At 60.3% G+C, this 56,886-nt stretch carries 51 protein-coding genes (1 of these 51 running past the window's edge); 22 read left to right on the top strand and 29 right to left on the bottom strand.

The features are described 5' to 3' along the window. Positions 1–56: 56 nt before the first annotated feature. The 7 genes from gspG to BGE01nite_RS10020 all read left to right on the top strand — a co-directional run bounded on the left by gspG (position 57) and on the right by BGE01nite_RS10020 (position 8,351). The gene (gspG, locus tag BGE01nite_RS10050) at positions 57–512 is read left to right on the top strand and encodes a type II secretion system major pseudopilin GspG (protein WP_146850318.1); all 456 of its coding nucleotides are present in this window, start codon (positions 57–59) and stop codon (positions 510–512) included. Positions 513–566: 54 nt separating this feature from the next. Then, positions 567–1,220: a prepilin-type N-terminal cleavage/methylation domain-containing protein gene (locus BGE01nite_RS10045; protein ID WP_218032949.1), complete on the top strand. Its 654-nt coding sequence runs from the start codon at positions 567–569 to the stop codon at positions 1,218–1,220. Positions 1,221–1,264: 44 nt separating this feature from the next. After that, positions 1,265–1,657: a type IV pilus modification PilV family protein gene (locus BGE01nite_RS10040; protein WP_170266706.1), complete on the top strand. Its 393-nt coding sequence runs from the start codon at positions 1,265–1,267 to the stop codon at positions 1,655–1,657. After that, positions 1,617–2,507: a PulJ/GspJ family protein gene (locus BGE01nite_RS10035; protein ID WP_170266705.1), complete on the top strand. Its 891-nt coding sequence runs from the start codon at positions 1,617–1,619 to the stop codon at positions 2,505–2,507. The genes BGE01nite_RS10040 and BGE01nite_RS10035 overlap by 41 nt, the downstream gene beginning before the upstream one ends. Positions 2,508–2,527: 20 nt before the next feature. After that, positions 2,528–3,496, top strand: coding sequence for a type II secretion system minor pseudopilin (locus tag BGE01nite_RS10030; RefSeq protein ID WP_170266704.1), 969 nt, complete (start codon positions 2,528–2,530; stop codon positions 3,494–3,496). Positions 3,497–3,680: 184 nt separating this feature from the next. After that, positions 3,681–6,890 carry an efflux RND transporter permease subunit gene (locus tag BGE01nite_RS10025; protein WP_146850313.1) on the top strand — a complete coding sequence of 1,070 codons (3,210 nt, stop codon included), beginning with the start codon at positions 3,681–3,683 and terminating at the stop codon, positions 6,888–6,890. Between the two features lie 33 nt (positions 6,891–6,923). Further along, positions 6,924–8,351 carry an aminotransferase-like domain-containing protein gene (locus BGE01nite_RS10020; protein ID WP_146850312.1) on the top strand — a complete coding sequence of 476 codons (1,428 nt, stop codon included), beginning with the start codon at positions 6,924–6,926 and terminating at the stop codon, positions 8,349–8,351. A 16-nt stretch (positions 8,352–8,367) separates the two neighbouring features. Here BGE01nite_RS10020 and BGE01nite_RS10015 read toward each other — a convergent pair whose 3' ends face one another. Continuing rightward, positions 8,368–9,600: a hypothetical protein gene (locus BGE01nite_RS10015; RefSeq protein WP_146850311.1), complete on the bottom strand. Its 1,233-nt coding sequence runs from the start codon at positions 9,598–9,600 to the stop codon at positions 8,368–8,370. Positions 9,601–9,786: 186 nt separating this feature from the next. Here BGE01nite_RS10015 and BGE01nite_RS10010 point away from each other — a divergent pair, with 186 nt between their 5' ends. After that, positions 9,787–10,044 carry a hypothetical protein gene (locus BGE01nite_RS10010; protein WP_146850310.1) on the top strand — a complete coding sequence of 86 codons (258 nt, stop codon included), beginning with the start codon at positions 9,787–9,789 and terminating at the stop codon, positions 10,042–10,044. 11 nt (positions 10,045–10,055) lie between these two features. On the opposite strand, the gene BGE01nite_RS10005 is transcribed toward BGE01nite_RS10010, so the two are convergent. From BGE01nite_RS10005 to BGE01nite_RS09980, 6 genes are all read right to left on the bottom strand, one after another. Then, the gene (locus BGE01nite_RS10005) at positions 10,056–11,288 is read right to left on the bottom strand and encodes a hypothetical protein (RefSeq protein WP_146850309.1); all 1,233 of its coding nucleotides are present in this window, start codon (positions 11,286–11,288) and stop codon (positions 10,056–10,058) included. Positions 11,289–11,316: 28 nt separating this feature from the next. Then, entirely contained in the window at positions 11,317–15,726 is a 4,410-nt protein-coding gene (locus BGE01nite_RS10000; RefSeq protein ID WP_146850308.1) for an RHS repeat-associated core domain-containing protein, read from the bottom strand. A 272-nt stretch (positions 15,727–15,998) separates the two neighbouring features. Next, positions 15,999–16,523 (bottom strand): peroxiredoxin, encoded by a 525-nt coding sequence (locus tag BGE01nite_RS09995; RefSeq protein ID WP_146850307.1) that lies wholly within the window; start codon positions 16,521–16,523, stop codon positions 15,999–16,001. Between the two features lie 106 nt (positions 16,524–16,629). Beyond that, complete coding sequence (locus BGE01nite_RS09990) at positions 16,630–17,181, bottom strand: hypothetical protein (RefSeq protein ID WP_146850306.1); 552 nt, start codon at positions 17,179–17,181, stop codon at positions 16,630–16,632. An 80-nt stretch (positions 17,182–17,261) separates the two neighbouring features. After that, the gene (locus tag BGE01nite_RS09985) at positions 17,262–17,669 is read right to left on the bottom strand and encodes a septal ring lytic transglycosylase RlpA family protein (RefSeq protein ID WP_218032948.1); all 408 of its coding nucleotides are present in this window, start codon (positions 17,667–17,669) and stop codon (positions 17,262–17,264) included. 46 nt (positions 17,670–17,715) lie between these two features. Continuing rightward, on the bottom strand, positions 17,716–18,549 hold the full coding sequence (locus BGE01nite_RS09980; RefSeq protein WP_146850304.1) for an aminotransferase class IV: 834 nt from the start codon (positions 18,547–18,549) through the stop codon (positions 17,716–17,718). 87 nt (positions 18,550–18,636) lie between these two features. On the opposite strand from BGE01nite_RS09980, the gene obgE reads away from it, so the two are divergent. Genes obgE through BGE01nite_RS09965 form a run of 3 tightly spaced genes read left to right on the top strand, consistent with a single transcriptional unit; the run spans position 18,637 to position 21,159 of the window. Continuing rightward, positions 18,637–19,701, top strand: coding sequence for a GTPase ObgE (gene obgE, locus BGE01nite_RS09975; protein ID WP_146850303.1), 1,065 nt, complete (start codon positions 18,637–18,639; stop codon positions 19,699–19,701). A 20-nt stretch (positions 19,702–19,721) separates the two neighbouring features. Then, entirely contained in the window at positions 19,722–20,492 is a 771-nt protein-coding gene (locus tag BGE01nite_RS09970; protein WP_146850302.1) for an ABC transporter permease, read from the top strand. Between the two features lie 13 nt (positions 20,493–20,505). Continuing rightward, a complete protein-coding gene (locus BGE01nite_RS09965; RefSeq protein WP_146850301.1) occupies positions 20,506–21,159 on the top strand; it encodes an ATP-binding cassette domain-containing protein in 654 nt (217 codons plus the stop codon). 65 nt (positions 21,160–21,224) lie between these two features. Here the strand turns inward: BGE01nite_RS09965 and BGE01nite_RS09960 are convergent, their stop codons facing one another. The 3 genes from BGE01nite_RS09960 to BGE01nite_RS09950 are packed head-to-tail and all read right to left on the bottom strand — an operon-like array spanning position 21,225 to position 22,640. After that, the gene (locus BGE01nite_RS09960; protein WP_146850300.1) at positions 21,225–21,512 is read right to left on the bottom strand and encodes a DUF167 domain-containing protein; all 288 of its coding nucleotides are present in this window, start codon (positions 21,510–21,512) and stop codon (positions 21,225–21,227) included. Beyond that, entirely contained in the window at positions 21,509–22,102 is a 594-nt protein-coding gene (locus BGE01nite_RS09955) for an N-acetylmuramoyl-L-alanine amidase family protein (protein ID WP_146850299.1), read from the bottom strand. The genes BGE01nite_RS09960 and BGE01nite_RS09955 overlap by 4 nt, the downstream gene beginning before the upstream one ends. A gap of 10 nt (positions 22,103–22,112) precedes the next feature. Beyond that, positions 22,113–22,640 (bottom strand): LysM peptidoglycan-binding domain-containing protein, encoded by a 528-nt coding sequence (locus BGE01nite_RS09950; RefSeq protein WP_170266703.1) that lies wholly within the window; start codon positions 22,638–22,640, stop codon positions 22,113–22,115. Between the two features lie 148 nt (positions 22,641–22,788). Between BGE01nite_RS09950 and BGE01nite_RS09945 the strand changes: the two genes are divergently transcribed. Beyond that, positions 22,789–24,567, top strand: coding sequence for an ABC transporter ATP-binding protein (locus BGE01nite_RS09945; RefSeq protein WP_146850297.1), 1,779 nt, complete (start codon positions 22,789–22,791; stop codon positions 24,565–24,567). A 47-nt stretch (positions 24,568–24,614) separates the two neighbouring features. Continuing rightward, positions 24,615–25,034: a thioredoxin family protein gene (locus tag BGE01nite_RS09940; protein ID WP_146850296.1), complete on the top strand. Its 420-nt coding sequence runs from the start codon at positions 24,615–24,617 to the stop codon at positions 25,032–25,034. A gap of 83 nt (positions 25,035–25,117) precedes the next feature. Here BGE01nite_RS09940 and leuS read toward each other — a convergent pair whose 3' ends face one another. Both leuS and recG read right to left on the bottom strand, forming a co-directional pair. Further along, positions 25,118–27,718 (bottom strand): leucine--tRNA ligase, encoded by a 2,601-nt coding sequence (leuS, locus tag BGE01nite_RS09935; protein ID WP_146850295.1) that lies wholly within the window; start codon positions 27,716–27,718, stop codon positions 25,118–25,120. Positions 27,719–28,222: 504 nt separating this feature from the next. Next, the gene (recG, locus tag BGE01nite_RS09930) at positions 28,223–30,310 is read right to left on the bottom strand and encodes an ATP-dependent DNA helicase RecG (RefSeq protein WP_146850294.1); all 2,088 of its coding nucleotides are present in this window, start codon (positions 30,308–30,310) and stop codon (positions 28,223–28,225) included. Positions 30,311–30,382: 72 nt separating this feature from the next. Here recG and BGE01nite_RS09925 point away from each other — a divergent pair, with 72 nt between their 5' ends. After that, positions 30,383–31,324 carry a histone deacetylase family protein gene (locus tag BGE01nite_RS09925; protein WP_146850293.1) on the top strand — a complete coding sequence of 314 codons (942 nt, stop codon included), beginning with the start codon at positions 30,383–30,385 and terminating at the stop codon, positions 31,322–31,324. A gap of 103 nt (positions 31,325–31,427) precedes the next feature. On the opposite strand, the gene BGE01nite_RS28945 is transcribed toward BGE01nite_RS09925, so the two are convergent. Then, positions 31,428–31,583: a hypothetical protein gene (locus BGE01nite_RS28945; protein WP_170266702.1), complete on the bottom strand. Its 156-nt coding sequence runs from the start codon at positions 31,581–31,583 to the stop codon at positions 31,428–31,430. Positions 31,584–31,677: 94 nt separating this feature from the next. Here BGE01nite_RS28945 and BGE01nite_RS09920 point away from each other — a divergent pair, with 94 nt between their 5' ends. Continuing rightward, the gene (locus BGE01nite_RS09920) at positions 31,678–32,967 is read left to right on the top strand and encodes an aminopeptidase P N-terminal domain-containing protein (protein WP_146850292.1); all 1,290 of its coding nucleotides are present in this window, start codon (positions 31,678–31,680) and stop codon (positions 32,965–32,967) included. 372 nt (positions 32,968–33,339) lie between these two features. Here the strand turns inward: BGE01nite_RS09920 and BGE01nite_RS09915 are convergent, their stop codons facing one another. Further along, positions 33,340–34,416, bottom strand: coding sequence for a sugar kinase (locus BGE01nite_RS09915; RefSeq protein ID WP_146850291.1), 1,077 nt, complete (start codon positions 34,414–34,416; stop codon positions 33,340–33,342). 451 nt (positions 34,417–34,867) lie between these two features. After that, entirely contained in the window at positions 34,868–35,362 is a 495-nt protein-coding gene (locus BGE01nite_RS09910) for a redoxin domain-containing protein (protein ID WP_146850290.1), read from the bottom strand. Positions 35,363–35,564: 202 nt separating this feature from the next. Here BGE01nite_RS09910 and BGE01nite_RS09905 point away from each other — a divergent pair, with 202 nt between their 5' ends. The 4 genes from BGE01nite_RS09905 to BGE01nite_RS09890 all read left to right on the top strand — a co-directional run bounded on the left by BGE01nite_RS09905 (position 35,565) and on the right by BGE01nite_RS09890 (position 39,912). Then, on the top strand, positions 35,565–36,689 hold the full coding sequence (locus tag BGE01nite_RS09905; protein ID WP_146850289.1) for an Ldh family oxidoreductase: 1,125 nt from the start codon (positions 35,565–35,567) through the stop codon (positions 36,687–36,689). 127 nt (positions 36,690–36,816) lie between these two features. Continuing rightward, positions 36,817–37,881 carry a class I SAM-dependent methyltransferase gene (locus BGE01nite_RS09900; protein ID WP_146850288.1) on the top strand — a complete coding sequence of 355 codons (1,065 nt, stop codon included), beginning with the start codon at positions 36,817–36,819 and terminating at the stop codon, positions 37,879–37,881. Between the two features lie 163 nt (positions 37,882–38,044). Continuing rightward, positions 38,045–39,397 carry a threonine synthase gene (thrC, locus tag BGE01nite_RS09895; RefSeq protein WP_146850287.1) on the top strand — a complete coding sequence of 451 codons (1,353 nt, stop codon included), beginning with the start codon at positions 38,045–38,047 and terminating at the stop codon, positions 39,395–39,397. A gap of 20 nt (positions 39,398–39,417) precedes the next feature. Continuing rightward, positions 39,418–39,912 (top strand): hypothetical protein, encoded by a 495-nt coding sequence (locus BGE01nite_RS09890; protein ID WP_146850286.1) that lies wholly within the window; start codon positions 39,418–39,420, stop codon positions 39,910–39,912. Between the two features lie 6 nt (positions 39,913–39,918). On the opposite strand, the gene BGE01nite_RS09885 is transcribed toward BGE01nite_RS09890, so the two are convergent. Together BGE01nite_RS09885 and BGE01nite_RS09880 are read right to left on the bottom strand one after the other, a co-directional pair. Beyond that, complete coding sequence (locus tag BGE01nite_RS09885) at positions 39,919–40,896, bottom strand: ICP22 family protein (protein WP_146850285.1); 978 nt, start codon at positions 40,894–40,896, stop codon at positions 39,919–39,921. Between the two features lie 38 nt (positions 40,897–40,934). After that, a complete protein-coding gene (locus BGE01nite_RS09880) occupies positions 40,935–42,653 on the bottom strand; it encodes an LptF/LptG family permease (RefSeq protein WP_146850284.1) in 1,719 nt (572 codons plus the stop codon). Positions 42,654–42,943: 290 nt separating this feature from the next. Here BGE01nite_RS09880 and BGE01nite_RS09875 point away from each other — a divergent pair, with 290 nt between their 5' ends. Next, complete coding sequence (locus tag BGE01nite_RS09875) at positions 42,944–43,282, top strand: hypothetical protein (protein WP_146850283.1); 339 nt, start codon at positions 42,944–42,946, stop codon at positions 43,280–43,282. A 51-nt stretch (positions 43,283–43,333) separates the two neighbouring features. Here BGE01nite_RS09875 and BGE01nite_RS09870 read toward each other — a convergent pair whose 3' ends face one another. The 8 genes from BGE01nite_RS09870 to BGE01nite_RS09835 form a co-directional block, all read right to left on the bottom strand. Next, positions 43,334–44,689, bottom strand: coding sequence for a sigma-54-dependent transcriptional regulator (locus BGE01nite_RS09870; RefSeq protein ID WP_146850282.1), 1,356 nt, complete (start codon positions 44,687–44,689; stop codon positions 43,334–43,336). Positions 44,690–44,718: 29 nt separating this feature from the next. Next, positions 44,719–45,849, bottom strand: coding sequence for a hybrid sensor histidine kinase/response regulator (locus BGE01nite_RS09865; RefSeq protein WP_146850281.1), 1,131 nt, complete (start codon positions 45,847–45,849; stop codon positions 44,719–44,721). 44 nt (positions 45,850–45,893) lie between these two features. Then, positions 45,894–48,044, bottom strand: a complete 2,151-nt coding sequence (locus BGE01nite_RS09860; protein ID WP_146850280.1) for an ATP-binding protein — start codon at positions 48,042–48,044, stop codon at positions 45,894–45,896. Between the two features lie 101 nt (positions 48,045–48,145). Continuing rightward, positions 48,146–48,523: a hypothetical protein gene (locus BGE01nite_RS09855; RefSeq protein WP_146850279.1), complete on the bottom strand. Its 378-nt coding sequence runs from the start codon at positions 48,521–48,523 to the stop codon at positions 48,146–48,148. Positions 48,524–48,577: 54 nt separating this feature from the next. Beyond that, a complete protein-coding gene (locus BGE01nite_RS09850) occupies positions 48,578–48,712 on the bottom strand; it encodes a DUF3096 domain-containing protein (protein ID WP_146850278.1) in 135 nt (44 codons plus the stop codon). 36 nt (positions 48,713–48,748) lie between these two features. Then, positions 48,749–48,934 (bottom strand): entericidin A/B family lipoprotein, encoded by a 186-nt coding sequence (locus BGE01nite_RS29885; RefSeq protein WP_146850277.1) that lies wholly within the window; start codon positions 48,932–48,934, stop codon positions 48,749–48,751. 49 nt (positions 48,935–48,983) lie between these two features. Continuing rightward, on the bottom strand, positions 48,984–49,301 hold the full coding sequence (locus tag BGE01nite_RS09840; RefSeq protein ID WP_146850276.1) for a cystatin family protein: 318 nt from the start codon (positions 49,299–49,301) through the stop codon (positions 48,984–48,986). Positions 49,302–49,312: 11 nt separating this feature from the next. Beyond that, positions 49,313–49,492 carry a hypothetical protein gene (locus BGE01nite_RS09835; protein ID WP_146850275.1) on the bottom strand — a complete coding sequence of 60 codons (180 nt, stop codon included), beginning with the start codon at positions 49,490–49,492 and terminating at the stop codon, positions 49,313–49,315. 403 nt (positions 49,493–49,895) lie between these two features. Here BGE01nite_RS09835 and BGE01nite_RS09830 point away from each other — a divergent pair, with 403 nt between their 5' ends. Continuing rightward, positions 49,896–51,065 (top strand): NlpC/P60 family protein, encoded by a 1,170-nt coding sequence (locus tag BGE01nite_RS09830; RefSeq protein ID WP_170266701.1) that lies wholly within the window; start codon positions 49,896–49,898, stop codon positions 51,063–51,065. Positions 51,066–51,114: 49 nt separating this feature from the next. Here BGE01nite_RS09830 and proS read toward each other — a convergent pair whose 3' ends face one another. The 4 genes from proS to BGE01nite_RS09810 form a co-directional block, all read right to left on the bottom strand. Beyond that, positions 51,115–52,629 carry a proline--tRNA ligase gene (proS, locus tag BGE01nite_RS09825; RefSeq protein WP_146850273.1) on the bottom strand — a complete coding sequence of 505 codons (1,515 nt, stop codon included), beginning with the start codon at positions 52,627–52,629 and terminating at the stop codon, positions 51,115–51,117. A gap of 419 nt (positions 52,630–53,048) precedes the next feature. Next, a complete protein-coding gene (locus BGE01nite_RS09820) occupies positions 53,049–53,810 on the bottom strand; it encodes an AraC family transcriptional regulator (protein ID WP_246145694.1) in 762 nt (253 codons plus the stop codon). A 105-nt stretch (positions 53,811–53,915) separates the two neighbouring features. Then, complete coding sequence (locus tag BGE01nite_RS09815; RefSeq protein WP_146850272.1) at positions 53,916–54,260, bottom strand: tetratricopeptide repeat protein; 345 nt, start codon at positions 54,258–54,260, stop codon at positions 53,916–53,918. Between the two features lie 26 nt (positions 54,261–54,286). Beyond that, positions 54,287–55,798, bottom strand: coding sequence for a peptidylprolyl isomerase (locus BGE01nite_RS09810; RefSeq protein ID WP_281292044.1), 1,512 nt, complete (start codon positions 55,796–55,798; stop codon positions 54,287–54,289). Positions 55,799–55,930: 132 nt separating this feature from the next. On the opposite strand from BGE01nite_RS09810, the gene BGE01nite_RS09805 reads away from it, so the two are divergent. Continuing rightward, positions 55,931–56,886: the 5' portion of a 3-keto-disaccharide hydrolase gene (locus BGE01nite_RS09805; protein ID WP_146850270.1), read on the top strand. It continues 247 nt past the right edge of the window; only the first 956 of its 1,203 coding nucleotides appear in the window; the start codon lies at positions 55,931–55,933; its stop codon lies off the right edge, out of view.

Here is a 56,886-nt window from a genome sequence, read left to right as displayed (position 1 = left end):
ACTTCCGCCTTTTCATCGCCTCCCAATTCCGTCAGAATCTTGTGTCCCAATAACTCATGACCCCAAACCTCCCCACCTCACGTCGTCTGGCCCGAGCCGGTTTCACCCTGATCGAAATCGTCATCGTGCTCACCATCATCTCCATCCTCGCGGCTGGTTCCATCTACATGCTGAAGGGCAACGTGGATGTGGCCAAGGAAAGCCGCGTGGATAGCGACCTCTCGAACATCATGACCCAGCTTCAACTCTATGAGGCCCGGAATATGCGCGCCCCTACCACGGAGCAGGGTCTAAAGGCACTGGTGGAACAGCCGAACACCGAGCCTCGGCCTGAGAAGTGGATCCAACTCCTGGAAGCCGTGCCGAAGGACCCCTGGGGCATGGAGTACAAGTATCGTTACCCAGCCCAGAAGTCCAAGAAGCCTTATGACGTCTACTCCGTCGGCAAAGACGGTGCTGACGGCACTGAGGACGACCTGGGCAACTGGCCGCAGAATACTGCGGCGAAGTGATGTCTGAATATGAATCCTGATTCCAGATCCTTCAAACCGAGACCGCACTTGCACTTGCGGACCTCTGTTTGGAATCGGGGATCAGGATTTACTTTGGTGGAGATCGTCATCTCCCTGACGATCATCATCGTCATCGCCGCTGCGGCGGTGCCGATGTTCAAAGGCTGGCGGGATGAGCAGATCGCACGCAAACCAGTCATTGAACTGGTTAGGCTGGCGAAGGAGGCCCGCATCCGGGCCATGCGTGAAAAGCGGCCTTATCAGATCGCTTTTCACGAGCACGGTTTTGTGGCCTCACGCTACTTCAGTCCCTATCTCCAGCTCGCAGAGCTGAATGAATTTCTCGAGCGCGCGGAGACGGGGGAGTTCCGCCTCAATCCCAATCAGGACGATGACGACAGCGACCTGGATGCGGGTGCTGGCGAACAGAAGAAGAGCGATCTACCGCTCGCGCCCACGGCACCAAAACTGGACAACAACTGGGAGGAACACTACGAGCTGCCCACTGACACGCAGTACACTTTGAAGTTCTGGAACGAGGTGCAGGAGACACTCATGGGCGGTGACATCGTCAAGCTCTGGGTCTTCCAGCCCACGGGCATCTGCGTGCCTCTGAAACTGCGCCTCGAGCGGCAGAGCGCGACCTTTGACATCGAGTTCAATGCCCTCACCGCTGACATCACCAGGGAGATCGTGGACCAGCGATGAAAACGAACACACGACATCTGCTCCGGAGCGCGGGAAGAGGCGCCATGCGTGGCTACATCCTCTTTGAGCTCATCATTGCCCTAACCATCTTTTCGATCGGTGTGCTCGGGCTCGCGCAGACTTTGAACGCCTCCATGGAGGTGGCGAACATCCTGAACCTGGAGCAGAACATCCGCCGGCATCTGCGCACGGCCGTGGAGGTGCTGAAGCGCAAGCCTCTCACCGAAATGGTCTGGACCGAGGCCGACACGGCCACGGGAGTGACTTATAACAGCACTGTGGAACCCGTGACTCTCAACATGACCAACGGCAATCCTGTGAGTGACATGTACAACCTTCGCGTCATCGCCACCTACACGGTCGGCAATGAGGCGAGAGATGAATCTGTGGACGTCTATGTTTACAAACCCCAGCAGCAACAACAGAGAAGAAGGTAACCGGTCACTCCGGCCCGGCTTCACTTTGATGGAGATCGTCATCGCCATGACGATCCTGGGCATGATCACGGGCACGTTGTTCGCGCTGATTCAGGGCAGCGTGAAGGGAGCGGCGCAGATCGAGGTGATCCAGCGCGAGAACGACTCCATCAACCGCCTGCTGGACATCTGCCGCAAGACCTTCACCACCATGCCGAGCACGGCCACGCTGACGCTCACGCTGCTGGATCCCAACTCCCCGGGCAGCTCCGCGCAGGAACTCACCATCGCTGGAGCGCCTCACAGCTTTGGGTTCGGCTTCAATCCCCTCTCCTACAAGGACACCATCCTGGGCCTGCGCCCTGATCCGAGCGGAGCCACCGATCAGAACGGCGCGGTGATGAATTACCTCTGCCTCTCGCGGGAGGATCTCATTCCGCAGACGGATGAAAACGGCATGGCCTTGCGCCAGGAGACGACGGGGCTCTCCGCGCCTGATGAGCAGGGCCGCTATTGGATGCCACTCCTGCCGAACGTGGTGTCACTGAAGTGGCTCTTTTACAAAGAGGCGGATGACACCTGGGTCGAGGAATGGTCGGAGAGCAACTGGCCTGACCTGATCAAGATTGAGCTCGTCATGAAGGACCGCACCACCCCGGTCACCATGGCCTACAGCGTGCCGACCCTGGTGCTGGTGGCTGGAAACGGCACCTCAAGCACCAGCACCTCATCGTCTAACAATAATAGCAATCAGGGCGGTGGCGGAGGAGGAGGTGGTGGTGGAGGCCGGGGCAATCAAGGGGGCACCCCCAATACACCAAGGCCACCGGATCAGCCGCAAACCCCTAACCCGCCCCGGCCCAATCAATGAGGCTGCTCACCATGGACATCATGAAAACTCATTCCTCCATGACCCGTCACACCAGCCGCTTGCTCATGCGGAAGGCGGCTCATCAGCCGTCTTCACGAGGCTCCGCCCTCATGCTCATGATCTGGGCGCTGTTGCTCATGTCCATGGTGGTCATGGGACTTTCCCAGTATCTCAGTTTCAGTGCCTCGGAGGCCATCATTGATGCGGCAGATTTTCGCGCGCTGCATCTGGCGGAAAGCGGGCTCGCGGTGGGGCTGCATCCGGACATTCGCCGTGGTGACAAGGCGCTGAAACAGAAGATCGGCACAGACAGCGGATTCGATGTGGTCATCAACTACGAAGGTGCGCGCATCCCGATCAACCTGGTCACTGACGACCGTCTGCGCCAGGCCATCTATGATCTCTTCATGCGCTGGGGGCTGAACGGTGACGAGGCCAGCATCGCCACAGAATCCCTGGCCGACTGGGTGGACCGCAATGACGACGGCCGCTCCAATGGTGCTGAGCAGGAATACTATGAAGGCCAGGGCTATAACGACCTGCCGCGCAACACCGGCTTCACACATACGGATGAGATGCTGCTCGTGCGCGGCATGGGCGTGGTGGACCGCCTGAAGCCAGACTGGCGCGAGTTCTTCAGCGTCTATGGAGATGGCACGATCGACCTCCGCACGGCTTTCAAGGAAACGCTGATCGCGGTGACGGGTGCGGGTGAGAAGGACGTGGAAAGCTTCATCCTCAAGCGTGATGGCGCGGACGGCATCCCGGGCACAGAAGACGACCAGCGCATCTCCGACAGCGAGGCTTACCGCATGCTGAATCTGACGGGAGACCGCGCTCGCGAACTGCAGAGCATCCTGACGAGTGAGGACACGCTGCGCCGCATCACCAGCACCGGCTATGTGGGAGAGAAACGGAAGCAGATCATCGTGGTGGCCCGGCGAGGTGAAGACCGGTCACTGACCTATCTGGCGCGTATTGAGGAGTAGAAGAACACGGGCATCGGGGGCGATGGAGTGGTGGAGTATTGGTATTGAGATCTAAAGCCCCTCTACTCCACTGCCCCACCGCTCCACTGCGGGGACTGATTTCCTCATTCGCCATTTGCCCGGCTCCGCCATCTCGGCACGCTGAGGCTTGGCGCTGAACCACCCGCGCCTCTCTAATCACCCCATGATCGCCTGGTTTGCCCGCAATCACGTCGCCGCTAATCTCTTGATGCTGGCGATCATGGTCGCAGGCGGGTGGACCCTTTACCAGGACAAGATCCCGCTGGAAGTCTTCCAGGACATGCCCTCACGGTTCATCTCGGTGAACGTGCCCTACCCTGCCTCCTCGCCTGAGGAGACGGAAGAAACAATCGTGCTGAAGATTGAGGAGGCGATCCAGCAGGTGGGTGGCATCAAGCATGTCAACAGCACTGCGGGCAGCAGCGGTGGCAGTGTTTTCATCGAAGTGAATGAGGACGATGATCCGCGCCGCGTCATGGAAGACGTGAAGATCCGCGTGGATGCCATCCCGAATTTTCCCAGCCTGGCAGAGAAGCCCGTGATCCAGCTCGATGACAGCTTTCATTCCGTCATCACCGTCATCCTCAGCGCCGACATGGCTGAGCGCGATCTCAAGCGGCTGGGTGAGCAGACCCGGGATGAGCTGGCCTCCCTGCCTGGCATATCCCACGCTGACATCACCGGCATCCGCAATGAAGAGATTGCCATCGAGATCTCAGAAGACCAGCTGCGCAAATATGGCCTGACGCTCGAGTCCATCAGCAAGTCCATCCGCGACAACGCCATCGACATGCCTGCCGGCGTGGTGCAGACGGAGGCGGGAGATGTCTCGCTCCGCACTCGCGGACGTGCGTATACCGGTGAGGATTACGCGCGCATCCCGCTGGTCACACGCACGGATGGCAGCAAGGTCACGCTCGGAGAGATTGCCAAGATCCTCGACGGCTTCACGGAGAATCCGCTGATCACCCGCCTGAACGGACGCCGCTGTGTCATGATCAGTGTCATGCGTGAGGGGAAGCAGAACGCCATCACCATCGGTGAGCGGGTGAAAGACTACATCTCTGAGATGAACCGCAAGCTGCCTAGTGGTGTGCGGCTGGACTACTGGAATGACCGCTCGAAGATCGTGAAGGGCCGCATCGACCTGCTGCTGCAAAACGCCCAGAGCTGCCTCCTGCTCGTCTTCATCTGTGTGGGGCTTTTCCTCCGGATGGAGGCCGTGATCTGGGTCGGTGTGGGCATGGTCATGAGTTTCCTCGGCTCCATCGCGCTGATGCCTTACTTGGACATCTCCATCAACCTGTCATCACTCATGGGCTTCATCCTGGTGCTCGGCATCGTGGTGGATGATGCCATCGTGATCAGCGAGCACTGTGACCACTTGCGCACCACCGAAGGGCTCACTCCGCTGGAGGCCGCGATCGCTGGCACCCGGCGCATGGCTGTGCCGATCACCTTTGGCGTGCTGACCACCGTCATCGCCTTCCTGCCGATGGCGATCGACTCGTCAGACTGGGGTTCGATGTTCAAGCCCATCGCGCTCATCTTCATCACGGTGATGCTCATCGCGCTGATGGAGACGAAGCTGATCCTGCCGAGCCACCTCGCCCATCCATTCCTCGGCAGGGCTGGTGACCTCCTGGCGCCCATTCACCGCACCTCGGACCGCGCTTTGCAGTGGTTCGTGCGCACCATCTATGTGCCGCTCATCCGGCTCAGTGTCAAAAATTGCTACACCGTGCTGGCCCTGCTGTTTGGCGGGCTCGCCGTGATCGGTGGTCTGTATGCCAGCGGGCGCATCTCCACCACTTACTTCCCACGCGTGCCCAGCGAGCGCATCGACTGCCGCCTGACCATGCTGGACGGAACTCCCGTCGAGATCACTGAAAAGCACATCGAGCGCATCTACCAGATCGCCCTGGAGATGCAGAAAGAGTATGTCGGTCCTGATGGACGCAGCGTGGTGAAGCATGTGGTCTCCACCATCGGCACCACGCTCTCCGGCCGCGGCTCTCCGTCCGGCACTGGCAGCCATGTGGGCGGGGTCACCATGGAGACCTTTGGTCCTGAGGAGCGCAGCCGCGATGCCAACACGGTGGAGATGGCCAATGAATGGCGGCAACGAATCGGCAACATCGTTGGAGCCGAGGAACTGACCTTCCGCGCCGAGATCATGCGCGGTGGGGACCCGATCGACATCCAGCTCACCGGCACAGATCCCAAGGAGCTGCTCGGCGTGTCTGAGAAGATCAAGGAGAAGCTCTCCACCTATCCCGCGCTCTTTGACATCAATGACTCGCTGGATTCGGGAAGAAACGAGATCCAGCTCAAGCTGAAAGCCGAGGCCCAGCAGTTTGGCATCACCGTGACCGACCTGGCCCGCCAGGTGCGGCAGTCATTCTATGGAGATGAGGTGCAGCGCATCCAGCGCGGACGGAATGAGGTGAAGGTCATGCTGCGCATGCCAAAAGCCAACCGGCAGAATCTGGCCACGCTGGACACCATGCGCGTGAGGACCGCGAACGGCCTGGAGGTGCCCTTCAGCCGTGTGGCTGAGGCCAAGGTCGTGAAGAGCTTCACCAGCATCAAACGTGTGGACCGGCGCCGGGCACTGAACATCTCCGCTGATGCTGACAAGGGCAGCGTGGATATCGCAGCCCTGCGCGCAGAGCTCACCACCTTCCTGGACGAGCTGCTGGCTGACTCCGGCCATATTCGCTGGAGCTTTGAGGGGGAGGCCCGCTATCAGCGCGAGAGCCAGGGCAGAGTGTTCGTCTCTTTCATGCTCGTCATCGCCGCCATGTATGGGCTCATGGCCATCCCCTTCAAGAGTTACACCCAGCCGCTCATTGTCCTGCTGGTGGTGCCGTTTGGCGTGGTCGGCGCGGTGATTGGCCACCAGTTTCACAACCTGCCGGTCAGCATCATGAGCTTCTTCGGCATCCTCGGCGTCTGCGGCGTGGTGGTGAATGACACCCTCGTGCTCGTGGATGAAATCAATGACCTGAAGGCTGGCGGCATGCCGCTGAGAGAGGCCGTGCAGCGAGGCGGAGTGCTCCGGTTCCGGGCCATTTTCCTCACCCAGATCACCACCTTCTTCGGGCTTGTTCCGCTGATCTTTGACGGCACCTGGCTGGCGCGCATGGTGCCCTTCCTGTTTAGCAACGGCGCGCAAAGCACCCACGCGCAGTTCCTCACCCCCGTTTCCGTGGCCATGGGATATGGCAGCCTCTTCGCCACCGTGATCACCCTCTTCCTCGTGCCGCTCTGCTATCTGGCGGTGGATGACATCGGCCAGGTGCTGCGCCGCTTGTGGAAAGGCGATGAGGCCAAGCTCCCAGACTCCTCAACGACAAGCGTCCCGGCGTAAACGCGCCAGCATGCTCACGCGAGGTTTGATGACATGCCGTCTTTCTCCACCAGCCCAGTTCCGCAACCTCTCTATCTGCAGATCGCTGATGCAGTGGCGAAGCTGATCGCGGACGGTGTGCTGCGACCGGGTGAAAAGACGCCGTCCTTGCGTGCGGTGTGTGACCAGCATGGTGTGAGCATGAGCACGGCCGTGCAGGCCTTTGTGGAGCTGGAGACACGCGGCTTGGTGGAGCCCCGGCACAAGTCGGGCTTCTTTGTCAAACAGCCCGCCAAGGCGCGGCTGGACCTTCCTGGGCCACCCCGTTTTCCGATGGCCGGAAGCCTCGGCAACATGCACGCCAGCCTCTTTGATGCGGTGTTCTCCGGCAATGTCATCGCACTCGGTGGTGCGGTGCCGAGCGCGGACATCCTGCCCACGGTGAAGCTGAACCGCATGCTGGCGGAAAAAGCGCGCCACGCCGGTGAACGAGGGGTCATGTATGATCTGCCACCTGGATCAGATGCTCTCCGGCGGCAGATCAGCAAGCGCATGATGAAGGGCGGCGCCGTGGTGGCACCGTCCGAGATCATCACCACCTGCGGCGCCACGGAGGCACTCATGCTTTGTCTCCGCGCGGTCACTCAGCCAGGTGATGTCGTCGCGGTCGAGTCCCCCACCTACTTCGGCATCCTGCATGTGCTGGAAACACTGGGCTTGCGAGTTCTGGAGATCCCCACGGATCCGGTGAGCGGCATGAAGATCGATGCGCTGGAGAAGGTGCTGAAGAAACAGCGGGTGAATGCATGCCTTGTTCTTCCCGCCTTCAGCAATCCGCTCGGCGCTTCCATGCCGGACGAGGCCAAACAAAAATTGGTGATGCTTTTGAAGGCTCATGAGATCCCCTTGATCGAGGATGACGTCTTCGGTGAGCTGCACTTCGGCCCGAAGCGTGGCAAGACCTGCAAGTCCTTTGATGACTCGGGGCTGGTCCTGTTTTGCAGTTCGTTCTCCAAGACACTGGCGCCGGGATATCGTGTGGGATGGGCCATCCCAGGGCGCTTCTATCATGCGGCACGCATGGCCAAACTGACGCATACACTCGCGACCCCCACGCTGCCGGAGCTGGCCATCGCCGGCTTCCTGGCGGAAGCAGGATATGATCATTGGTTACGCAGTGTGCGCAAGATCTACAAGGATAACGTCACGCGCATGCGGAAGGCCATCCTGGAACACTTCCCTGCGGGAACGACCGTGACCTCACCGCAGGGAGGCTTTCTTCTATGGGTGACCATGCCGCCGAAGGTGAATGCGCTTGAGCTCTATGAGCGCGCCCTGGCCAAGGGCATCAGCATCGCGCCCGGGCATCTGTTTTCACTGGAGCAGCGCTACACAAACTGCCTGCGCATCTCCTGTGGTGAGAGATGGTCCCCGCGTCTCGATGCCGCCATCCGGACGCTGGGCAGGCTTGCGGGACGATGAGAGACTCTCTCCATCTCTAGTCCTCAAACATCCACGCGTCCTTCTTTCGCTGCTCTTCCAGGTATTCCGGCGTCATGAGTTGGCCGAAGAAGCCGCGCTTGACGCCACCTGCCTCCGACGGGCTGTTCTTCTGTTCCCAGCGCCGCGCACGGTCCACCTCGCCACGCAGATTGTTCAGCAGGGTCACCAGGTCATGGCGCAGGAGGTTCCGGTTGGCTGCCGGCGGATAATGCGCCGCGTAATATTTCTCCAGCACCTGGAGGTCCTCCTCCTCGATTTTGCCGGTTCTTCGCAGCGCCTTCGTCTCGTTTGGGGACCACTCCGTGGTGGCCGGGCGCTTGAAGATGGCCGCCAGCCGAAGCGCGTGCTCGCACCTCGGCAGGCGCAGCACCTCAGGGTCACGGGGCCGCTTCTCCCGGCGCTGGCGCCCGGGCCTGTCACTCCTTCCTCGGCGCCTCCCCTGCGGGGGCCTGTGACCGCTGCCGCTGCTGATGCCAGCGACGATGGCGGGGACCGATGCGCCAGGCCCTTTGCCAGACATGTCGTTAGGCCGGGCGATGGTCAGGACGACGCAGGTGCCACGGCCAGGACTGGCAGTCAGGTGCTGAGCCTGGCTCTGGTCAGGAGTCTGGCCTTGGGTCTGGGCTGCCTCGGTGATCGTCCCGGCGTCAGCCGGGAAATGAACAACATCCCCTCCCCCGTGGGTGCGCGTTCCATCCCCGGGTGTGGGTGGGTGGGGATAGGCGGGAGAAAGGGGAGTCTGAGGGGGAAGAGGGTGGAAAGGGGCGGGAGGGAGAGGGGCCTTGTCCGCAGACGTTTCTGACGTGACCGACGTTGCCGTTTCCGTTGCCGGTGTTGCCATGGATGTTGCCGATGTTGCCACGTCCGTTGCCAACAGGGCAGAAGCCCGCGTGACCGGTGTGGCCGCAGATGTGACCGTTTCCGTTGCCAGCGTGGCCATGTTCGTGACCGCCGCGACCGTAACCACGGACTCCGGGTTCTGCGCATGCTCATCGCAGTCTGGCACTCCGTGCACCTCATCCTTCCGAGGTTCGTGAGCGGCCGTGAGAGTTCTTTCCTTCAGCCTCTGCCGGTAGCGTGCCTGGTTCACGGCCTTCCTGCTGCGTGATTGCATCGCCACCTCCACCGGCACCTCCGGCATGCGTGGCAGCAGCCCCTCCAGCGCCTTGGCCACAGCGGCGGCGATCAGACCAGCCAGTTCATCGGGAGTCAGTTGGATCACGTTCATAGGTTTTGGTCAGGAAGGAGCTAGGCCAGACCGGGTCGACTCGGCTCACGCTCAATACTACTCTTTAGAACAGTATACCTTACACCAAGAGGCACTTCAACAATGAAAACACTTGCCGCTCTGTGCTGGTCAGGAATGCGGCCATCTGTATCTGGTGGCATTTTCCGGGGATGCGAAGGTCCTCCCATGAACCCCCACTTCATTCCCCTGTTGGCGGCGATGGCTCCGGAAGGTCTGCTGTTGCTGAGAGTCCTTGGTGCGCTGGCCTTCGTCATCCTAATCCCGGTCGGCTTCATGCTTTTCAAGAATCAGGATCGTTGGTTCGGCCACACGGCTGAGATTCCCACGGAAACGAGCGGCAGCCTGGGCTATGGCCGTGCACAGGCCTGGCTCCTCTATATCGGAGCTGTGCATCTGGCGCTGTTTCTGGCACTGGGGCTGTAACAGCCCTGACCTCAAGGTGAAGGCAGGATGGAGAAATCACCGCTCTCGGTGCTGCCCGTGAAGTAACCGGCGGCAAAGGTCTGGCCCTGCATGAGCACGCCTTTCAAGGTGCGCGTTGTGTTGGCATCAGCCTTGAAGCTGCCGGAAACGAGTCCGGTGGCTCCGGTGAGGGTGAGCTTCAGCGAGTTCGCATCCACCGGGGTGGTGAACTTGTTCGCGGTGTCCAGGGTGACGTTTTTCATGATCGGCGCCAGCAGATTGCCGAACTCGGCATTGAACTGGGCGTTCGGACTCGTCGCTGGAAAATTCAGCGCACGCTGACCCGCGAGCGGTGCGAGATAGAGAGAGCCTTCCGCGTTCACGCCCGTCTTGAAATCGGCCGGATGAAACGAACCATTGGTTAGGGGCTTCCCCCACACCAGGGAGCCCTGGATCGCCAGGCCGCCTTGGTTCACGAAAGCAGTGCTGCCAGCCAGAAAGCCCTGGTTGGCATGCAGTGCCACAAAGAGAGGCCAGACATTCGGCCCGACGATCTGGGAGCCTTGCGTGATTGCAATGTCGTTCGGAAGCTTACCCGCCATGGTGATGATTCCCTTGTTGCTGACAGACACGGTGGCATAACCCGTGCCCTTGGGGACTCCAGCGCCCGCATTGGCCTCGAGAATCATCGTGTACTTGCCGATGAACCCCGAGCCGATCAGCCGTCCTCCCAGATTGAAGAAGTCTGCCTGCAGGCTGACGTCTGAGGGAGTGCCCCCCACTCCGCTGAGTGATCCGAGGACGGCCTGCAGACTGCCTTGCGTGTCGATGTTGATATCGAGGATGTAGTCGGTCAGCGGGGTCTTGCGATCAATGGTGATGGGGCCGCCCTCCAGAGCTCCCGAAGGCAGGAATTTGCCGGAGAAAGGGAGAGTCGATCCCTGGATGGTGACCTTGCCGCTGAAGGTGCCGTTGGCGAGGAGCTTCAGGGTGATGATGCCGGTGTTGGCGACATCAGGACTGCTGTTGGTGATCAGCCCTGTGTAGGTGGCCGCCAGATGCGGGGACAAGGGCGGAGTGATGGTATTCACCCGGGACAGGAGGCTGCCGTTCTTGTCATAAGCATAACTGGTTCGGCTGTTGCCATTGTAGTTGGCCGCGACCATGCGCCCGGCTGCGTCATAGGTGTAGGAGATGCGCAGCGCACTGGCGGCGCCAGGAAAGAGCATCAAAACGGCCACAAGGCGGAGGAAGAGAGTTTTCATGAGGACGTGCAGGTGGAAGTTGGTGTTCTCAGAGGCTTGATGAAGACGGATCTGTGTCAGGCAGGGTGCCGCCCATCTTCTTGATGATCTTGCCCATGGCTTTGCGCTGCTTTTTAAAATCTTCCAGCGCGCGGGCTTCCTCCTCGCTCAATTTGAAGCCATTCTGCTGGGCTTTGATCATGAGGGCATCCTCCGCCATTTTATAGGCCCGGTAGATCATCTTGTAGACCTCGATCATGGCGGCCTGATTGATGCCGCCTCCGCCACCATCAGCCTGCTGCGCTTGATCTTGTGCAGGGGTGCCTCCCGGGCCATCGCAGTTGATGGTGTTGTTCGTTAGAGGGGGCTCATTGTCGTGAAGAAGAAGGCCGCCAGGATTGCCACTGGCATTGAAGACCGTATTTCCGTAGAGTGGGTGATAGCCAGGAGGCAGTTTCGGAGGAAAGTCAGAAGCCAGGATGTCGTCGTTGACCTCCAGAACCAACGGTGGATCACCAAAGGGAATGTCCGGGAATGCGATGTGCCTGAGAATGAAGAGGTCAAAACCACAGTCGCCCGTGGATGGATCCCCAAAGACGTTTGATCCCAGGGGCATGAAGGGCGGCTCAAACGGCGGGCAGAAAGGCAGCCTGTCTGGTGATGGGGGCGCTCCTCCGAAGCAACCGTTGCCGCCAAAATAGTTGTAGGAGACGAAGATGCGGTCGATCGGCTTGGGGCTGTCATCCATGGGGGTGGCGACCTTCAGGAAATTGAGCGCTGGTCTGCGCTGGGAGGAAACTCCCAGCCCTTCCACAAAAGGCGCGCAGACGAGACCACCCTCCGGATCGATGTATCTCAGAGGATTCTGTGAGGCATAACTATAAGTGTGGGTGGACTTGGGATCCGCGAGACGGGGCGGCATAGGGTCACGGGAAAGGAATTGAGCCGCGGTGGGATCGTAGTAGCGAGACCTCATGTGATACAGGGCTCCTTCCGTGCGCACGCCATAGCCACCGACATACGTGAAGGGCTGGGTGCTGCCGCCGGTGTGCCCCAAAAGCTCGCCATAGGGACCATAGGCATAACTGTCCGTCACGGTGCCCGCTGAATCTGACAGCGCCAAGGTGGAGCCGACGCGGTCAAAATGGTAAAACGTGGGGTCCCCGCTGCCGACATCGACGCTGTAAAGCAGCCTGCCGCCAGGAGTCCACACATACATGCGATCCGAACCCGAGGGCAGGTCTTCATACACGATCGGGGAGAGATTCAGCGCATAGTGGTGGTAGAAGCGCGTGGTCTGGGCTGTCTCCGTGCGTGTGACGATGTCTCCCACGCCATTATAAGCCAGGGTGACGCCGGAGATGTCGACGAGCTGCGAGGCGCCATCCCACTGATAGGTTTTGCCAGGGGAGGCAGTGAGCCTGCCTCTGACATCATAGGCATAATCCGTGGTGGTGATCTCACCGGCCTTGCCGTGCTTGAAGGTCTTTGTGGAGGCTGCCACGCCCGGAAGTGTGGGTGCGGTGATGTCCAGATCCACCACCTCCGAGGCGGGATTGAGGCCATAGTTCAGCGTGGCGGCTCCCCCTTCCAGAATCTGCGTGAGCCGTCCTGCCGCATCGTAGACGTAGCTGCTGTCGATGCCCGGAGTCCGTGTCTGGCTGGTAAGACGCCCGGCATTGTCATACCCCATCACGATGGAGGTGCCTTCACTGTCCGTCACGCTGGTGAGGCGGTTGCGGCTGTCATAACCATAGGTCACGGTGAAAGCACCATCCAGGTAGCTCACCGTCTGCAACCGGCCGCCATTGTCATAGGTGGCCGTGAAGTCATGCGTGTTCTGCTCGCAGTTGGTGAGACGTCCCTCGGCATCGTATTCAAAGGCCACGCCATTGGCCGAGGTGAGCCGGTTCAGATTGTCATAGGTGAAGAGCAGATTCGGCCCGGCGCTGAACACGCTGCTCGTGGGATTGCTCGCCGCATCATAGCCCATGGTGCAGGTGTGGGCATCGGCGAAGGTGGAGGTCAGCGGACGGCCGCGGGAGTCATAGGTGATGGTGGTGGCCTTGCCCAGAGGGTCTGTCACTTTCGTGAGGCGCCCGGCCTTTTGATACACCATGGACCAGACACCTCCGTTCGGATCTGTGAGCTTGGTCACATGCCCGAGCCCGTCACGATCATACTTGGCCGTTCCGGTCCCCTGCTCTGTCGCGCTGACGAGATACCCCCGCTTGTCAAAAGCAAAGTTGGTTACCCGCCCCAGTGGATCGATGGACGAGGTGACCCGCTGCATGGCATCCCGCGTCAGGTTCCGCGTGTTTCCCAGCGGATCGACCGACTGTGTCACAAAGCCCAGCTTGTTGAGCTTCCGGACATCCGGAGGATCCACGGGTGTCTGGGTGGTGACCAGGCGCCCCTCGTTGTCATAGGTGAACAGCCAGTCCTGGCCGCCAGCGTCCTCAAGCCCGGTCATGCGCCTGCGATCATCATAGGTCAGATTGATCACGCCCCCATTCGGATTCGTGAGGGAAGACAGCAGACGCCGCGAATCAAACGTCATGTTTGTGGGCTGCGAAAGGCGGTCAGTGCTGGATGTCATGCGGTCCAGCACATCGTAGCTGTTGGTGGTGGTCTCGCCGTCCGGATCGGTGACGACGGTCAGGTTGTTGTTGTTGTCATAGGTATACTGCCAGACGTTGGTGCGCTCGTCCGTCTGCGAGATCAGACGGTCCTTGCTATCATAGGCCAGGGTGACCTGGGCTCCACCTGGACGCGTGATCTGCGTGATGCGGTGACGAGCTAGATCATAGGAGTAGCTGGTGGTGCCCATCTCAGGCGGCTGCACCGTGAGCAGATTTCCCGCAGGATCATAGGTGCTGGTCATCACGCCGCCGAGCGGGTTGGTGGCCGTCAGGACCTGGCCTTTGCCGTTGTACGTGTACTTCCAGACCTTCCCCGCCTCATCGGTGATCTGGGTGATGTTTCCCTTCGCATCATAAGTGAAGGAGCGCGAGGCACCGTCCGGGTAGGTGATCTTGGTCACATCATGGAAGACGATGCCTGCCACGGTGCGTGGTTTGTAGGTGTAGCTGGTGACCTTTCCCTCGGTGTTCGTGATGGTCTGCGGTCCGCCGCTGCCGGCATGATAGACAATGCTGGTCTTGTTACCCAGCCGGTCCGTCACCGAGCTGCGCCGGCCAGCGCTGTCATAGGTCATGGAGATGGTCTTGCCGCCCTGATCCGTGTGGGTGATGAGACGCCCCAGGAGGTCATATTCATCCACCAGGGTTTTATTGAGAGGGTCCGTGAAGGTGGTGGTGGCCGGGTTATAGAGCAGCGTGCTGATGTCTGTGCCGCGCTCGGTCTGTGTGGTGACCTTGGCGCCCGTATAACTTTGAGTGAAGGGAACATTGCCCACCGGCAGCATGTGGGAGACAGGAAGTCCGCCACCGTTGGCCGTGTAGGTGGTCGTGTGGCCGCCGTAATCCTGCACGGAGACCAGCACGCCACCAGAGTAGTTGTAGTTCACCGTGCGCGAGGCGGTATGATCTGTGATGCTGGCGATCTCCGTGCCGGGCTGGTTGATGGTGATGGTGCGGCCAATGCCGTCAGTGACACTGCTGAGCTTGCCGCCCGTGTAGGTGAGCGTGTGCTCGTTCCCCTTGCCATCCTCGATCTTGGTGAGCTTCCCCGTGTTGTCATACGTCCAGATGTGCTTTGTCTCGGGGTTGCCTAACAAAAAGTTTCCAGCCGTCTCAACCAGTTGATAAGGTGTGTCCAGCGGATGGGAGAGCACCCACTTTGTGCCGCTCTTGTCAAACTTCAGCACGGCTCCGGAAGGCAGCACCACCTGCTTGATGACAGGTGTGACGGTGATCATCCGCGAGGCAAAATTGTGCGAGCGATTGCCTCCCAGGTTCGCCTGCACAAAGCCGTCGCTGGCGAGCTTGGATGCCACATAGCGGGAGAAGGCCAGCGGCATGGGGCCGCCCAGGTCCAGATCCGTGCCTTCATTGCCAAAGTACTCGCCGGTTTTCGTGCTCACCGGATCTCCGCCGATGCCCACGAAGGGGTTTTGCGCCACCGTGCCGGGCCCCGGAATGACATTGAAGTTGAGGCTGCCGAAAACGCTGCCGCCATTGTTGGTGCCCGAGAACCCCACACTGCCGGAGCCTGCTGTGACACCAATCAGGATGACACTCACAGAGCCCTTGCCGCTCTTCGGCAAAGCCTCACCCAGCGCCACCTGCCCGCTGCCACTCGAAAAGATGGACTGCAGGTTGACCGTGGCGGACGGGGAGCTTCCCTTCACGGTCACGGAGATCGACTGGCCGACCATGACGAGGAAGCCATTGATGAGAAAAAAGAACCCCGGAGCCGGAGGGACGGCCACAAACAGCAGGAGGAGCGCGATGTGCAGGAAATGCACACGACGTGCCAAAAAAAGAGGAGATTTCATGGCGGTTCGTTTTTTGGGGTTAGCTTGTTATGTGCCAATCCAGCCAGCCGCGATCAGCAGGCTTGAGCGTCTCGTGAAGAATGGAACTTCCCGGCCTCATTTGTGCGCATCCTACCCAACCAACTGTGTTTTGGCGAGATCAAAAAAAAGCATCTTTGGTTAGCCGCAGCCCAACAAAAAAGCCGTCAGGGCTGGCACCCTGACGGCTCACTTTGACTTTTTTTTAGATGCAGGCCTGATCTTTGTCTTAAGACAGAACCCGCGATGTCACCTCACTTCAGCCTGGCGAGTTCGCGCTTGATATCGGCGGCCTGCTGGTCGGTGCTGGCCTGGTAGTCCTGCCAGACGACCTTGCCGTCCTTGACGAGGAAGGCGCTGCGCTTGGCCAGGGACAGCACTCCCTTGAGCATCTTCTCGACCTTGAAGGCCTCGACGATTTTGCCATCGGGATCGGCGATGAGGTCATAGGGAAGCGTGAACTTGTCCTTGAAGGCTTTTTGGGATTCCGCCTTGTCAAAGGACACGCCGAGCACCTGCACGCCTTCCTTGCTCAGATCCGCAAAGGCATCACGGAGGGAGCAGGCCTGCTTCGTGCAGCCGGGGGTGTCAGCCTTGGGGTAGAAGAAGACCACGGTCGGGCCCTTCTTGTAGACGTCCGCGAAGTTCACAGTGGCACCGTCCTGATTCACGCCGGAGACAGCCGGGGCAGGATAATCAACTTTCTGACCTTCGCCGGCGTGGGCGCTGCCGAAGATGCCGGCAAAGATGGCGGTGAGGAGACGCATGGTTTTTTTCATGATGGGGAATGAAGATGGAATGACTGACGCTTGAGTTCCCGAAACGGGAACATGGCAAACGTGTGGAACTGATTCGTTCTGGCAGGGTATTCGGATGCAGGATCCCTCACTGCGGGTCATGCCCGGCAGTCTCGACGAACTGCTGACGCAGCAGCTTATACCGCCGGTCATACTCATGGATGATGTTCTGCGCCTCCATCAGCTGGCGCTCCAGGACCTGCACACGCTGCTGCAGGACGTGGTCATTGCTGGCCTTGTCCAGCTCCGGCCACTGCGCGCCGACCAGGGTGGTGTGGGCGCTGCGGATGTGATGCGGGCTGGCCTGGAAAAAGGCCTGCTCAGAGAGACGGGATTCCGTGCCCTTGGTGCAGTCGATCACGGTCACGTCGCCATCGACCTGGCCGGTGGCGAGGAACTCCTGGATGGTGGCCACGTTCGTGGGACCATAGAGATACTGGTCTGGCATCTGGATGAGCCAGTCCATTTGCAGTTCCTTCACCATGGGCGCGCGGCGCCAGGTCCGGCGACTATCCTCCGAGAGCTTGTCCATGGGAGAGATCTTCGCCTCGGAGGCCAGTTGGATCAGGGCTTCCTGTGAAAGCGGACCGTATTCCTCGTTGGTCGAGGCCTTGATGAGATGCCAGGTGCGGTTGGACATGATATCAAGATTACGAGGAAGCCCTCGGTGCTGGGAAGAAGAAAGTCGCGCCACCATGAAAATGGCGGAGCCAGACGAGCCTACTTCAGGCGCTCCAGTTTCACCCGGGCGACGCCCTGCTTCCGGGTGAGTCCGATGGAGCTCGCCGCTGCGGGTGTGAGGTCAATGATGCGGCTTTTGATGAAGGGGCCGCGATCATTGATCCGCACGATGGCGGAGCGACCGGTGCCGAGATGGGTGACCCGGACGCGGGTGCCCATGGGCCAGGTTTTGTGAGCTGCCGTCATCGCACTGGAGTGGAAGCGCTCCCCGCTGGCCGTGCGCCGGTCCGTGTAGACAGAGGCCATGCCCTGCTGAGTCTGCATCACGCCAAAGGACTCCACCGGCTCCAGAGGCCGGTGGAAGGGCGCGAGCCTGCCGCCTCCACAAGAGGCGAGCACACCGGCCAGCAGCAATGCCGCGGCCAGACGCAGGTGGCTGGGAATCATCGCGCCCATTCCACCAAGCCCAGCCTCCGGCGGCAATCCCCAAATTTCATCGCATAGTGGCAGCGAGCCGCTCAAAGGCGGCCTGCACCTGGGCAGTAATGGGTCCTGGAGCATTGAGCGCACGCCCATCGATCTCGCTGATCGGGTGCACGTCACGGGTGGTGGAGGAGAGGAAGGCTTCCTCGCAGGTGGCCAGGGCTTCAGCGGACACCGTTTCCTCATGGCAGGATAGTCCAGCCCGCAGACAAGCGGAGAGCACCAGCCTGCGGGTGACTCCAGCGAGACAGCCTGAGGACAGTGGAGGCGTGATGAGCCTGCCATCGACCACGATAAAGATGTTTGAGCCGGTGCCCTCGCAGAGCTCGCCCTTGGTATTGGCCAGTATAGCCTCTCCGCAACCCCGCGCCTTGGAATGGGCCAGAGCCAGCACGTTTTCGCCATAGGAGGTGCTTTTCACCCCCGCCAGAGCGCCTGTTTCCAGTCTCGGCCACGGAACCAGGCAGACTTTCTCCGTCGGGCCCCAGCCCTTCAGAGGCACGGCGGTGACCAGCACGGTATTCCCCACATCTCCGCGATCCGAGCCCAGGGGGCCATCTCCGCTGCTAAGGGTGTATCTGACACGGGCATCCAGGAGGTCGTTCGCTTTCAGGACAGCGTCCATAGCACCGATGAACTCCTCCTCCGTGGTCGGAGTGAGGCCCATGACCTCGCAGGAATGCACCAGGCGCTCCCAGTGCTCCTGGGCGGCGAAGAGGCGGCCACCACGGGCGACGAGGGTTTCAAAAACGCCATCTCCCACCAGAAATCCATGATCCAGGGGGGAAATACGGGCCTCCTCCAGAGGCACCAGGGAACCATTTAGCCAGACAATCATGCTCATGAGGCGTATTGGAGCCTCTGGCTGGTGCCAGCGCAAGTCTGCCTTCCGCCTTGTGCGCACCCCATTTCGGGATTACTCAACACGTTCATGTTCGTCGATCAGATCAAAGTTTTCGCGCGCGCCGGTAAAGGTGGCGATGGTTCCATGCACTTCCACCGAGGTAAATTCCGCCCCAAAGGCGGCCCCGATGGCGGGGATGGCGGCAAGGGTGCCAGCGTGGTGCTGCAGACCGACCCCAGCACCAACAGCCTGCGCCAGTTCTTCTTTACCACCAAGCTCCTGGCCAAGGATGGTGACAAAGGCGGTGCCAACCAGTGCACAGGCCGCAGCGCCGAGGACGTGATCTACAAGATCCCCGTGGGCACTGTGATCAGCAAGATCGTTGAGGAAGAAGATCCTGAGACCGGTGAAACCAGCATCCGCTACGAACCTTTTGCCGACCTCGCTGAGCCGCACCAAACCTTTGTGCTTTGCAAAGGTGGCAAGGGCGGCAAGGGCAACGTCCACTTTAAAACATCCACGCACCAGTCGCCCCGTGAAACGACCCCGGGTGAGCCTGGAGAGGAAGGCCGCTTCCACTTCGAGCTGCGGAGCATCGCGGATGCAGGCCTGGTCGGATTCCCGAACGCAGGCAAGTCCACGCTGCTTTCCAAGCTGAGCGCGGCCAAGCCGAAGATCGCCAACTATCCCTTCACCACGCTTCAGCCACTGGTGGGAGTCATTCACTTCGGTGATCATCGCCGTGGCACCATGGCGGACATCCCGGGACTCATTGAGGGTGCCAGCCAGAACATTGGCCTCGGTCATGACTTCCTGCGCCACATCATGCGCTGCCGCACCCTGCTCTTTGTGGTGGACACGGCGGGCACGGAAGGACGTGATCCGATCTCCGATCTGGAGACCGTGCGCAAAGAGGTCAAACTCTACTCCGACGAGCTGGCGAAGCGCCCGTGGATCATTGTGGCTAACAAAATGGATGTCGAAGAGTCCGAGGAGCATCTTACCCGCCTGAAGGACCGCTTCAAGCGCATCAAGATCTTCCCGATCTCCGCTGAGTCCGGCCTTGGCATGGACAAGCTGCGCGCACATCTGGACAAGCAGATCGGCGTGGACACCCTGGTCAGTTTCGCCCCTGCTAGCACTGATTCATAAGCCAAGCGCCCTGCCCTGCCATGCGCCGCCTGTTCTGGATCACCCTCACGCTGATCACGGCGGGCTACTTGTTCTTCTGGTTCCTGCTCATCGCCGCCACGGCAGGCTACAGCACGCCTGAGGCCTGGCTGCAGACGGTGATGAAGCCGGAGATCAGGCATGCCACGGGCCTGAGCCTGCTGACATGCACGGCAGCGGCAGGGACCTCCCTGCTGCTGGCCATCCCGATCGGCTACCTCATGGCCCGGCATGAGTTTCGCGGGAAGACCTGGGTGGACGCCGCGCTGGACATTCCCATCGTCCTGCCGCCGATGGTGGTGGGCATCTGCCTGCTGATCTTTTTTCAAACTTCGTTAGGTCAGGCGATTGAAAAAGTCATCCCCTTCACCTACACCGTGGCTGGTGTGGTGCTGGCTCAGTTCGTGGTCGCGGCTGCCTTTGCCATCCGCACGATGCGCGGGACCTTTGATCATCTTTCGCCGAGGCCTGAGCAGGTGGCGCTGACGCTGGGTGCCACGGATTTTCAGGCGCTCTGGCATGTGGCCCTGCCTGCGGCCAGGCGCGGCATGCTGGCGGCCTTCTGCATTTCCTGGGCGCGCAGTCTGGGGGAGTTCGGGCCCATCCTGGTCTTCGCCGGGGCCACGCGAATGAAGACGGAGGTGCTGCCGACCACGGTGTGGCTGGAACTCAGCGTGGGCAATCTGGAGTCTGCCGTGGCGGTGAGCCTGGGCATGATTGTCATCGCCGTGCTCGTGCTGGTGACTGTGCGCGCCACGGGTGAACGTGTCTAACCATGAGTGCATCATGATCACCCTCGACTCCATCTCCTGGACAGCCCCTGGCGGTCGATTTGCACTGCAAAATGTATCGCTCGCCATTCCTGACAACACCTATGCGGTGCTCATGGGATCCACGGGCTGCGGCAAGACGACGCTGATCGAGATCATCTGCGGTTTGCGCCGACCGAGAGGAGGTCGTGTTCTGCTGGATGGCCGGGATGTGACACGCCTGGAACCACGCGAGCGAGGCATCGGCTATGTGCCGCAGGATCTGGCGCTCTTTCCGGCCAAGCGGGTGCGTGAGCAGATCCACTTTCCGATCAAGATGCGCGGGATGAGGGATGGAGAGAAGATCGTTCAAGAGCTGGTCGAGGAGCTGGGTATCGAGCATCTGATGGATCGCCTGCCCGACATGCTTTCGGGTGGTGAGAAGCAGCGCGTGGCGCTGGCGCGTGCCCTGGCGGCCCAACCAAGAGTGCTGCTGCTCGATGAACCGCTTTCAGCTCTGGACGAGACCACGCACGGAACCGCTTTGGAACTGCTGCGAACCTTGCAGGCGCGGCATTCGTTGACCGTGCTGCATGTGACGCATTCACCGAGTGAGGCGGCGGCGCTGGGGCAGATGAGGTTGCGACTGCTGGATGGGTGTGTGGTGGAGGTGGCGACTGGCAGCGCGTGAGGGAGTCCAAATGACGAAAGGAGCGCGGCGGCCTTCGACACTCATACGTGCACAAGCAAGTCTCTTCACTTCGCAGGCAGCTTCGAGAGTGCTGCCGCAGGCACTTCGAGCATCTTCTGGCGGCTGCCTTCGCCGCGAATGAGGGTGACCTGGCTCTTCGGACAGTCCAGGACCTCGGCGATGAACCTAACCAATTCCGCGTTCGCCTTGCCATCGACGGCGGGGGCGCCGAGTTTCAGCAGCAGGACGGACCTGCCCTTCTCATCCATGCCCCAGTTCATGATCTCCGAACGACGGGCGTTCGGGGTGACACGGACAGTCAGCTGCGCGGTGGCTTCAGATGCAGCACTCATGAGCGGGAGGCGATGATGCCCCTGGCAATGGCGGTGGCCATCTCCTGGCGATGATCGGCATCGGCACAGCGACGGGACTCAGTTTTGTTGCTCAGATACCCGCCCTCCACCAGCACGGCGGTCATGCTCGTGGCACGGAGGACCTTGTAGTCCTTGTAGAAGACACCGCGCTTCACGCCTTTGAGATTGGCATCCATGCTGTTGAGGATCTTGGTGGCCACATACTTTCCGGCCGAGCTGCGGTAAAACACCTCCATGCCGCTGACACTGCGGTCCCGGCAGGCATTGAAGTGAATGCTGACGAACAGCGCCTTGCTATACTTGTTAGCGATGGCGGCGCGATCACTGAGCTCGACATAGCGGTCGGTGCGCCGGGTCATCACCACCCGGAGGCCCCGGGCCTTCAGCGCCTTTTCCAGACGCAGCGCGACGTCCAGGCAGAGGCGCTTTTCAATGAGGCTGTTGTGCACGCAGCCGCCGTCCTTGCCACCATGCCCGGCATCGATGACGACGGTGTTGAAGCCGAGTGCCCAGGCGGGCACCTGACTGATCCACCCTAGGATGAGCAGGCAGGCAAGCAGTCGGTTCATGCGCGCAGCATCACTTCGGAATTTTCAGGCTCTTGCCTTCGCGAATCATGTCGGAGGACATGCCGTTAGCCGCTTTGAGTTTGGAGACGGTGGTGCCGTTCCTGGCAGCGATGGCACCCAGCGTGTCACCCTTTTTAATGGTGTAGGAACCGCCGCCGCTGCTGCTGCCTTTGGATTTTGATTTGCTGGATGAAGCGGTGGATTTTTTCTTCGTCGAGGAAGAGGTCACCTTCTTCACGGGCGATGGCTGCTTGCGCGAGACACTGCCTTCATGAGAGGACTGCCACGAGGAGTAGTCCGAGTCCGAAGACGAGCGACCATCCGAGGCCCAGGAGGTGACATAGTTGCCAGAGCCAGGCTCAAAGGGGTAATCACTGCGCGCCATGCTGTGAGACGGCGTCTGGGAGCTGCCGTAGAGCTCGATCTTCGGTAGATTGCGAGGCACACCGCGCACGCGAGTGCCGCCCGTGTCGCAGGAGGCGAGCAGCAGGGAGGTGAGGACAATGCCAGTGGCGGCACGGAGGGGGGCGGAAATCATCACCCGGCATTTTGATCGGAACCTGCCCCGGCTGCAAGTAAATGCGTTGTGAGGCTTCTTGTTGTCCGCTTCTTGAGCACATTGCATTGCGAGTGCAGCAACCCGCTCTAGCATCTGACTCCCCCCAACCCCATGCCCCGGACCACGAATGCCTGACGCCCCTGCCACCAAGAAAATCTGGGACCGCTCGGCCTGGCGCGACGCTGCCTTTTTCCTGCGCTACCTGCGACCGCACTTCAATGTCTTCATCCCGGCCATGGTGGCCCTGGCGCTGACGGCAGGGCTGACGGTGGCTTTCATCTATCTGCTTTCGGACTTGGCTGGGAAAGGTCTCGCAGGAGCACAAGGCCCAGGGTGGATCGCCGAGCTTCACCAGACTTTGCTGATCATGCTCGGTCTCGTGACCGCCCAGGCGGTGATCGCCTTCTTCCGCATCATGCTGTTTGCCAAAGCCTCGGAACGTGCCCTCGCACAGCTCCGGATGGACACTTTCAGCCGGATCATCCGCCTGCCGATGGACACGCTGAACAAACGCCGCGTGGGTGAGCTTGCCTCCCGCATCGCGAACGATGTGGAGTCCATGCGCGAGACGCTGGTGATGACCATCCCGATGCTGCTACGCCACACCGTGATGCTCACCGGCTGCCTCGTTTTGGTGACGCAGATTTCCATCAAGCTCGCACTCATCATGGTCGGCACCGTGCCGGTGGCCATTGTGATGATCGCGCTCTTCGGCGCTCGCATTCGCAAACTGGTCCGCAAGTCCCAGGACAATCTCGCCGCCACCCAGGTCATCGTGGAGGAGGGCCTGCAAAGTATCATTAGCGTAAAAGCCTTTTCCAATGAGGTCCACGAATCAAATCGCTACAACACCAGGCTCAACGAGTTTCTCAACATGGCGCTGCGTGCGGCGACTCCTCGCGCGGCCTTCATCGCCTTCATCATCTTTGCCTTCAGCGTCGCGCTCATCGTCGTCGTCTGGGCGGCCCTGACCATGCTGGCGGAAGGAGAGATCGCCACGCCTGCCCTGTCACGCTTCGCCGCACTCAGCGGCATGATCGCCGCCTCGTTTGCGCAATTCTCTGAACTCATCACCCAGCTTCAGCGCACCCTCGGTGCCACGGATCGTGTGCGTGAGCTGCTCTGCGAACCCATGGAACCCCAGGATGAATCCGTGCAGATGCGCCGGTTTAAGGGGGAGATCCAGGTGCGGGACGTGAGCTTCGCCTACCCCACCCGGCCCGATGCGGTGGTGCTGCGTGAGTTTGGCTTTAAAGCCGAAGCCGGTCAGCGGATCGCGCTGGTAGGACCGAGTGGCTCTGGCAAAACGACCACGGTTTCTCTCCTGTTCCGGTTCTACAAGCCAACGAGCGGCAGCATCCAGATCGACGGGCAGGAAACAAAGGACATGCCTTTGACTCTACTGCGAAAAAACCTCGCGCTGGTGCCGCAGGAGGTGCTGCTGTTTGGCGGATCCATCCGCGAGAACATCGCCTATGGTCGCCCTGGAGCTTCGGAGGCGGAGATCGTGGAAGCGGCGAAGAAGGCGAACGCGCATATGTTCATCGAAAAACTGCCCGAGGGCTATGACACCCTGGTGGGTGAGCGCGGGACGCAGCTTTCAGGCGGTCAGCGGCAGCGTATCGCCATCGCGCGTGCCATCCTGGCGGATCCGGCCATCCTGATCCTGGATGAGGCGACGAGCAGCCTGGATGCGGAGAGCGAGCGCCTGGTGCAGGATGCCCTGGACAAGCTCATGGAAAACCGCACGAGCATCATCATCGCGCATCGTCTGTCCACCGTGCGGCGCTGTGACCAGATCCTGGTGCTCTCGGGCGGCACCATCGTGGAGCGGGGCACGCATGACGAACTTTTGGCCAAAACGGGCAGTCTTTATGGCACCCTGGCGCGTTTGCAGTTGGAATAAATCGCCGTTTGGCACGTCTTATCCCAGTCCCCCAACCTATCTCTGATATGAAAAAGCTCCTCACCTTCCTCGCCGCCGCGATCATGCTGCCAGTTATGGCCAGCGATTTCCCCGCAGGCAGCCCCAAGTTCGGCACTGACTACAAGGCCGCCCTCGAAACCGCCAAAAAAGAAGGCAAGCCGGTCGTGCTGGTCTTTTCCGCCGCCTGGTGCGGCCCCTGCCAGTCCATGAAGAAGAATGTCTACCCGAGCGCTGAAGTGAAGCCTCTCCAGGACAAGTTCGTCTGGGCCTATCTGGATACCGATGTGGAAGCCAATGCTGCCGCTGCTGAGAAGTATGGTGTGTCCGGAATCCCGCACGTGCAGTTCCTGAACAAGGACGGCAAGGACATCGGCAACCAGGTGGGTGGCGTGTCCCCGGCCGAGTTCGCCGGCATCCTGAACAAGGTGGCTGAGAAGGCGAAGTAACTCACCTAACCAACAACGATTTAAACGATGAAGGGAGGCCTCGCGGCCTCCCTTCTTTGCGTTTCAGGATGTGAGATGAAACATCACACCACGATGTTCACGAGCTTGCCGGGAACGACGATGACTTTCTTCGGGGCCTTGCCTTCCATGAACTCCTGCACGCGGGCACTGGCGAGGGCGATCTTTTCGATCTCCTCCTTCGTGGCCTGAATGGGCACGCGGGCTTTGTCACGCAGCTTGCCGTTCACCTGGAAGACGACCTCCACCTCGTCCTCGATGAGGGCGGCGGGATCGTAGGTGGGCCAGGTTTCATCGCTGAGGAAACCCTTCGCGGCCAGGTCGGGGAACTTGCTGGCGATGCGGCGGTTCAGCTCTTCGGCGAGGTGAGGCGCGAAGGGGCTGAGGACCTTCAGGAAGGTCACGATAGCACCCGCTGGCTTCACTTCAGCGCCGGTGAAGGCATTCGTGCAGACCATCATGGCACTGATGGCGGTGTTAAAGCTCAGCTTCTCGATGTCTTCGCCACACTTCTTGATGGTCTCATGAAGGGCTTTGTTGAGCTGTTTGTTAGCCGGGATGTCCTGCAAGGCGCTGGAGACGGTCCAGACACCTTCGTCACCCTGCTGCTCCATAACCAGACGCCAGACGCGGGCCAGGAAGCGATACACGCCTTCCACGCCCTTCATGCTCCAGGGTTTCACCTGTTCCAGCGGGCCCATGAACATTTCATACAGGCGCAGCGCATCCGCGCCGTATTCACGCACGACGTCATCCGGATTCACCACGTTGCCGCGGGACTTGGACATCTTCTGGCCGTCCTCACCCAGGATCAGGCCTTGGTTCACCAGACGCTGGAAAGGCTCCGGCGTGCTGACGTAACCCAGATCAAAGAGCACCTTGTGCCAGAAGCGCGCATACAGCAGGTGCAGCACAGCGTGCTCAGTGCCGCCGACATACAAGTCAACGCCGCCGGGCTTGCCGCCGCCCATCCAGTAGTTTTCTGCTGCCTCGCCGACGAAGCGCTCGCTGTTGCGGGCATCGCAATAACGCAGGTAATACCAGCATGAGCCAGCCCACTGGGGCATGGTATTCAGCTCGCGCTTCGCGGTCGCGGAATACTGCACCCACTCGGTGGCTTTCGACAGCGGTGGTTCAGGGGTGCCGGTGGGCTTGAAGTCTTCCAGCGTGGGTGGCATCAGCGGCAGCTCGCTTTCAGGAATGCTGCGGTGATTGCCATCTTCCCAGACGATCGGGAAAGGCTCGCCCCAGTAGCGCTGACGGCTGAAGAGCCAGTCACGCAGCTTGAAGTTCGTGGTGCCTTTGCCGAGGCCTTTTTCTTCCAGCCAGATGGCGATCTTCTTCTTCGCTTCGGGGGTGGGCAGGCCATCCAGGAAACCGGAGTTGATGGCGATACCGTCATCGGTGTAGCCCTGCCAGTCTTTGCCTTCCGGTGGCTGCACCACCTGATTGATCGGCAGATCGAATTTCTTCGCAAATTCAAAGTCGCGTTCATCATGCGCGGGCACGGCCATGATGGCGCCGGTGCCGTAACCCATGAGCACGTAGTCAGCGATCCAGATGGGGATCTGCGCGTTGTTCACGGGATTGATGGCGTAGGCGCCGGTGAAGACACCGGACTTGTCCTTGGCCAGTTCCGTGCGCTCGAGATCGGATTTGGAAGAGACGCTCTTTTGGTAAGCTTCGACAGCCGCGCGCTGTGCATCCGTGGTGATCTGCGGCACCAGGGCATGCTCAGGGGCAATGACCATGTAGGTCGCTCCGAACAGAGTATCCGGGCGAGTCGTGAAGACGGTGATAGAGTGTGGTGCAGCCGTCCCGGCTGCTTCTGAGGGCAGTCCAGAGGACTGCACCACATTAAAGGTGACATGCGCGCCTTCGCTGCGACCTATCCAATTACGCTGCAAAAGCTTGATGCTCTCCGGCCAGTCCAGGCCGTCCAGCTCATCGATCAGGCGCTGGGCAAAGGCGGTGATGCGCAGCATCCACTGGCGCATGGGGCGGCGCTCGACGATGTGACCTTTAGCCCGCCACTCTTCTACTTCCTCATTGGCCAGCACGGTGCCGAGGTCAGGTGACCAGTTCACCGGTGCGGATGACACGAAGGCGAGGCGCTTCGCGTCGATCTCATCATGAGACAGACCTTTGCCTTCCAGCTCACTGATCGGATGCGCTTTGCCGTCTTCACCGACATAGGAATTGTAGAGCTTCAGGAAGATCCACTGGGTCCATTTGAAGTAGCCGGGATCCGTGGTGTTGACCTCGCGGTCCCAGTCATAGGCGAAGCCCAGGCTCTTGAGCTGCTTGGTGAAGTTGGCGATGTTTGCCTCCGTGGTCACGCGAGGATGCGTGCCGGTCTTGATGGCATACTGCTCCGCAGGCAGGCCGAAGGCGTCCCAGCCCATGGGGTGCAGGACATTGAAGCCGGACATCTTCTTGAAGCGGCCGATGATGTCCGTGGCGGTGTAACCTTCCGGATGGCCGACATGGAGGCCGTTGCCGCTGGGATAGGGGAACATGTCGAGCACGAAATACTTCGGCTTCGAGGCGTCGAAATCGGCGTCACCGGGGTTCGGCGTGCGGAAGGCCTTTTTGGCCTCCCACTCGCCCTGCCACTTCGGTTCAAACTCGGAGAATGGAAATGCTTTGCGCTGCTCGCTGGACATAAGGGGGCGGGAAGAAGGCGAGGCGGGGGGCGCGGTCAAGGTGGCTTTAGAGGCGGAATGGATGGGTGGGTGACCGCGCTGAATGACGAAATCCGAATCACGAATGACGAATGACGAATTTTCGGAGCCGGGGTTTGGTGAACCACGGAGTGGTTCGCTATGAATAGCCAGGGGTGACCGAAGGGAACCCCTGGTAGATCACCATGAATGCACCACTCAGTATCAATCCCATAGGGATTGCCCAATGCGTGGAGCGTTCACGTTATTTTCTCGTGCCGTTACCTCTCACAGACGGTTGAACTGTCACCCTTATCCCTGGGAGAATGTGTCACCCATGTGATTGGGACCTACCTGAAGGGGTCGAACACGCCTGACCCGGGGTTTCGTGCGCTGACGCTTGCTTCACCCCGGGCTACTCATGGGGAACCACTCCGTGGTTCAAGGCAGGAAACCTCGATTTTCGGAGTGCATCAACTTATGGGTAAAGCTTGGGGCCTCCATTCCTCATTGCATCATCGCCTGCGAGGTGTCGTCCTGGAAGACGAAGGGGCGGATCTCGGCGAAGCGGGGGGAGCGGAGGAGTGGGTCGGCATCGAGGGACTTTTCGGCGAGCTGACGGGCGAGACGGACGAGGCGGGTGTCGGCGAGGAGCTCGGCGAACTTCAGCGGCGCGGCACCACTCTGGGCTTTGCCCATGACATCGCCGGGGCCGCGGCGCTTGAGGTCTTCTTCACTGATGCGGAAGCCATCGGTGGTTTCCTCCAGGATGGCGAGGCGGCTCTTGGCCTCGTCGTCCTTATCCGCGACGAAGAGCACGCAGTAGGAGGTGTGCTCGCCACGGCCGATGCGGCCGCGAAGCTGATGAAGCTGCGCGAGGCCATAGCGCTCGGCGTGGTTGATGAACATGACGGTGGAGTTTGGCACATCGACTCCGACCTCGATGACGGTGGTGCTGACGAGCACGTCGATCTTGGCGGCGCGAAAGTCCCGCATGACGAGGTCTTTTTCCTCGGCGCTGAGCTTGCCATGGAGTAGGCCGACCGTGAAATGCGGCAGCAGTTTGCTCCACTCCTCATAGCCTTTCTTGGCGGCGGTGACATCGAGCTTCTCGGACTCTTCGATGAGCGGATAGACAATGTAGCCCTGGCGGCCTTCCTCGAGCTGCTCGCGCAGGAATTTGGCGGCATCGGCCTGCTTCGAAGTGGGGCGAACCTTGGTGATGATCTTTCCGCGTTCTTTGGGTCGCTCGTCCAGAGTGGAGACATCGAGGTCGCCGTAGATGGTGAGGGTGAGCGTGCGCGGGATGGGAGTGGCGGTCATCACCAGCACATCGGGCGTGTTGCCTTTTTGGATCAGCTTCGCGCGCTGGGCGACACCGAACTTGTGCTGCTCATCGATGACGACAAGCCCGAGATTCTTCACCAGATCTTCATCATGCAGGAGCGCATGCGTGCCGATGACGATCTGGTTTTTGTCAGACATCTTCTTCGTGAAAAGCTCCACGCCACCTTCCTCGGCACGAGTGCCGGTGCGTAGCGCGACATTGAGGCCGAGAGGCTCCAGCCACTTGCGAGCCGTCTGAAAATGTTGTTCGGCCAGAATCTGCGTGGGGGCCATGAGGGCGGCCTGTCTGCCGCTCTCCACGGCACCGAGCATGGAGGCGAAAGCGACGACGGTTTTACCGCTGCCGACATCGCCATGCAGCAGACGATTCATGGGCGCATTGGAAGCCATGTCGCGCTGGATCTCGAGGAGAGATCGCTTCTGAGCGCCGGTCATCTCGAAGGGCAGCGCCTTCTCAAAGTCCTGCACCAAAGGTCCTGCGACATGCGCATGACCACCGGACTCCATGACGGCACGTCGACGGCGCACCACGCGAAGCTGATAGCTATAGAACTCTTCGAGCGCGAGGTAGCGGCGGGCCTTTTCCAGATCCTCCATGGTCTCGGCGAAGTGCACGACCTTGAGGGATCGGGCGCGGCTCCAACCAGCGAACTCGCCCTTCTCACTCGGGCGCGGCAGGAGGTCCTGGATAAAGTCATCGCCGAGTGCTTGCACGACATACCAGGTGGCGGTGCGCAGGGTCTTTTGGGCGACACCGGCTTTCAAGCGATACACCGGGGTGATGCGGCCGGAGTGGATGGTGGAGCCTTCCTCATCCTCGATGACCTCATACTCGGGATGATCAATGGAGAGGCGGCCTTTCCAGTCCTTGATCTTGCCGTAGATGATGAGGCGCTGGCCTTCGGCGATGACGCGGCTCATGAAGGGCATATTCCACCAGCGCAGGGTCATGAGCTGTCCGCCCATGAGCGAATCACCCGCAGGCTCCACCTGCGCCTCGAAGGTCCCTGCCCCGCGACGTTTGCCGAAGTATTTGGTGCCCGCCTTGGTCACAATGACCTGATGGCAGACGGGAATCTCCGAGGCCTGAAAGCCGGACGGGTCCGTGCGTGCGCGGTCCTCATGGCGGAAGGGCATCCACAGCAGTACGTCTTTTACAGTCGTCACGCCTTCCTTCTCCAGGGCCTTCACCATGCGCGTTGGCAGATCGGGCACGGTGTTGAGCGGAGAATCGAGGGTTAGAGGCATGAAGCGGGATAACGTGAGGTTTAATGAAGAAAGTGATTCTGTGAATCCTGAAATCTTGGTAAATCATCCTTCATGAAAACCGGCCTCTTGCTCGACCCGCTGTATGCTGACCATGATCCTGGGGCTGGTCACCCCGAATGTCCGGAGCGCTACACGGCCATTATGAAGGCGCTCAAAGGGTCGGGTTTGCTGCCAAAGCTGGCCACGATTTCAACGCGAGCTGCGGAGATGCCGGAGATCGAGCGCTGCCATCCGAAGCACTACATCGAACTGGCACGCGATGAGGTGGCGCAGGGGCTGGATGCGCTGAGCACGGGTGACACGGACATCTGCGCGAAGAGCTATGATGTGGCGATCCGCGCCGTGGGTGGTGTGCTGAATGCGGTGGATGCGGTGATGACTGGCCAGCTCGGGCGGGCCTTTTGTGCGGTGCGACCGCCGGGGCATCATGCGCGGCCTGCGCAGGGGATGGGCTTCTGTTTGTTTAACAACATCGCTCTGGGGGCACGGCATGCGCAGAAGAAGCATGGCGCGTCGAAGGTGGTGATCGTGGACTGGGACGTGCATCATGGGAATGGCACTCAAGACATCTTTTATGAGGACGGCAGCGTGTTGTTTGCCAGCACGCATCAGGATCCCTGGTATCCCTTCACGGGTCATGCGGAGGAAACTGGGGCTGGTAAGGGCAAAGGTTCTACCATGAACTTTCCGCTGCCGGCAGGCACGGGGATGCAGGCTTTTACGGAAGCTTTTGAGACGAAGCTGCTGCCGGCGATCGCGACTTTTAAGCCGGATCTGATCATGATCAGTGCGGGGTTTGATTCACGCGTGGATGATCCGCTGGGGAAGTTCAAACTGACGGATGCGGATTTCGTGACGCTGACGAAGCATTTGATGAAGGCAGCGGAGGAGCATTGTCAGGGGCGGCTGGTTTCCGTGCTAGAGGGTGGGTATAATCTCAGCGGGCTGGCCAGTGCGGTGACGGCGCATGTGGGGGCGCTGGTGGAGGGGTGAGTGAGGTTTCGTCGGGGAAGTTTTAACCGCTGATTTGACGCTGATGGGACGCTCATATCCAGAAATAGAAGGTTTGGATTATTCGCGTTTCATTAGCGTCCTATTAGCGGTTCATTGGGTTTGGGTTCAACTGCGGGCCTTTGGTGGATTGATGATGCTGGGTGCGCACGAGCGGCGTCGCCGAGGCAAGGGTGCTCTTGCCTCTCTGCCGCCGCACTCCGGGACGCTCCGCGACTTCGGCGCTGGTGGCATTGTGCATTTTTGCCAGGCTTCATGCTAAAATCAGCCAAGCTTGCGTCAGCCCCATTTTATCTCTTGGCAGCGCGGGGGCTTCAGGCTCCAATTCGTGCACGATGCGCTATACTCCCCTTCCTGCTGAACTTTATGTCTCGAACCGCCAGAGGCTCTATGGTCAGCTGCCGCCGCGGTCGGTGGTGATTTTGACTTCCAATGATGTGCTGCCGACGAATGCGGACGGGAGCCTGGCGTTTGTGCAGAACAGCGACCAGTTTTATCTGAGCGGGATCGACCAGGAGGAGACGCTGCTCGTTCTTTTTCCGGATGCGCCGGATCCGAAACAGCGTGAAATGCTTTTTGTTCGGGAGACGAGCGAGATGATCGCAGTCTGGGAAGGTGAGAAGCTGACGAAGGAGCAGGCCACGCAGAGGTCAGGCATTGAGCGAGTGCACTGGCTGGACCAGTTTGAGACGCATTTCCGCCAGCTCATGTGCCAGGCGGAGCATGTGTATCTGAACTCGAACGAGCATCCGCGCGCGACGATCCCGACGGAGACAAGGGAGACGCGCTTTACTCATCGCTGTCAGAGAGAGTATCCGCTGCATGATTATCGCCGTCTGGCACCCATCATGCATGATCTGCGCTGCATCAAGCAGCCGCAGGAACTGGGAGCGCTGAGCGAGGCAATCCGCATCACGGAGGATGGTTTCCGCCGGTTGCTGAAGTTTGTGAAGCCAGGGGTGCATGAGTTCGAGATCGAGGCGGAGCTCATTCATGAGTTCACCCGCCAGCGGGCACGCGGCTTTGCCTACACGCCGATCATTGCCACTGGCAAGAATGCCTGCGTGCTGCACTACATCACCAACCACTGCCAGTGCCAGGACGGTGATATGCTGCTGCTGGACATCGCCGCGAACTACGGGAACTACAATGCGGACCTCACACGCACGATCCCGGTGAATGGACGATTCACACCACGCCAGCGCCAGGTGTATGATGCGGTACTGCGGATCTTCCTTGAATGCCGGAAGATTCTACGGCCGGGCGTGATCATCCGCGAGTATCAGGAGGAAGTGGCCAAGATGATGACGTCCGAGCTGATCGGGCTCGGCCTGCTGGATCGTGATGCGGTGGAGAAGCAGGATCCTGAGAAGCCGCTGTATAAGAAGTATTTCCCGCACGGGACGAGCCATCACCTGGGCATCGACGTGCATGACGTGGGCCAGACCTGGAAGCCGGTGCAGCCGGGGATGGTGTTTACCATCGAGCCGGGGATTTACATCCGTGAGGAGAATCTGGGCGTGCGGCTTGAGAACAATGTGTTCATAGGGCCGGACCGGAATTCGGACATGATGGCCTCGATTCCGATTGAGGCGGAGGAGATTGAGGCGTTGATGAATCAGTAATGCGCAACATCATTAGTTAGGCCTATTCAACACCCTTGTGACATTCGAGGAATGAGGGTGATTCGCTCTGCTGGAGTGTAGCCTTTAGGCGATCTGGGGGTCGGTGGACGACGCCAACTTCATTGATCGGCTGAAGCCTTCACTCCAACGAGTGCTGGCGCGGCTCGTTTGTGCTCTCGGCGGAGCGAGGGGACTACTTTGCTTCGCGAATGCGGAGACCGGGGCAAGACGGTGGTCGGGAGAGATCGACACGGAAGCGGACAGGAATGTCCGCGTTACCTTCGGAGACGCTTCGCGAATGCGATGTTGTGCCGTGGGAACTGGATCGGGAGAGATCGGCACGGAAACGGACAGGAATGTCCGTTCTACGAGTCAGCGCTGGACTTTGGCGTCGCCGCCTTCGGCGAGTTTTTGGACTTCGGGGAGGGTGGCCATGCTGGTGTCACCGGGGGTGGTCATGGCGAGGGCACCATGAGCAGCGCCGAGGTCGACGGCTTTCTGCGGGCATTTTTCCACGAGGAGGCCGTGCACAAGGCCGGCGACGAAGCTGTCCCCTGCCCCGATGCGGTCGAGGATGTCAAAGCGCGGGTAGTTGCGGCTGCGGTAGAAGCTGCCATCGTGGTAGCAGAGGGCGCCCCAGTCATTGACGGAGGCGGTGTGCACGCGGCGGAGGGTGGCGGCGACGGTCTTGAGGTTCGGGAACTCGGTGAGGAGCTTTTGAATCATCGGGCGCAGCTTCGCGTCTTCAGCGGCGAAGATATCGTTCGGGTCCGTGGGGGTGGAACTGGAGACGGGTGGGTCATCGCTGAGCACGCCAATCATGACATCGACATACGGGGCGAGGCGGCGGTTGAGGGCCTGGGCTCCGGCGAAGGCTCCGCGCTCCTGCCAGAGGGAGGGGCGATAGTTGAGATCGTAACTGACGGTGACGCCGTGACGCTTCGCGGCTTCACAAGCCTGGACGGTGAGCTCGGCGGTGGATTCGCTGAGGCCGGCGAAGATGCCGCCGGTGTGCAGCCAGCGGCAGCCGAGTGTGCCGAACAAATGATCGAAATCGTAGTCGCCCACTTTCATCTGGGAAGCGGCGCTCCAGCCGCGATCGACGCTGCCTTTGGCTCCGCGCACGCCGAAGCCGCGCTCGGTAAAGTTGATGGGGTTGCGCACGCGCTTGCCCATGCCGTCATAAGGGACCCATTTGATGAGGGAGGTATCGACTCCGCCCTGAAGAATGAGGTCCTCGGTGAGGCGGCCGATTTCGTTGTCGGCAAAGGCGGTCAGGATGCCGGTGCGCAGGCCGAAGCAGCGGCGGGCACCACGGGCGACGTTGTATTCTCCGCCGCCCTCCCAGGCGGTGAACTGGCGGGAGGTGCGCACGCGGCCTTCGCCGGGATCGAGGCGCAGCAGGACTTCACCGAGGGAGAGGAGATCGTAATGAGGCTGGGAGGGCATGAGGTTGGGACTGCCAGTAATGAAGCGCGGCGGGAAGAGTGCAACCGCGAGGCGGAATGACGAATGACGAAATCCGAATGACGAAGTGGGGAGGTGCGGGGAATTTTTAACCGCTAATTAGACGCTCATAGGACGCTAATGAAGAAGGAGGCATGGCCGAGTGAGGGAGGCAGTGTTTTGACGGCGAAGGAGCGCCGGGAGAGAGCGGGGGCGGGAGGAAGTCGGCCGCGACGCAGCGCGGCCCTACCGGGGGGCGGGACTTCGAGATTGAGAGGGTGGGGGTGGGGTCGGGAGAGATCGATGGGGAGGCGGACAGGAATGTCCGCGCTACCCACGATGCGGCTGCTCTTCGCGGCCTGAGAGTTGGTGATTTGTTTGTGGGCATGAAAAACCCCGGGCAGCGCGGGGGCTGGCCGGGGTTTGAGAGGATGTTCGATCAACAACGGATCGATCAGGCCAGCTCGGCGAGCTTGGCTTTGATGGCGGTGAAGTTCGGGAGGTCGCCGGGGCTTTCGAGGGCCTCGGAGTATTGGATGACGCCGGCTTTGTCGATGATGAAGGCGGAGCGCTTGGGCACGCCACCCATGATCAGGTTTTTAGCGGGGATGAACTGGTCGTAGGCGACGCCGTAGGCGGTGGTGATCTTGTGATCGTAGTCGCTGAGGAGCTGGAGGGTGATGCCTTCTTTTTCGGCCCAGGCTTTCTGAGCGAAGGGGTTATCACCGCTGATGCCGACGACAGTGGCGTTCAGGCTCTTGTATTCGTTGATGCCCTTGGAGATCTCGCAGAACTCGGCCGTGCAGGTGCCGGTGAAGGCCATGGGCACGAAGAGCAGCAGGATGTTTGACTTGCCGATCTGCTCGGAGAGCTTGAAGAGCTCGGGGCCGTTTGCGCCGAGGGTGGTGACGGTGAAATCAGGGGCGGTGGTGCCGACGGAGAGTGCCATGGGGATGGAAGGTAGAGTTGAGGTCTGGAATGCCGTGCCTGAGGCAGGCGCGGGGCGCATCTAAACCAGTGCCGGGCGGGGAGGTCAATCCTTCGTTTTTCGGCTTTGCGCCACCCTTTGCGTCATCTTCGGACCAAACTTCCCGCTGGCGCTCGGGGGCATCCTGATTCAAACAACACGTCCCAACGTTCGTCCCCCAGCCATGCCTACCACCTATCACATCGTTCCCACCGAGGCCCATAACGCTCTCGTCCGCGCTGCTTACGTCCATCGTGGTTATACCGCCGCCGAGGCGGAGGATGCCGCCCGCTTCTGCGAGATGGCGAGCGCGCATGGCATCCGCACGCATAATGCGATCAAGGCGCTGCATCTGGACCACCTCTTTGGCAGTGCCACGGGCGGCTGCAAGCCCGGGGCTGAGATCAAGGTGATCGACAAGAAATTTGCCGCCAGCGAGGCCTGGGATGGCAATCTGAAACTGGGCCAGAGCGTGGCCTTCCGCGCCATGGAGCGCTGCATGGAGCTGGCCGACAAGTATGGCATCGGTCAGGTGAGCGTGGACAATGCCTTCCACTACCTCTGGGGCGGTGGCTATGTGATGGATGCAGCGAAGAAGGGCTACATCGCCTACACGAACTGCACCTCCACGCTGGGTGAAGTGGTGCCTTTCGGCGGCAAGTTCCCGGTGCTGGGCACGAACCCGCACTCCTGGGGTCTGCCAACACAGGACGCCTGCGGTTTCCCGATCGTGATCGACTGGGCGACTAGCACCGTGGCCATGGGCCGCGTGCAGCAGCTGAAGCGTGAAGGCAAGCCTCTGCCTCCCGGCGCGGCCGTGGATAAAGAAGGCAAGCCGACGACGGATGCGAATGAAGCCGCTTGGCTCCTGCCCTTCGGCGCGCACAAGGGCTACGGCCTGTCCCTGCTTATCGAAGTCATGGGCGGCATGATCGGCGGCAGCCTGCCGACTCTGCGCGGCGGTGGCGGTCATCCGGATATCAAGAGCCAGCCCTTCCCGGCTGATGAGAAGCGCACGAGCGCCTTCTATTTCCAGGTCATCCATCCGGACGCCATCTCCAGCGGCATGTTTGCCAAGGGCCGTAACTTCAATGAAAACGTGAAGGCGGTGATCGATGACATCCTCGGCCACGGCAACGAAGGCTGCATGCTGCCCGGCCAGCCTGAGGCGCAGAACGCGGCGCACACAGCGAAGGCTGGTGGGCTGCTCTTCAGCACGGCGGAAGTCGAGGCGCTGAATGAGATCGCTGAGGAAGCTGGAGTCGCGAAGTTCGATATCGCGGGTCTGGCGACTTACGACGTTCCGTAACTCTGCGGATTTTTTTACCACTGATGGGCACTGATGAGCACTTATGACCAAGCCGGTGGGTTTGGAGATAAGTGAACATCAGTGACTATTCGTGGTTCGCACTTTTGGTTAGTCTGATTCATTCTTCATGCAAGCTCTCGACGCTCTTTCTTATATCCTTGAAACCCAGCCTGAACTGGGGGCGGAGGGGCGTGTGCTGTTTCTTCGAGCGCTGCCGAGCGCGGCACTGGAGCGGTTTAGCGGCAGGCTGACCTGCGAGCAGCCGTGGAAGCCGCGGGCGCTGGCTCTCGAAGCTGCTGGCTACACGGTGAGCCGGGACAATGCGGGGCCGTTTCAGACGATCCTGCTGATGCCGGAGCGGCAGCGTGAGAGCGTCCTGGGTGACATTGCGCGAGCACATGATTTGTTAGCCGAAGGCGGCACGCTGGTGGTGGCGCTGCACAATGACTGGGGTGCGAAGCGCACGGAGCAGCAGCTCACCGAGATTGCGGGCGAGGCCCAGACGGTTTCCAAGCATCACAGCCGTGTGTTTTGGGCGGTGAAGAACAAGCCGTGGGATACCACGAAGCTGGATGCGTGGAAAAAGGCCGCGGCCATGCAGCGTGTGCTGGACGGACGTTTCTGGTCGGTGCCGGGGCTGTTTAACTGGGATGAGATCGATGGTGGTTCCAAGCTGCTGACGGAGCATCTGCCAGCCACGATCCATGGTGCGGTGGCTGATCTGGGCGCAGGCTGGGGTTATCTGAGTGATCACCTGCTCCGCTCGTGTCCGAATCTGCGGAGCCTGGACTGCTTTGAGGCCGATGGCGCGGCGCTGGAGTGCATCCGCCGCAATGTGGGCAATGTGCCGACCCATGTGCGGCCACGCATTTCCTGGAGTGATGTGACGTCCGGCATCGGCAACACGAAGTATGACTTCATCGTGATGAACCCGCCCTTCCATGACGGGCGCGATGCGGATCATTTGCTGGGCATCAAGTTCATCACCACGGCTGCCTCCAGCCTCCGCAGCGGTGGCGAGCTCTGGCTGGTGGCGAACAAGCACCTGCCGTATGAGACGATGATGCGGGACTGCTTTGAGGAGTTTCACACGGTGATCGAGAAGGATGGGTTCAAGATTCTGCATGGCGAGCGGCCGCAGGCTCATGTGCAGAAGCACAGCGGGCAGAGGCCTCGGCGTGGGGGCCGGTGATGAGGTGAGTTTACGGTGGTCCTGCCGCGAGAGGACTCGCGGACTACTTCCGTCGGCGTGAACGGTGATGGGGTGGTTCTGCGGTGATCTTGCCGCGAGGAGACTCGCGGATTACGTCTAGGCTTGTGTTGCGCGGGAGTCTTGCCACCATGCGCCCCCTGCCATGTTTTATATTTCCACGCGCGGTCAGACGCGCCCGCACACTTTCACTGAAGCTGTCGAAGCCGGTCTCGCTCCGGACGGCGGTCTGTTCCTGCCCGAGAAGCTGCCGTCCATCAAGGACAAGCTCACAGGCTGGGGCACGCTGAGCTATGCGGAACTGGCGGCGGAGTTTCTAAGCATCTTTGGCCCCGAGATTCCCGTGGAGGAATGGCGCACGATGACCACGGAAGCCTACAGCCGTTTCGATTCGCCTGATGTGGCACCGCTGAAGAAGATCACGGACAAGACCTATGTGCTGGAGCTCTGGCATGGACCGACGCTGGCGTTCAAGGACTTCGCGCTGCAACTGCTGGGCCTGCTCTACAAGCGCCAGGTGAAGCTCAGCGGCAAGAAGCTGGCGGTGCTGGGGGCAACCTCCGGTGACACGGGCAGTGCGGCGATCCATGGCTGCATGGGCCAGGACGGGATCCAGATCTTCATCCTGTATCCGAACGGTCGTGTGGCGCCTCTGCAGGAGCGCCAGATGGCCTGCACGGGTGCGGAGAATGTGTTCGCCATTCCGGTGCCGGGCACTTTTGACGATGCGCAGCGTGTGGTGAAGGACTGCTTCGGTGACCAGGAGTTTGTTAGGTCAGTCAATCTCTCCGCGGTGAACAGCATCAACATCGCGCGAGTGCTGGCGCAGTGTGTGTATTACATCTGGGCCTGGCTGCGACTGCCTGCCGAGGCGCGTGCCACGGTGGAGTTTGTGGTGCCGACGGGGAACTTTGGCAACGTGCTCGCGGGCTGGCTTTGCCAGCAGATGGGCATGCCTTGCGGGTCCTTCCGCGTGGCGACGAACCAGAACGACATCCTGCACCGCTTCTTCAGCTCTGGTGACTACAAGCAGGGCGAGGTGCACCCGAGTCATGCGCCGAGCATGGACATCCAGGCGGCGTCTAACTTTGAGCGTTACCTCTACTTCATGCTGAACAAGGACCAGGGCCGTGTGCGTGATGTGATGCAGCGCATGAAGGCTGGCGAGCGTGTGACCTTCCCCAAGATGACGTCCAGCATCCGCAGCAGCCGCATGGACAATGAGACGATCCCGAAAGCGATCGCTCAGATGTGGCAGGACTGGCAGTATGTGATGGATCCGCACACCGCGTGCGCCTTCACGGACATGGCGAAGGATCGCGTCAGCGTGGTGCTCAGCACGGCCAGCCCGGCGAAGTTCCCGGAAGTGGTCCAGGAAGCCACGGGCAGCGAGCCGGTGCATCCGACCCTGGAAGCACTGAAATCCAAGCCGCTGCAGACTCACCCGCTGCCGGCCACGGAAGCGGCGGTCAAAGAGTTTGTTCGCGCACACGTCTGATGCCTCGCTAGACTCAGGACATGTGGCGAGAACTCACCACCCTCTGGCAAAGCGTGCGCGATCCTGAATACGCGCACCTTTTGCTCGAGTCGCTGCCGCTTTATGGCCTGGGATTCGGACTGGTGGTGCTGGTCTTCGCCTTCTTTGTGCGGGAGAAGAAGTCGCGCATCCTGGCGATCTCGTTGATGGGGCTTTCATGCATCAGCGTGTGGCCCTATCTAGACTTTCGCCTGAGTGCCACGCCGCGCATTTTGGCCACGCGGCATGTTTCGTTAGGCCCTGATATTCAGAGGCAGACGCAGCTTCGTCAGGACACGGCCTGGATGTATTACACCATGGCTGCGGTTTGTGCGGTGGCTCTGGGCATGCAGCGGAGCAAGTATGCACGCCACGCGGTGATGGTGGTGGTGATCGGTGGCGTGATGCTCTTCTGGGTCAGCATCTGGCTGCACCAGAAAGAGTCCGAGGTGTATCACCCGAACATCCGCCGGCTCAGCCTTCCGTCAGGAAGGTAAAATGGGTTAGCTAGAAGCCTTCGAGTCTTCGTCGGAGTCCTCGCTGGATTCTTCATCCGCAGGCTCTTCGGCATCGTCTTCGGTTGCTTCTTCAGAGCTCTCCTCAGATTCTGGCGACTCTTCCGAAGCCTCTTCGATTCCATCGGCAGGATCTTCAGAGGCCTCCGTGGCTTCGATGCTCTCTTCTTCGAACTCGGCGAGTGACTCGATGGACTCGTCACCAGCTTCATCAGGCTCGGCGCTCTCGTCAGCGGATTCGGTGTCAGCTTCGGAGGAGGTTTCCTCTTCTGCGCCGGGTTCGTCTGAAGATGCCTCAGCTTCCTCGCCTGGAGCATCGGTGGGAGCTTCTGCCACTTCGGCGGCAGGCTCGGAGTTTTCAGTTGTTGGAGCAGCCGTCTCAGCGGGCTTGTCATCGGCTTTGATGAGCTTGCCATCCGGGCCGAACTTCATGCCAGCAGCCTTCGCAGCTTCAGCACCAGGTCCGCCAAAGCCGAGCAGCATGGCGACTTCATCCTGAAGCGCGGCGAGCTCGCTGAGGAGCAGGTCGGGATCACGGACGATGAAGACTTCACCGGTCTTCTTGTTCTCGTAGAAGAGCATCTTGTTACCTTCCACTTCCTTGGTGGCGGTGGGGGTGAGGATGCGTTTGCGCTCCAGCATGAGGGCCAGGATGTAGCGCGCATTCTCGGTCATCGGATTGTCTTCTTCGATGAAGCGCTGGAGCAGAGCCATGGCGCTTTCCTTGCTGGTGACCTCGGGCTTGGCCTCCACGATATTGGGTGAGTAGGTGGTGCGCCAGTAGGCGATGGGCTTGCGCTCGGCGATCTCCTGCTTCCAAACGTCAATGGCCACATCACGGCGCACGTAACCGTTCTCCTCCGTGTCAAAGTAGATGGCCGTGTGGAAGACTTCCCCTTCCTCAAAGGCGCGCTCGGAGAGTGCGCAGTGGGTGGCGCGGGAACGAATGGACCAGTTCTGGATCATGGACGGTAAAAGAGACGGAAATCAAGGGGCACACTCACTCAGGCCGCGCGACGGTTTCTCGGCCGGGCGATCTGAGCTTTTTTGCCAAACAGGCCCGCAAGTGAGAACTTCGGCAGGTCCTTGTTTTGCGAGCGGTAATACAGCAGGGTCAACCCGAGCGCACCGAACAACAAGTGTGGAATCCAGGAACTCAGCCAGGCAGCCACATGGCCACCCTTGGCCAGATTGAGGCAAAGGTTGTTCAGGAAGAGCAAGGCAAAGAAGATGAAGATGGAACCGGCAATGCCACCCACATTGCCACGCCTGGAATAGGCAACGCCCAACGGAGCGGCGACAAGGGCCAGCGCAAAGGCCTGCCATGGCAGGGCGAAGCGATGGTGATAGTGCGCACGGAAGGGGGCGAGCTTGTCCTTCGGATCCTTCGGATGCGCCTTCATGTAGGAGATGATCTCCGGCACACCCAGATGCTCTGGCTTCAAGGAATCACTGACCATGCTCCAGGGGGTCTCCTCGAAGTTGGTGACATCCATCTGGCTGCGGCCTTGATCGTCCTTCGGGAAGTCACGGATGACCGTCGGCTTGCCATCTTTAAAGAAGACCTCTTTGCCATCAAAGAAGCGCCACTTGCCCCCTGGCCACCACATGGCCGAGTCGGCATGGATGACGTGGACGACCTCTCCCTTGGCATCATGCTCACGGACCTGCACACCGCGCAGGCGGCCGCTTTGCAAAGAGAATGGGAACGAGGCCACATACCAGAGCCGCTTGGTGACGGGACTGCGGTAGAGGATGGTGTCCTCACGGATGGAGTCTTTCTGCCGGGCATCCAGACCGCGGATGACAGCCTTTTTGTTACCCTCGGCACGCGGGGCCCAGTGGTAGTTCGCCGCCATGCTGGTCAGGGAGATGAGAGCGGACACCACCAGCACCGGCTGCAGGATCTGCACCACGCTGCGGCCTGCGCCAAGCATGGCCACGATCTCATTCGCGCGGGACATCTTCGTCAGCGTGTAGAGCACGGAGAGCAGCAGCGCTGCCGGCATGACCGAGACGTAGATGAAGGGCAGCATGCCCAGGTAGAACAGGATGACACGTCCCACGGGAGTCTCCGCCTCCTGGAAGTCCTTCATGTTGTCCAGCAGATCCATGATCAGCCAGAGGGAGGTGAAGGCGATGAAGCAAAACACCAGCGGCGCGGTGAAAGTGCGCAGGGTGTAACGATCAAGCGATCCGCTGCGGTAGTAGTAATGCAGCATGGCCGGCAGGCTCAACACCCCGAGCACCAGGAGCGTAAGCTTCACCCAGTAAGCCGCGAACGCGAATGCCTCGCCAAGCTCTGTCATCTGGGCCACGCCCAGCTGGTGGGCGATGTCTGTGCACACGGCCCATGCCGCGATGGAGATGCCAGCAACCCAGGTGGGAACCACCAGCTTGCGAATGTTTCCCCACTGCCGCAGCAGGATCGTGATGAAGACAAAGCCGCCCACGAGCATCCATTTGTCCAGATACGGCAGGACCACGGAAACGAACCTCAAAACGGGGCCAGGCGGAGGACCGCCCTGCTCAGAGACCAGCTTGCCACCGCGCAGGTCATAACCGGTGATGTCTGCGGGGTTGTCCAGGTGATGGCCCTGGGTCACGAGCAGGAGCATGGCGATCAGCGCCAGGGCGAAGGTGATTCTTCCCGCATAAGGCCACTTCCTGGAGCGCCGTTGCAGGGCGCGGAGCTTGGTGAAGATGGCGGTGAATTGGGGCATGGTCAGGAACTCTCTTCCTTGCCTGTGCTCGCACCCAGAATCAAGCGCCAGCGCACCTCATTGGCTGGCTGCTGATACCTGACCGGCAGGCTGGAATGCAAAAGGCAGACTTTCTTCATGAATGCCGTGCGTTTTGCATGAATACCTAGCATCGAGTGGCGACCATGGATCTATGCATCACCTTGACGGTCAACGTTTTAAAACTCAACCACAAGGCGCGGCACAGTTGAGGCTCAATAAGGCCCAAACACCGACGCCGGCTCTCCGGCGATCAAAACCTACCTCCTACCATGAAACACCTCCTCATCCTCTCTGCCGCAGCCATCCTGTCGTTCCTGCCCAGTTGCACGACGTATGTCAACGATGGTGGCTATGCCGCATCCCGCCCGGTGCACCGCACGAATTACGGCTACCGCCCATCCCCTGCCCCTTACCGTGCCTACCCAGCCACCTACACCCAGACGCGTCTGTACAATAGTCGCACCTCGCGTTATGATCGTGATCATGATCACAACCGTGGCTATCACCACGTGAGCAAGCCACGGGGCCGTTGGAACAACTCGAACGCGAATGTGCGCGTGCAGACCAACACGGTGCGCCTGAACACCAACGCAGGTCTCCGCCTGTAAGCTGCATCTAACCGAGACTCTCAAAACCCACAGCGCCCTGGTTCGAAAGGATCAGGGCGCATCCATTTGGTAGCGCTTCCTCTTCCGGTAGAGAGTGGCTGAATCGATATCCAGCACCTTCGCGGCTTCATCGAGAGATGAGGTGGAAGCGATGATCCGGCGGATGTGTTCGCGCTCGAGCTCCTCAATGCTGACACGAGCACCGACCTGTGCGGTCGAGGCTCCTCCTGCCCCTGCCCCCACATGACCTCCAGCCTCCGGGAGATCATGAGCCGTGATCTGGTCACCTTCAGCCAGAATCACCGCACGCTCGATGGCGTTTCGCAGTTCGCGGACATTCCCGGGCCAGGGATGTGAACGCAGAGCCTTCACCGCATCTGAGGAAAATCCCCGCACCTTGCGGCCAAATTCACTGGCGAAGAATTTCAGAAACTTCTCCGCATAAGGCATGAGGTCCTCAGGCCTTTCGCGCAAAGGAGGCATCACGGCCGAGATGACGTTCAGGCGATAAAACAAGTCCTCACGAAAGCGGCCTTCGGCTGACCACTGCTTGAGATCACGGTTCGTGGCGGCGATGACACGCACGTTGGCCTTTCGCGGTGTGGATTCACCCAGGCGTTCATACTCGCGCTCTTGCAGCAGGCGCAGGAGCTTAGGCTGGATCTCCAGTGGCAGCTCACCGATCTCATCCAGAAACAGTGTGCCTCCGTCCGCCGCCTTCACCTTCCCCCAGGTGTCTTTGAGAGCACCGGTGAAGGCTCCTTTCACATGCCCAAAGAGATCACTCTCCAGCAGCTCACGAGAAAGGCTGGGGCAGCTGACGGTCACAAAAGGTTTGTCACGCACCGCGCTGCGATCATGGATGGCCCGGGCGATCATGGTCTTGCCGGTGCCGCTTTCACCGAGGATGAGAATGGACGATGGGGTGTCTGCCGCGCGAAACAGCACGTCGACACTGCGCTTCATGAGCGGATTCTGCGAAACAATCTCCGCCGTGGGGGCCTGCCGCCGCACTTCAGTCGTCAGCTCTTCGACCTTCCGCTCCAGAGTGCGCAGCGTGGTGATGCGCTTGAGCGCCAGGCGCAACTGGTCCGGGCTGAAAGGTTTAACCAAAAAGTCGACTGCGCCGAGACGAGTGGCCTCGACCGCGTTCGGAATCGTGGCATTGGCGGTGAACATCACTACGTGGACATTCGGATGCTCACGGCGGATCGTCTCCAGGATCTGCAGGCCGTTCTCATCCCCCAGATAGAGGTCCAGCAGCACGAGGTCGAAGGTGGACTCCTTCAGACTGCGGAGCGCCACGGCTCCCGTCTCGGCAGATTCCACATAGTGACCGGCGGCCTCCAGCGCGAGGCTGGTGGCGCGGCGGATGCTGGCTTCGTCATCGACAATCAGAATGTCCATGGGAGTTTGAGGAGTGCGTGGAGATACGTTCAGGCCTCAGACCAGAGAGGCAGCTCAAGTTTGGCGACGGCACCTTTTCCATCCGACCGGTTGTCCATCGCCAGAAGCGCGCCCATGCGGTCCGCGCCACGTTTGGCGATGGCCAGGCCGAGGCCGGTGGAGGATTCGCCCCCGGTGGGGCGGGCAGAGAGGCGCATGTAGTCCTGAAACATGCGCGCGAGATCACTGTCATTGAAGCCTGGCCCTTCATCCTGGATCGAGACCACGAGGTGACCGCGCTCCGGTTTGAGCTCGGCCTGGATGTGGCTGCCGATGGGGGAAAACTTCACCGCGTTGCTCAGAAGATTATCAATCACCTGCCCCAGGATCAGCAGATCCACACGCACGTGCTGGCCCTCGGCCTTGAAGCGCACATCAAAGCTGATGTTCTTGCGCTTCGCCGTCTGCTTCCAGGAAGCGATCATGTCACGAACCTGCTCGCTGCTGATGCGTGCCAGATAGAAGCGCTCCTGCGAGGCCTCCTGCGCGCGGTTGCTGAGGAACCGGTCCACCAGCTCCACCACCTGGTCACAGGTGCCCACGATGTGCTGCATCAGCTCCTCCGCCGTATGCCGCTGCTCAGGCTTCAATTCGGCGAGCGTCTGCGCACTGAAGCGAATGGCGCCGATGGGATTCTTCAGATCATGCGCCACCATGCTGACGATGTTCTCCCTCTCCCGCAGGATGCGCGCCGCTGTCTCACGAGCGCGCTTGAGCTCCACCTGGTTGCGCACACGGGCCAGAAGCTCCGCGCGGTTGAAGGGCTTGCTGACGTAGTCCGTGCCACCGGCTTCCAGACCCCGCACCACGGTGTCTGCATCATCCGCCGCAGACACGAAGATCACGGGCAAAGCTGCGGTGTCATGATGCTCACGCAGCTTTTTGCAGACCTCAAATCCATCCATCTCAGGCATCACCACATCCAGCAGCACCAGGTCTGGAAGCCGGGCCGCCACGCGTTGCAGAGCCTGCGTGCCACTGCTGGCCGGGATGACCTCATAGCCCTCCTGCGTCAGGATGGTGCCGACGACCTGGATGTTGCGCATCTGGTCATCGACCACAAGGATCACGCCGCGTGCCGGGGTGCGCAAAGAAATGGTGGGGTTCTCGTCGATAAACATGTCGGGAAGGGATGGAAGGGATGAAGGATTATCAACTCAAAGACCTAGGCGGAGGGTTGCACCGGGACGCCGGTGATGCGCTCGGCGATGGTGTCAAACTCGCCTAACAAACGTTCCACCTGCTCTATCTCAAAGCACTCCGCGGCGGAGGTCAGGGCGCTGGCATAGCGGTTGAGAGGCGGGCAGTCGTGACGCGCGGCCAGCACCTGGAGTTCATTGCCACAGGCAGCGATCTCCCGCATCGGGCAGGTGTCGAGGAAGCGCTGGATGTCTCTTGTGGCCAGTTCATTGAGCCGCTGAGCCAGATCCGGCCAGGAGGCTGAGGAATGCGCATCCAGGGACTCGATCACGGCCTCGGGAATCTCATCATCCACGGGCTTCACCGGCCTGCCGGTGGCGTGGCGCATGGTCGCATGACCGATCACAGGCTCGAGCTCATCAAACAACTGGCGCGGGCTGAAGGGCTTCTGAAGATAGCCATCGAACAAGCGCTTCAGTCTGCTGCTTTCCTCCGGCATGGAGGATGCCGTCTGGGCGATGACCGGGATGGCCCGTGTCTTCTCATCCTCACGCAGAATTTCGCGTGCCCCCTTCCCGTCCATCCTGGGCATGCGAATGTCCATGAGGATCACGTCAGGCTTGGCGTGCCGGGCGATCTCGATGGCCTCGATGCCATCCTGGGCAAAGAGCAGCTCATGGTGCGAGTCATGAAAATAGCCAGCGATGACTTCCCTGTTGGTCGGGTTGTCATCCACCACCAGGATGGCGGCCGGCCGGAGCTCGTTGAAGTCTGCGCTGCGATTGCTGGGCGGGTCAGCCTCCTTCTTGCTGACCGGCACACCCGGCAGCACCACGGTGAACTCAGAGCCCGTGCCCACGGTGCTTTTGTAGCGAATCTCGCCCTTCATCAGATCCACGAGCTTTTGGGTGATGCTGAGGCCCAGTCCCGTGCCCTGCGCACCGCTGCGGCTATGCGTGGAGGCTTGCTCAAACGGAGAGAAGATGCGTGCGCGGTCCTCCTCAGGAATACCCACCCCAGTGTCAGTCACCGTGACCGTGATGTCCCATTTTTCCTCACCTGACGGCGTGGTATTCAGCAGCACCTTCACCCCGCCGCGATTGGTGAACTTCACCGCATTGGTGACGAGGTTCAGCACCACCTGGCGAAATCTCAGCGGATCAATGTCCAGCAGCGACGGCACAGTTCCGAGGATCTTGGTCTCGAGGGAAATGCCCTTGTCCTGGGCATGCTTTTTCAACATCACCGCCACCCCTTCGACGATCTCACGCACATTGCTCGGCTCAGCTCGAATCTCCAGCTTCCCGGCCTCCACCCGCGAGATGTCGAGGATCTCATTGATGAGCTCCAGCAGGGTGCGCCCGCTGCTCTGAATGGAACGCACATACTTCAAGGCACGCGGCTCTTTGATCAGGCCAGTGAGCAGATCGGTGAAGCCCAGGATGGCATTCATCGGCGTGCGGATCTCGTGACTCATGTTGGCCAGGAACTTGGACTTCTGCAGGTCCGCCTCCCTCACCTGCTCAGAGACCCGCTGCATCTCCAGATGACGCAGAGTTTCACGGTGATTGCGCATCAGCAGGAGCAGGCTCGCCAGTCCCGTGGCGACAGCCAGCACAAGACCGCCGATGCTGGTGAAGGTTTGCTTCTGGAATTCCTTTGCCGCTCTTTGATCTCGCTCCAGATACAAGTCCCGCTCATACTGCACGCCCTCGTCGATGGAGGCCTGAAGTTCCTTCATGAGAGCCGTCCCCCTCCTGACGCTGGCCTTCCGGGCATCATCCCCTGCCGGCCCCTCCGGGTGACTGATCAGTTCACGCAACGAGGACAGGCTCGCCTGGACCAGCGCGCGCACTTTTTCGATCATTTTTTGTTGGGCCGAGCTCTCGCGGGTCAGGTCGTTCAGCAAGGCAAGAATGCGACTGGAGTCTGCCTCCGCCTTCGTCAGCGGCTCGGTCATCGGCATGTCCCCGACGATGAGGCTTGAGCGCGTCGTTGATTCAATTTCCGAGATCACAGCACGGAGCTCAAGATACGTGCCGATGACGACATTCGTGTGCTCAATGGTCTTGGCCCCTTCGCGGGCGATCCGGCCGCTGAAAGTCATGCTGACCATCACCAGCAGCGTCAGCGTGGAAGAGAAGATAAGGAACAGGCCGTGCCATGATCGAAACATAGAGGAACCGGAAGATACATTAGTGGGACGGCGTGGCGCGAATACTTCCGGACCCGCGGGTGCGTTTTTCTTCACACCCGCAGTATCCGGAGACTAGCGGTTCACTTGTCCGCATCTCTCACGGCTTCCTGAATGGCGGTCTTGATCTTTTTGACGTCCTTCGCGCCTTCTTCGATGACATCGAGCACGGGCTCACCTGGACGGCGGTCCAGAGCATCATCCACCTTGTTTTGAATCTTCCTGTCGGTCTCCAGCTTCAAAGCGGGATCTTGGGTCGCGTTTTCAAGCGCATCGAGCACCGGCTCGCCAGGACGACGGTCCAAGGCATCATCGATCTTGTTCTCAATCTTGTCGCCCGTCGTGGGACGCAGGTCCGATGACTTTTTGTTACAGCTCGTCACCAAAAGGAGGAAGAGGGTGACAAGAACCGCCAGTGCGGCCGTGAAGAAGGTCTGAATACGTTGCTGTGTCGTGTCCATAGTTAGGGGTTTTGAGAGTTAGACCGTTGAACATTCGTTAGCGCCGAGACCGGACTACGCGCCTTTTTGAAAGGCGAGCACACCCGTGAGGATGAGATAGATGCCCACCACGTAGTTCAGCAGGTGCGGAAAGATCAGCACACAGATGCCTGCGATGATGGACACAATAGGAGTCAAATGCTTGGGCATGGGAGAAATAGAACGAGAGATTAAACTCCAATCGGATCAGTGCCCCGAGGCGGTCGCCTCGATTTTATGCCCTACCCTCTGAACATCCCGACCGAAGCCCCGGGTGGTGTTGCACGAGCTGAGAAATGAGAGAGTGAGGACGACAAAGCCAAGGATGAGGGTGAAATAACCAACATTGCGGGAAATGACTTCATCTTGGGCGGCGGTCGGAGGTGTGTTCATGGGGATGGGTGTCTTTGAGGTTGATGGAAACTAGGAGCGGAGGGTGATCTCAGCGGCGCAGAAGGAGTCCGAGGATGAAACCGCCGGCCAATGCGCCGAGAAGGGCACGACCCGGGTTCTCGACGATGTAGTCATGCAAATGATCCATCTGGACTTTAGCAGCGTCGGCGGAGCGACGGGCCTGCACCTCCAGCTTGTGGGAGGTGTCCTTGATCATCTGGACACCGGGATCGATCACCTTCGTTTGAGCCAGCTTGTGTGCATCATTCGTCAGGCGGTTGAAGTCAGCCTTGGCCGCTTCACCCAAGGCGCGAAAATCCTGGGCGGTTGTGTTCAAGGCTTGGTTGATGTTAGGGGTCGTCGTCATGGTATGTGGATTTAGTGTTTGAGATGGTAGGTGGCGCCGAAGGTGATCAGCGCCATGGCGGCCACGGCCCACGCCAGAACAGTGGCGCGGGCCACTGCACCGGTGACCGCGATCCCCATCGCCAGCGAGGCGATGGCAAGCGCGGACGCGCGGAGCAGCGCGTAGCGTGGGGGCGGGCTGGAACTGGTCATGGCATTAGGGGGGCTTGGTCTCCACTCTCATGCAGAGTCAGTGCCAGCCTGATCAGACCCAGCCACACCCCATTGATTATCAACGATTTGAATCACCAATGCTCAACATCATCCCGGCCGCCAAGCCACCACTTTCCATGCAATGCGCATGGCCATCCTTGCATGATGCACGACGTCATTTGACGTTTCACAGGCAGACCGCCTCGAACTTTGGATCGCTTCCAAGATGACTTCAACAACGGCGAACCATCTAAAACCCAAGAGCAGGAACGACATTCAGCCCAACCAACAATGCATTAGAAAACGTTCGGGATATGGACGCCATTGATTGGCCCGGATCCAGCGCACGAATGAATCCGTTTGAATGAAAGAGCAGCCAACCGGTCGAAAGAACATCCCTATCATGCACCTGAAATCACTTATCCTGCTGCTCACCACCGCGGCCTTTTCCGTGATGGCAGAGCAAGGCGCCGCCAAAAAGACTTCGGGTGCCTCATCATCAGCCTCCACATCCGAGACAGCTCAAACACCTGAGGATGAGCTGACGGAAGGCCCGAAGAGCGAACCACGAGCCGCCGCCGTGAGCAGCATCGATCCTGAGGTGCTGGAGGGTTTTGAGAACTATGCGCCCCAGGTCCAGCAACTGGTCCGTGATGCCCTGGCGCTCACGAAGCTGAACCTTACCTACACTTTTGGTTCGTCCAATCCGAAACAGGGTGGCATGGATTGCTCGGGCACCATCGTCCACCTGCTCAATGGACTGGGCCTCAAAGGTGTGCCACGCCAGTCGAACGAAATCTGTGGATGGGTGCAGAACAACACGCTGCTGCATCGGACGGAAAAGGCTGACACGCTGAAGCATCCAGAGTTCGCTGCTCTCCAACCCGGAGACCTGCTTTTCTGGTCGGGCACCTATGAGACATCACCGCGAGCCATCCCGGTGACTCATGTGATGCTCTACCTGGGCAAGATGAAGAAGACGGGCAGGCCGCTGATGTTCGGAGCCAGTGACGGCCGTGTCTACCAGGGGGAGAAACGCACGGGCGTCAGTGTGTTTGACCTCACCATTCCGAAGGAGACCAGCAAGTCGAAGTTCTATGGCTACGGGCTGATTCCCGGCGTGGGCAGGATCGTTCCCAAAGTGGTGCCAGAACCCGTGATTGCCGAGGCCCCGGCCAAGCCTTCACCACCGCCCCCCCCCCTGGTCGTGGCCGAGGTGGAGACGTCCAAGCCAAGCCCACCGGAGAACAAGGAGACGGTCATGAAGGCGATCACCCTTGCAGAAACGAATGCCAGCAAGCCCACGGAAGCTGTGACCAAATCAGCAGACAAACCTGCCTCTGTCAGCAAGTCCGCCGAAAGCTCTGCAGCAAAGCCCAAAAGCACGACCAGCACCGCCAAGGCCAAGCCCAAGTCGAGCCCGAGCAAGACGACCACCAAGTCTGGCACCACGGCCAAGAAATCCCAAACCACCACTCGCAAGACCGCACCAGCCCCGGCCACCCCACAGGACAAGCTGCGTCAAGCGGCCAAAGGCGTGGGCGACTCCATCCGCAACGCCATCTCCCGATAAGCAGGAGATGGTGTGCGATGTTTAAAAGACTGCCCGGCTGGCGAACAGATCAGTAGCTGCGGGCAAAGACCACGCGGCGTGAGCTGGGCTTGCCGGTGAGGAAGCACTTCCCTTCCTCGACAAACTCATCGCTGATCGGGATGCAGCGGATGGTGATCTTCATGTCCTTGGCGATCTTGTCTTCCTCCTCGTTGCTACCCGCCCAATGCATGAGCGCGAAGCCACCGGGGCCGCCTTCCGCGAAGAAGGCTTTGAACTCGTCCAGAGTGTCCAGCTTCTTCATGTTGGCATCACGCATCTCGGTCGCGCGCTTGAGGAGAGCGTCCTGGATGTCCTGAAGCTTCTCGGTGATGTCACGGATGAGTTCTTCCTTGGGGATGAAATCCTTCGCCTTGGGGCCCTGGTCACGACGGCAGACAGCCACGGTGCGGCTGGTGATGTCACGAGGTCCCATTTCGAGGCGAAGCGGCACGCCCTTCTTGATCCACTCCCAGTTCTTGGCACCGCCCTGGAGGTCGCGCTTGTCCACATGCACGCGCAGAGGTTCGCCATGGAAGGTCTGCGTGCGCAGGGTTTTGGCGAGAGCCTCGCAGGAATCAATGACTTCCTGACGCGTGTCCGCCTTGGGTGTGACGGGAAGAATCACGATCTGATGAGGAGCCACACGTGGTGGGATGATGACACCATCATCATCACCATGGGCCATGATGAGCGTGCCGATGAGGCGGGTGCTGACGCCCCAGCTGGTGGTGTGGGCGAGCTGCTTGGTGTTGTCGCGACCCAGGAACTGGATGTTCGCGGCCTTGGAGAAGTTCGTGCCCAGGTAGTGGCTGGTGCCGGCCTGGATGGCCTTGCGGTCCTGCACCATGGCTTCGACCGTGTAGGTATCGACCGCGCCAGGAAAACGCTCGTTCTCCGTCTTCGCGCCAGGGATCACCGGAATGGCGAGGTGGTTGCGCAGGAAGTCGGCATACACTTTGTGCATGAGCTTCGTCTCATCGATGGCCTCCGCCGCCGTCTCATGCGCGGTGTGGCCTTCCTGCCAGAGGAACTCAGCCGTGCGCAGGAACAAGCGCGGACGCATCTCCCAGCGCATGACGTTCGCCCACTGGTTGATGAGCAGCGGCAGGTCACGATAACTCTGCACCCAGCGTGCAAAGGCCGCGCCGATGATGGTTTCGGACGTCGGACGAATAACAAAAGGTTCTTCCAGCTTGCCCGTGGGGATCATCTTCGTCGTGCCATCGGGCTGCTTCTGGACCTCGAGGCGATGATGCGTGACCACAGCGCACTCGGTGGCAAAGCCTTCCGCGTGCTGGGCTTCCTTCTCCAGGTAGCTCAGCGGGATCAGCAGCGGGAAGTAGGCATTCACGTGCCCGGTCTCCTTGAACTTCACATCAAGCTGGCGCTGGATGTTTTCCCAAAGTCCGTAGCCCCACGGCTTGATGACCATGCAACCACGCACCTCCGAGTTTTCAGCGAGATCAGCGGCGCGGACGACCTGCTGATACCACTCAGGGAAATCTTTTTCACGGGTAGGAGAAATGGCGGGAGCTTGACTCATGGGGCGCGAAGTATGGTGCGCTCTGCGCGGAACTCAAGAGGCTTCCAGTGGAAGACCCTATCCTCGCTCAGAGCTGCGATTGACTCATTTCGGTCCTGCGTTTTCGTGAGCCGGAGGCTCGCAAGCTGGTAGCCAGGGGTGGAGCGTAACTGCGAAGCTGTGCAGCGGAACCCCTGGAGAAGGGCCATCAACACAATGGCCTCATCGCGCCCTGGAAGGGCGCGAGCGGCAGGGCGAACCAGGTGCGTGCGATGACACCGCAGCGTCCCGGCTTTGCTCGCGCCCTTCCAGGGCGCGGGCCGAACTATCGTGCGTGTATTGTCGAGTCCAGGGGTTCCGCTCGTTCCTCGCACCACCCCTGGCTACCAGCTTTACCCCTGCCGGGGGCCGGGATCAGCATGGCTCATGAAAGACTTTCTTCACCGCCTGCCAAGCCGGAACTGGCGCTGGTATTTCAGCGGGGTGAGGCCCACATGCTTGTGGAAGTGGTGGGTGAAGCCGCTCTGGTCATAGAAGCCGAGATCAATGGCCACCTGGCTGATCTGCGCGTCCTCATGCTGCAAGGCATCACAGGCTGCCTGGATGCGCAGCTTCATGATGAAGGTCTGCGGGCTGCAACCAAAGGTCTCCACAAACTTCCGGTGAAGCTGGCGCGGGCTCAGATGCACCTGTGCGGCCAGATCCTCCACACTCAGACGTGTGCGGAAGTGATCACGAATGTAAGCCAGCGCCTTCTCAATGTGCTGGCTGGCATGCACGATGGTCATCGCCTGCCCATAGCTCTGCGTGCTGCCCATCACGCCCACTAGTTTGCCCTTCTTGTCACGCAAAGGCATCTTGTTCGTGATGAACCAGTCGGGGATGCCCTGCGGATTGAAGAACAGCTCCACGATGTTCAGCTTCGGCTCACCCGTGCGCAGGATCTCCTCATCATCCCGACGGAAACTCTCGGCCAGACGGCGGGGAAACAGATCAAAGTCTTCCTTTCCCACAAGCTCGTTCTCGTTCTTGAAGCCCATGGTCTCCATGAAGTGCTTGTTCGCGCACATGAGCTGAAACTGCCGGTTCTTGGCAAAGAACGAGATGCCCGGCAGATGATCAAACATCCGGTAGAACTGGCTGTCCGGCGCCAGCGAGTGCAGGAACCGGGAGCGGAGATCACTGGCAGATGCAGCGTTCATGAAAGACAGAAGAACTATGAGTATCCCACAAGCCACTGCCAAGGACTAAAAGACACGAATGGCTCATCTGACTGGCGATTCCCCCTGCCCCTTCGGCATTCGTCATTACTCTTTCACCACCCTGCCGCCCAGAGAGAGAATACGCGCATTCCCTTTCGCTGTCTCGGCTTCGGCGATCTGATGATCCGCCACATACATCTGGCTGAGCGCCGTCCAGGCCAGCAGATCATTCGGCTTCAGCGTGGTGGCCATCAGCCCAGCGCCGATGGCCTCCTTGATGCTGCCCGTTTTCATCAGCGCCATGCCCAGCGCATGCCAGCCATCAAAGAACTGCGGATCCTGCTCCACGCAGCGGCGATAGAGAGGCACCGCCTCTTCCAGCTCCCCCATGGCCAGGTGGCCGTTCGCCTCGTCAAAGAGGTCGTCCACGGAGGCCGGGGTGTCAGACATGCAGGAGGATCGTGGATGATCGCTGGTTAGGCGCTCATCTTCAGATGAATCTTGAGACCGGACTCAGCGCGCTTGGCAGAGAACCAGGAATTGAAAAGACGGTCACGCTCCTGGGTGGTGCGGGTGTCCTCGGTGTTCTTGCGGAGAGCCGCGCTGTCATCACGCTTGCGCAGTTCCTTGGCGGCCACATACACCAGCGTCGCGCCCTTGTCCGTGTTCACGGCCTTGGCCACATCACCAGCAGCCACCTTCTCAGCTTCACGGGCGATCTCCACAGCGTTCGGCAGATCAGCGGCAGGCTCGTTGACGGTGAGGTCCTTCACGGCGTCCAGAGTCAGCTTCTTCTCCTTGGCGATCTCGTCGATCTTCTTGCCGCCCTTCAGGCCTTCCTGAATCGCGATGCGGGCTTCGTTCACAGCCTTGGAAAGAGCTTCCTGGGCCTTCTGGCCAACCAGCACTTCCTTCACCTTGTCCTTCACGGCGGCGAGGTCCTGCTGCTTCGGTTCTTCTGTGGAGGTCACGGTGAAGACATACCAGCCCTTGGTGCCCTTCACGGGGTCGCTGACTTTGCCAGCGTCCTTGCTCTGGACGAAGATGGCGTCGATCACATCACTCTCGCCCTTGAGGGCTTCGGGCGGGCTGTCTTTGGCAAAGAGAGGGGCGGTTTCAGCCTTTAGATTCAGCCCCTTGACCACATCATCAAACTTGGCACCAGGCTTGGCAGCTGCCGCGTTGAAGGCGTTCACGCTGTCCACCTGCACCTTGTTCAGCTTGGTGCGCTCCTCGACCGGCTTCTTGTCGAGATCAGCCGGATTGGCAAAGAGCACATAGCTCACCGCGCGCTTCTCCACAGTCTTGTAGTTGTCCTTGTTCTCGTCGTAGTACTTCTGCAGCTCCTCGTCCTTGACCTCGGCGGTCTTCTTGAAGTCATCGAGAGCGAAGTTGATGGTCTGGATCTTCAGGGTCTGGTGACGGCTCGCATAGGCCTTCTCAGCTTCGAGCGGCGATGCCACGTAGTTCTTGCCCACCAGGTCCTTGATGCGGTTCAGGCCGATGCTGAGCTTGGCCGCTTCCAGCATGTCCTGACCACCCTTGCCATACATGCCCAGGTTCTGCTGCACGCTGAAGGCGCGCTGCGGGCTGAACTTGCCATTCTCCTGCAGGCTGGGGATCTTCTCCAGCTCGGCCTTGGCTTCAGCATCGCTCGGGTTCACACCCAGCTCCTTCATCTGGCGCTTCAGCACCAGAAGATTGAAGATGAAGTCACGGCCACCGGCTTCAGGACCGCGTGCGGCGGACATGAGACCGAAGTAGAGCTCATACATCTGCAGCATGCTGATGACCTGGCCAGAGCCCTCCAGACGCTGAAGCTCACCCACGGTGTAGTCTTCACCATACATGGTGAAAGCATCGTCCGAGGCGGAAGCCATCTTAGGGCCGCCCGTGCGTGTACCGCCCCAGCTCGCGAAGCTGATGATGATGATGACAGTCAGGGAGAGCATGAAAGCTCCACGATGGCGGCGGAAAAACTCGAGCATAGCGGGTCGTGCAGGGGGCTGGTATGGAAACGGGCGCGGAAGTAAGCCGCTGCGCTCCATAGGGCAAACGGAAAAACCATTTGCATGGAGGTCTCTTCCGGGCGCGTTTGAGTCCACTTCCCTTTCCCGACCATGTCCTCGTCTCCATTTTTTCGCGCCGCAGCCTGTCTTTCCCTAGTCGTCGTTCTTGGTGCATGTGGTGCTGAGAAGCCCTTTGTGCCGATGTTCCAGCCGAACAGCCTGGACGGCTGGGTGAACGCGAACTGCGCCCCGGAAACCTGGAGCATCAAGGACGGCGTCATCTCCTGCACGGGCAAACCCACCGGCGCCCTGCGCACCGCAAAGCAGTATGAAAATTTCATCCTGGAGGCCGAATGGCGGCACCTGAGTGATGCGGGCAACTCCGGCATCTTCATCTGGGGCACCCCCATCAGCGCCCCTGGCGTGCCCTTTCTCCGTGGCATCGAGGTCCAGGTCCTGGACCACGGCTACATGAAAAACGCCAAGCCTGACAAGCCCCGCTGGTTCACCACCCATGGCGATGTCTTCCCCATCCACGGCGCCACCATGGAACCCCTCGGCGAGCACAATGGCCAGCGCAGCTTCCCCAGTGAGGAGCGCAGCAAGCCCAGCCCCGAGTGGAACCACTACCGCATCGAGGCCAACAACGGCAAACTCACGCTCGCCGTGAATGGCAAGGTGGTCAGCGGTGGTGACAACTGCAACTACCGCAAAGGCTACCTCGCCCTGGAATCCGAAGGCGCCCCCGTGGAGTTCCGCAACGTGCGCATCCAGGAGCTCCCCTCCACCAACCCCCCCGCCGACCTCACCGCCCCCGCCGACCAGGGCTGGAAGGCCCTCTACACCGGCGTCGACTTCCGCAACTGGATCACCCCGGCCACCCCGCCTCTAAAGTGGGAATCCAGCGACTGGCAGATCACCCTCAAGGAAGGCCAGACCGGCCCCGCCCTCTGGACCGAGGCCGAGTTCGGCGACTGCGAGATCATCTGTGACGTGAACCTCCCCAAGACCGTCGACCTCACCATCCCCGCCGCCGGTTTGTGCGTACGCGGGCTCAGCCATCCGCT

Origin of the sequence: Prosthecobacter gellanilyticus (assembly GCF_007992435.1) — a bacterium.
In the GTDB taxonomy this organism is placed as follows: domain Bacteria; phylum Verrucomicrobiota; class Verrucomicrobiia; order Verrucomicrobiales; family Verrucomicrobiaceae; genus Prosthecobacter; species Prosthecobacter gellanilyticus.
The sequence above is the reverse complement of the archived record's forward strand: the minus strand, read 5'-3'. Positions and strand labels throughout refer to the sequence as shown.

Bases quoted from the DNA above. Each gene is read 5' to 3' on its own strand.
- gspG (WP_146850318.1), top strand. From the start codon at position 57: ATGACCCCAAACCTCCCCACCTCACGTCGTCTGGCCCGAGCCGGTTTC.
- BGE01nite_RS10040 (WP_170266706.1), top strand. From the start codon at position 1,265: ATGCGTGGCTACATCCTCTTTGAGCTCATCATTGCCCTAACCATCTTT.
- BGE01nite_RS10035 (WP_170266705.1), top strand. From the start codon at position 1,617: ATGTTTACAAACCCCAGCAGCAACAACAGAGAAGAAGGTAACCGGTCA.
- BGE01nite_RS10030 (WP_170266704.1), top strand. From the start codon at position 2,528: ATGAAAACTCATTCCTCCATGACCCGTCACACCAGCCGCTTGCTCATG.
- BGE01nite_RS10025 (WP_146850313.1), top strand. From the start codon at position 3,681: ATGATCGCCTGGTTTGCCCGCAATCACGTCGCCGCTAATCTCTTGATG.
- BGE01nite_RS10020 (WP_146850312.1), top strand. From the start codon at position 6,924: ATGCCGTCTTTCTCCACCAGCCCAGTTCCGCAACCTCTCTATCTGCAG.
- BGE01nite_RS10015 (WP_146850311.1), bottom strand. From the start codon at position 9,600: ATGAACGTGATCCAACTGACTCCCGATGAACTGGCTGGTCTGATCGCC.
- BGE01nite_RS10010 (WP_146850310.1), top strand. From the start codon at position 9,787: ATGAACCCCCACTTCATTCCCCTGTTGGCGGCGATGGCTCCGGAAGGT.
- BGE01nite_RS10005 (WP_146850309.1), bottom strand. From the start codon at position 11,288: ATGAAAACTCTCTTCCTCCGCCTTGTGGCCGTTTTGATGCTCTTTCCT.
- BGE01nite_RS10000 (WP_146850308.1), bottom strand. From the start codon at position 15,726: ATGAAATCTCCTCTTTTTTTGGCACGTCGTGTGCATTTCCTGCACATC.
- BGE01nite_RS09995 (WP_146850307.1), bottom strand. From the start codon at position 16,523: ATGAAAAAAACCATGCGTCTCCTCACCGCCATCTTTGCCGGCATCTTC.
- BGE01nite_RS09990 (WP_146850306.1), bottom strand. From the start codon at position 17,181: ATGTCCAACCGCACCTGGCATCTCATCAAGGCCTCGACCAACGAGGAA.
- BGE01nite_RS09985 (WP_218032948.1), bottom strand. From the start codon at position 17,669: ATGATTCCCAGCCACCTGCGTCTGGCCGCGGCATTGCTGCTGGCCGGT.
- BGE01nite_RS09980 (WP_146850304.1), bottom strand. From the start codon at position 18,549: ATGAGCATGATTGTCTGGCTAAATGGTTCCCTGGTGCCTCTGGAGGAG.
- obgE (WP_146850303.1), top strand. From the start codon at position 18,637: ATGTTCGTCGATCAGATCAAAGTTTTCGCGCGCGCCGGTAAAGGTGGC.
- BGE01nite_RS09970 (WP_146850302.1), top strand. From the start codon at position 19,722: ATGCGCCGCCTGTTCTGGATCACCCTCACGCTGATCACGGCGGGCTAC.
- BGE01nite_RS09965 (WP_146850301.1), top strand. From the start codon at position 20,506: ATGATCACCCTCGACTCCATCTCCTGGACAGCCCCTGGCGGTCGATTT.
- BGE01nite_RS09960 (WP_146850300.1), bottom strand. From the start codon at position 21,512: ATGAGTGCTGCATCTGAAGCCACCGCGCAGCTGACTGTCCGTGTCACC.
- BGE01nite_RS09955 (WP_146850299.1), bottom strand. From the start codon at position 22,102: ATGAACCGACTGCTTGCCTGCCTGCTCATCCTAGGGTGGATCAGTCAG.
- BGE01nite_RS09950 (WP_170266703.1), bottom strand. From the start codon at position 22,640: ATGATTTCCGCCCCCCTCCGTGCCGCCACTGGCATTGTCCTCACCTCC.
- BGE01nite_RS09945 (WP_146850297.1), top strand. From the start codon at position 22,789: ATGCCTGACGCCCCTGCCACCAAGAAAATCTGGGACCGCTCGGCCTGG.
- BGE01nite_RS09940 (WP_146850296.1), top strand. From the start codon at position 24,615: ATGAAAAAGCTCCTCACCTTCCTCGCCGCCGCGATCATGCTGCCAGTT.
- leuS (WP_146850295.1), bottom strand. From the start codon at position 27,718: ATGTCCAGCGAGCAGCGCAAAGCATTTCCATTCTCCGAGTTTGAACCG.
- recG (WP_146850294.1), bottom strand. From the start codon at position 30,310: ATGCCTCTAACCCTCGATTCTCCGCTCAACACCGTGCCCGATCTGCCA.
- BGE01nite_RS09925 (WP_146850293.1), top strand. From the start codon at position 30,383: ATGAAAACCGGCCTCTTGCTCGACCCGCTGTATGCTGACCATGATCCT.
- BGE01nite_RS28945 (WP_170266702.1), bottom strand. From the start codon at position 31,583: ATGCACAATGCCACCAGCGCCGAAGTCGCGGAGCGTCCCGGAGTGCGG.
- BGE01nite_RS09920 (WP_146850292.1), top strand. From the start codon at position 31,678: ATGCGCTATACTCCCCTTCCTGCTGAACTTTATGTCTCGAACCGCCAG.
- BGE01nite_RS09915 (WP_146850291.1), bottom strand. From the start codon at position 34,416: ATGCCCTCCCAGCCTCATTACGATCTCCTCTCCCTCGGTGAAGTCCTG.
- BGE01nite_RS09910 (WP_146850290.1), bottom strand. From the start codon at position 35,362: ATGGCACTCTCCGTCGGCACCACCGCCCCTGATTTCACCGTCACCACC.
- BGE01nite_RS09905 (WP_146850289.1), top strand. From the start codon at position 35,565: ATGCCTACCACCTATCACATCGTTCCCACCGAGGCCCATAACGCTCTC.
- BGE01nite_RS09900 (WP_146850288.1), top strand. From the start codon at position 36,817: ATGCAAGCTCTCGACGCTCTTTCTTATATCCTTGAAACCCAGCCTGAA.
- thrC (WP_146850287.1), top strand. From the start codon at position 38,045: ATGTTTTATATTTCCACGCGCGGTCAGACGCGCCCGCACACTTTCACT.
- BGE01nite_RS09890 (WP_146850286.1), top strand. From the start codon at position 39,418: ATGTGGCGAGAACTCACCACCCTCTGGCAAAGCGTGCGCGATCCTGAA.
- BGE01nite_RS09885 (WP_146850285.1), bottom strand. From the start codon at position 40,896: ATGATCCAGAACTGGTCCATTCGTTCCCGCGCCACCCACTGCGCACTC.
- BGE01nite_RS09880 (WP_146850284.1), bottom strand. From the start codon at position 42,653: ATGCCCCAATTCACCGCCATCTTCACCAAGCTCCGCGCCCTGCAACGG.
- BGE01nite_RS09875 (WP_146850283.1), top strand. From the start codon at position 42,944: ATGAAACACCTCCTCATCCTCTCTGCCGCAGCCATCCTGTCGTTCCTG.
- BGE01nite_RS09870 (WP_146850282.1), bottom strand. From the start codon at position 44,689: ATGGACATTCTGATTGTCGATGACGAAGCCAGCATCCGCCGCGCCACC.
- BGE01nite_RS09865 (WP_146850281.1), bottom strand. From the start codon at position 45,849: ATGTTTATCGACGAGAACCCCACCATTTCTTTGCGCACCCCGGCACGC.
- BGE01nite_RS09860 (WP_146850280.1), bottom strand. From the start codon at position 48,044: ATGTTTCGATCATGGCACGGCCTGTTCCTTATCTTCTCTTCCACGCTG.
- BGE01nite_RS09855 (WP_146850279.1), bottom strand. From the start codon at position 48,523: ATGGACACGACACAGCAACGTATTCAGACCTTCTTCACGGCCGCACTG.
- BGE01nite_RS09850 (WP_146850278.1), bottom strand. From the start codon at position 48,712: ATGCCCAAGCATTTGACTCCTATTGTGTCCATCATCGCAGGCATCTGT.
- BGE01nite_RS29885 (WP_146850277.1), bottom strand. From the start codon at position 48,934: ATGAACACACCTCCGACCGCCGCCCAAGATGAAGTCATTTCCCGCAAT.
- BGE01nite_RS09840 (WP_146850276.1), bottom strand. From the start codon at position 49,301: ATGACGACGACCCCTAACATCAACCAAGCCTTGAACACAACCGCCCAG.
- BGE01nite_RS09835 (WP_146850275.1), bottom strand. From the start codon at position 49,492: ATGACCAGTTCCAGCCCGCCCCCACGCTACGCGCTGCTCCGCGCGTCC.
- BGE01nite_RS09830 (WP_170266701.1), top strand. From the start codon at position 49,896: ATGCACCTGAAATCACTTATCCTGCTGCTCACCACCGCGGCCTTTTCC.
- proS (WP_146850273.1), bottom strand. From the start codon at position 52,629: ATGAGTCAAGCTCCCGCCATTTCTCCTACCCGTGAAAAAGATTTCCCT.
- BGE01nite_RS09820 (WP_246145694.1), bottom strand. From the start codon at position 53,810: ATGAACGCTGCATCTGCCAGTGATCTCCGCTCCCGGTTCCTGCACTCG.
- BGE01nite_RS09815 (WP_146850272.1), bottom strand. From the start codon at position 54,260: ATGTCTGACACCCCGGCCTCCGTGGACGACCTCTTTGACGAGGCGAAC.
- BGE01nite_RS09810 (WP_281292044.1), bottom strand. From the start codon at position 55,798: ATGCTCGAGTTTTTCCGCCGCCATCGTGGAGCTTTCATGCTCTCCCTG.